The sequence below is a fragment of the Paraburkholderia ultramafica genome (assembly GCF_902859915.1).
Lineage (GTDB): Bacteria > Pseudomonadota > Gammaproteobacteria > Burkholderiales > Burkholderiaceae > Paraburkholderia > Paraburkholderia ultramafica.
In genome coordinates, this window is record NZ_CADIKK010000004.1 from 115,344 (window position 1) to 172,397 (window position 57,054).

At 62.7% G+C, this 57,054-nt stretch carries 52 protein-coding genes, 1 tRNA gene, 1 pseudogene and 1 riboswitch (1 of these 55 cut by a window edge); of the genes and pseudogenes, 28 read left to right on the plus strand and 26 right to left on the minus strand.

Annotation, left to right across the window (positions count from 1 at the left end; translation table 11 throughout):
* Nucleotides 1–376 precede the first annotated feature (376 nt).
* Nucleotides 377–1,588, plus strand: a complete 1,212-nt coding sequence (locus tag HV744_RS05800) for an MFS transporter (protein WP_175148582.1) — start codon at nt 377–379, stop codon at nt 1,586–1,588.
* A 63-nt stretch (nt 1,589–1,651) separates the two neighbouring features.
* Here HV744_RS05800 and HV744_RS05805 read toward each other — a convergent pair whose 3' ends face one another.
* The 6 genes from HV744_RS05805 to HV744_RS05830 form a co-directional block, all read right to left on the minus strand.
* Entirely contained in the window at nt 1,652–2,938 is a 1,287-nt protein-coding gene (locus tag HV744_RS05805; protein ID WP_175148583.1) for an oligosaccharide flippase family protein, read from the minus strand.
* An 80-nt stretch (nt 2,939–3,018) separates the two neighbouring features.
* A complete protein-coding gene (locus HV744_RS05810) occupies nt 3,019–4,845 on the minus strand; it encodes a right-handed parallel beta-helix repeat-containing protein (RefSeq protein ID WP_175148584.1) in 1,827 nt (608 codons plus the stop codon).
* A 52-nt stretch (nt 4,846–4,897) separates the two neighbouring features.
* Nucleotides 4,898–5,758, minus strand: a complete 861-nt coding sequence (locus HV744_RS05815; protein WP_246278966.1) for a glycosyltransferase family 2 protein — start codon at nt 5,756–5,758, stop codon at nt 4,898–4,900.
* A gap of 159 nt (nt 5,759–5,917) precedes the next feature.
* Nucleotides 5,918–7,117 (minus strand): hypothetical protein, encoded by a 1,200-nt coding sequence (locus HV744_RS05820; RefSeq protein ID WP_175148585.1) that lies wholly within the window; start codon nt 7,115–7,117, stop codon nt 5,918–5,920.
* A gap of 4 nt (nt 7,118–7,121) precedes the next feature.
* Nucleotides 7,122–8,222, minus strand: coding sequence for a glycosyltransferase (locus HV744_RS05825; protein WP_175148586.1), 1,101 nt, complete (start codon nt 8,220–8,222; stop codon nt 7,122–7,124).
* Between the two features lie 137 nt (nt 8,223–8,359).
* The gene (locus HV744_RS05830) at nt 8,360–10,576 is read right to left on the minus strand and encodes a GNVR domain-containing protein (RefSeq protein ID WP_175148587.1); all 2,217 of its coding nucleotides are present in this window, start codon (nt 10,574–10,576) and stop codon (nt 8,360–8,362) included.
* Nucleotides 10,577–10,756: 180 nt separating this feature from the next.
* On the opposite strand from HV744_RS05830, the gene HV744_RS05835 reads away from it, so the two are divergent.
* Nucleotides 10,757–11,146, plus strand: coding sequence for a hypothetical protein (locus HV744_RS05835; protein WP_175148588.1), 390 nt, complete (start codon nt 10,757–10,759; stop codon nt 11,144–11,146).
* Nucleotides 11,147–11,589: 443 nt separating this feature from the next.
* On the opposite strand, the gene HV744_RS05840 is transcribed toward HV744_RS05835, so the two are convergent.
* The 6 genes and pseudogenes from HV744_RS05840 to HV744_RS05865 form a co-directional block, all read right to left on the minus strand.
* The gene (locus tag HV744_RS05840; protein ID WP_175148589.1) at nt 11,590–12,831 is read right to left on the minus strand and encodes a glycosyltransferase; all 1,242 of its coding nucleotides are present in this window, start codon (nt 12,829–12,831) and stop codon (nt 11,590–11,592) included.
* Nucleotides 12,832–12,981: 150 nt separating this feature from the next.
* Nucleotides 12,982–13,866, minus strand: a complete 885-nt coding sequence (locus HV744_RS05845) for a polysaccharide deacetylase family protein (RefSeq protein WP_175148590.1) — start codon at nt 13,864–13,866, stop codon at nt 12,982–12,984.
* Nucleotides 13,867–13,976: 110 nt separating this feature from the next.
* Nucleotides 13,977–15,230 carry an FAD-dependent oxidoreductase gene (locus HV744_RS05850; RefSeq protein ID WP_175148591.1) on the minus strand — a complete coding sequence of 418 codons (1,254 nt, stop codon included), beginning with the start codon at nt 15,228–15,230 and terminating at the stop codon, nt 13,977–13,979.
* A gap of 98 nt (nt 15,231–15,328) precedes the next feature.
* The gene (locus HV744_RS05855) at nt 15,329–16,519 is read right to left on the minus strand and encodes a carboxylate--amine ligase (protein ID WP_246278956.1); all 1,191 of its coding nucleotides are present in this window, start codon (nt 16,517–16,519) and stop codon (nt 15,329–15,331) included.
* Nucleotides 16,520–16,904: 385 nt separating this feature from the next.
* Nucleotides 16,905–18,128 (minus strand): pyridoxal-phosphate-dependent aminotransferase family protein, encoded by a 1,224-nt coding sequence (locus tag HV744_RS05860; RefSeq protein ID WP_175148592.1) that lies wholly within the window; start codon nt 18,126–18,128, stop codon nt 16,905–16,907.
* Between the two features lie 76 nt (nt 18,129–18,204).
* Nucleotides 18,205–18,651 (minus strand): annotated as a pseudogene (locus tag HV744_RS05865) (bifunctional aspartate transaminase/aspartate 4-decarboxylase); the annotation flags it as partial.
* A gap of 446 nt (nt 18,652–19,097) precedes the next feature.
* Here HV744_RS05865 and HV744_RS05870 point away from each other — a divergent pair.
* On the plus strand, nt 19,098–20,096 hold the full coding sequence (locus HV744_RS05870) for a 2-hydroxyacid dehydrogenase (RefSeq protein WP_175148593.1): 999 nt from the start codon (nt 19,098–19,100) through the stop codon (nt 20,094–20,096).
* 39 nt (nt 20,097–20,135) lie between these two features.
* On the opposite strand, the gene HV744_RS05875 is transcribed toward HV744_RS05870, so the two are convergent.
* A complete protein-coding gene (locus tag HV744_RS05875) occupies nt 20,136–20,753 on the minus strand; it encodes a plasmid fertility inhibition factor family protein (protein ID WP_175148594.1) in 618 nt (205 codons plus the stop codon).
* 89 nt (nt 20,754–20,842) lie between these two features.
* Between HV744_RS05875 and HV744_RS05880 the strand changes: the two genes are divergently transcribed.
* From HV744_RS05880 to HV744_RS05895, 4 genes are all read left to right on the plus strand, one after another.
* Nucleotides 20,843–21,646: a crotonase/enoyl-CoA hydratase family protein gene (locus HV744_RS05880; RefSeq protein ID WP_175148595.1), complete on the plus strand. Its 804-nt coding sequence runs from the start codon at nt 20,843–20,845 to the stop codon at nt 21,644–21,646.
* 246 nt (nt 21,647–21,892) lie between these two features.
* Nucleotides 21,893–23,059 carry an MFS transporter gene (locus tag HV744_RS05885; protein WP_175148596.1) on the plus strand — a complete coding sequence of 389 codons (1,167 nt, stop codon included), beginning with the start codon at nt 21,893–21,895 and terminating at the stop codon, nt 23,057–23,059.
* Between the two features lie 206 nt (nt 23,060–23,265).
* Nucleotides 23,266–24,426, plus strand: coding sequence for an MFS transporter (locus HV744_RS05890; RefSeq protein ID WP_175148597.1), 1,161 nt, complete (start codon nt 23,266–23,268; stop codon nt 24,424–24,426).
* A 126-nt stretch (nt 24,427–24,552) separates the two neighbouring features.
* Nucleotides 24,553–26,280, plus strand: a complete 1,728-nt coding sequence (locus tag HV744_RS05895; protein ID WP_175148598.1) for a PQQ-binding-like beta-propeller repeat protein — start codon at nt 24,553–24,555, stop codon at nt 26,278–26,280.
* Nucleotides 26,281–26,295: 15 nt separating this feature from the next.
* On the opposite strand, the gene fahA is transcribed toward HV744_RS05895, so the two are convergent.
* Together fahA and hmgA are read right to left on the minus strand one after the other, a co-directional pair.
* Nucleotides 26,296–27,597, minus strand: coding sequence for a fumarylacetoacetase (gene fahA, locus HV744_RS05900; RefSeq protein ID WP_175148599.1), 1,302 nt, complete (start codon nt 27,595–27,597; stop codon nt 26,296–26,298).
* Complete coding sequence (gene hmgA, locus HV744_RS05905; protein ID WP_175148600.1) at nt 27,594–28,940, minus strand: homogentisate 1,2-dioxygenase; 1,347 nt, start codon at nt 28,938–28,940, stop codon at nt 27,594–27,596. Before hmgA ends, fahA begins: the two co-directional genes overlap by 4 nt.
* 295 nt (nt 28,941–29,235) lie before the next feature.
* Between hmgA and HV744_RS05910 the strand changes: the two genes are divergently transcribed.
* Nucleotides 29,236–30,069 (plus strand): EAL domain-containing protein, encoded by an 834-nt coding sequence (locus HV744_RS05910; RefSeq protein ID WP_175148601.1) that lies wholly within the window; start codon nt 29,236–29,238, stop codon nt 30,067–30,069.
* Nucleotides 30,070–30,110: 41 nt separating this feature from the next.
* On the opposite strand, the gene HV744_RS05915 is transcribed toward HV744_RS05910, so the two are convergent.
* The gene (locus HV744_RS05915; protein WP_175148602.1) at nt 30,111–30,896 is read right to left on the minus strand and encodes an IclR family transcriptional regulator; all 786 of its coding nucleotides are present in this window, start codon (nt 30,894–30,896) and stop codon (nt 30,111–30,113) included.
* A 94-nt stretch (nt 30,897–30,990) separates the two neighbouring features.
* Between HV744_RS05915 and HV744_RS05920 the strand changes: the two genes are divergently transcribed.
* Nucleotides 30,991–32,181, plus strand: a complete 1,191-nt coding sequence (locus tag HV744_RS05920) for an acyl-CoA dehydrogenase (protein ID WP_175148603.1) — start codon at nt 30,991–30,993, stop codon at nt 32,179–32,181.
* Nucleotides 32,182–32,344: 163 nt separating this feature from the next.
* Here the strand turns inward: HV744_RS05920 and HV744_RS05925 are convergent, their stop codons facing one another.
* A complete protein-coding gene (locus HV744_RS05925; RefSeq protein ID WP_175148604.1) occupies nt 32,345–32,983 on the minus strand; it encodes a peroxiredoxin in 639 nt (212 codons plus the stop codon).
* Nucleotides 32,984–33,322: 339 nt separating this feature from the next.
* Here HV744_RS05925 and HV744_RS05930 point away from each other — a divergent pair, with 339 nt between their 5' ends.
* From HV744_RS05930 to HV744_RS05940, 3 genes are all read left to right on the plus strand, one after another.
* Nucleotides 33,323–33,625, plus strand: a complete 303-nt coding sequence (locus HV744_RS05930; RefSeq protein WP_028198798.1) for an ElaB/YgaM/YqjD family protein — start codon at nt 33,323–33,325, stop codon at nt 33,623–33,625.
* Between the two features lie 129 nt (nt 33,626–33,754).
* Nucleotides 33,755–34,141: a phage holin family protein gene (locus tag HV744_RS05935; protein ID WP_175148605.1), complete on the plus strand. Its 387-nt coding sequence runs from the start codon at nt 33,755–33,757 to the stop codon at nt 34,139–34,141.
* Nucleotides 34,142–34,257: 116 nt separating this feature from the next.
* Nucleotides 34,258–34,737 carry a DUF3318 domain-containing protein gene (locus HV744_RS05940; RefSeq protein ID WP_175148606.1) on the plus strand — a complete coding sequence of 160 codons (480 nt, stop codon included), beginning with the start codon at nt 34,258–34,260 and terminating at the stop codon, nt 34,735–34,737.
* Between the two features lie 28 nt (nt 34,738–34,765).
* On the opposite strand, the gene HV744_RS05945 is transcribed toward HV744_RS05940, so the two are convergent.
* From HV744_RS05945 to glyA, 7 genes are all read right to left on the minus strand, one after another.
* On the minus strand, nt 34,766–35,197 hold the full coding sequence (locus tag HV744_RS05945) for a type IV pilin protein (RefSeq protein ID WP_175148607.1): 432 nt from the start codon (nt 35,195–35,197) through the stop codon (nt 34,766–34,768).
* 10 nt (nt 35,198–35,207) lie between these two features.
* Nucleotides 35,208–35,651, minus strand: coding sequence for a pilus assembly PilX family protein (locus HV744_RS38220; RefSeq protein WP_175148608.1), 444 nt, complete (start codon nt 35,649–35,651; stop codon nt 35,208–35,210).
* Nucleotides 35,652–35,806: 155 nt separating this feature from the next.
* Nucleotides 35,807–36,616, minus strand: coding sequence for a PilW family protein (locus HV744_RS05955; RefSeq protein WP_175148609.1), 810 nt, complete (start codon nt 36,614–36,616; stop codon nt 35,807–35,809).
* Nucleotides 36,613–37,059, minus strand: a complete 447-nt coding sequence (locus tag HV744_RS05960) for a type IV pilus modification PilV family protein (RefSeq protein WP_175148610.1) — start codon at nt 37,057–37,059, stop codon at nt 36,613–36,615. The genes HV744_RS05955 and HV744_RS05960 overlap by 4 nt, the downstream gene beginning before the upstream one ends.
* On the minus strand, nt 37,056–37,622 hold the full coding sequence (locus HV744_RS05965; RefSeq protein WP_425497677.1) for a GspH/FimT family pseudopilin: 567 nt from the start codon (nt 37,620–37,622) through the stop codon (nt 37,056–37,058). The genes HV744_RS05960 and HV744_RS05965 overlap by 4 nt, the downstream gene beginning before the upstream one ends.
* 197 nt (nt 37,623–37,819) lie before the next feature.
* Complete coding sequence (gene nrdR, locus HV744_RS05970; protein ID WP_175148611.1) at nt 37,820–38,302, minus strand: transcriptional regulator NrdR; 483 nt, start codon at nt 38,300–38,302, stop codon at nt 37,820–37,822.
* 6 nt (nt 38,303–38,308) lie between these two features.
* A complete protein-coding gene (gene glyA, locus HV744_RS05975; protein WP_175148612.1) occupies nt 38,309–39,556 on the minus strand; it encodes a serine hydroxymethyltransferase in 1,248 nt (415 codons plus the stop codon).
* Between the two features lie 166 nt (nt 39,557–39,722).
* Nucleotides 39,723–39,831: riboswitch (ZMP/ZTP riboswitch) on the minus strand.
* Between the two features lie 238 nt (nt 39,832–40,069).
* Between glyA and ydfG the strand changes: the two genes are divergently transcribed.
* The 13 genes from ydfG (at nt 40,070) to HV744_RS06040 (ending at nt 50,766) form a co-directional block, all read left to right on the plus strand.
* Nucleotides 40,070–40,816 carry a bifunctional NADP-dependent 3-hydroxy acid dehydrogenase/3-hydroxypropionate dehydrogenase YdfG gene (gene ydfG, locus HV744_RS05980; RefSeq protein WP_175148613.1) on the plus strand — a complete coding sequence of 249 codons (747 nt, stop codon included), beginning with the start codon at nt 40,070–40,072 and terminating at the stop codon, nt 40,814–40,816.
* A 58-nt stretch (nt 40,817–40,874) separates the two neighbouring features.
* On the plus strand, nt 40,875–41,354 hold the full coding sequence (gene ybgC, locus HV744_RS05985) for a tol-pal system-associated acyl-CoA thioesterase (protein ID WP_175148732.1): 480 nt from the start codon (nt 40,875–40,877) through the stop codon (nt 41,352–41,354).
* A 156-nt stretch (nt 41,355–41,510) separates the two neighbouring features.
* Nucleotides 41,511–42,188: a protein TolQ gene (gene tolQ / locus HV744_RS05990; RefSeq protein ID WP_175148614.1), complete on the plus strand. Its 678-nt coding sequence runs from the start codon at nt 41,511–41,513 to the stop codon at nt 42,186–42,188.
* A 10-nt stretch (nt 42,189–42,198) separates the two neighbouring features.
* Nucleotides 42,199–42,645, plus strand: a complete 447-nt coding sequence (gene tolR, locus HV744_RS05995) for a protein TolR (protein ID WP_175148615.1) — start codon at nt 42,199–42,201, stop codon at nt 42,643–42,645.
* Nucleotides 42,642–43,655 carry a cell envelope integrity protein TolA gene (gene tolA, locus HV744_RS06000; RefSeq protein WP_175148616.1) on the plus strand — a complete coding sequence of 338 codons (1,014 nt, stop codon included), beginning with the start codon at nt 42,642–42,644 and terminating at the stop codon, nt 43,653–43,655. The genes tolR and tolA overlap by 4 nt, the downstream gene beginning before the upstream one ends.
* 137 nt (nt 43,656–43,792) lie before the next feature.
* Entirely contained in the window at nt 43,793–45,085 is a 1,293-nt protein-coding gene (tolB, locus tag HV744_RS06005) for a Tol-Pal system beta propeller repeat protein TolB (protein ID WP_175148617.1), read from the plus strand.
* A gap of 32 nt (nt 45,086–45,117) precedes the next feature.
* Nucleotides 45,118–45,624 carry a peptidoglycan-associated lipoprotein Pal gene (gene pal, locus HV744_RS06010; protein WP_175148618.1) on the plus strand — a complete coding sequence of 169 codons (507 nt, stop codon included), beginning with the start codon at nt 45,118–45,120 and terminating at the stop codon, nt 45,622–45,624.
* A gap of 20 nt (nt 45,625–45,644) precedes the next feature.
* On the plus strand, nt 45,645–46,394 hold the full coding sequence (ybgF, locus tag HV744_RS06015) for a tol-pal system protein YbgF (RefSeq protein WP_175148619.1): 750 nt from the start codon (nt 45,645–45,647) through the stop codon (nt 46,392–46,394).
* A gap of 182 nt (nt 46,395–46,576) precedes the next feature.
* Nucleotides 46,577–46,652 (plus strand) — tRNA-Lys (locus tag HV744_RS06020).
* Nucleotides 46,653–46,897: 245 nt separating this feature from the next.
* A complete protein-coding gene (locus HV744_RS06025; RefSeq protein WP_175148620.1) occupies nt 46,898–48,013 on the plus strand; it encodes a methyltransferase domain-containing protein in 1,116 nt (371 codons plus the stop codon).
* Nucleotides 48,014–48,767: 754 nt separating this feature from the next.
* Complete coding sequence (locus HV744_RS06030; RefSeq protein WP_175148621.1) at nt 48,768–48,914, plus strand: hypothetical protein; 147 nt, start codon at nt 48,768–48,770, stop codon at nt 48,912–48,914.
* A 334-nt stretch (nt 48,915–49,248) separates the two neighbouring features.
* Nucleotides 49,249–49,623, plus strand: a complete 375-nt coding sequence (locus HV744_RS06035) for a hypothetical protein (RefSeq protein ID WP_175148622.1) — start codon at nt 49,249–49,251, stop codon at nt 49,621–49,623.
* Between the two features lie 330 nt (nt 49,624–49,953).
* Nucleotides 49,954–50,766 (plus strand): mechanosensitive ion channel family protein, encoded by an 813-nt coding sequence (locus HV744_RS06040; protein WP_175148623.1) that lies wholly within the window; start codon nt 49,954–49,956, stop codon nt 50,764–50,766.
* A 144-nt stretch (nt 50,767–50,910) separates the two neighbouring features.
* Here the strand turns inward: HV744_RS06040 and HV744_RS06045 are convergent, their stop codons facing one another.
* Nucleotides 50,911–51,582 (minus strand): VTT domain-containing protein, encoded by a 672-nt coding sequence (locus HV744_RS06045; protein WP_175148624.1) that lies wholly within the window; start codon nt 51,580–51,582, stop codon nt 50,911–50,913.
* Nucleotides 51,583–51,787: 205 nt separating this feature from the next.
* Between HV744_RS06045 and mutL the strand changes: the two genes are divergently transcribed.
* Together mutL and miaA are read left to right on the plus strand one after the other, a co-directional pair.
* Entirely contained in the window at nt 51,788–53,863 is a 2,076-nt protein-coding gene (gene mutL / locus HV744_RS06050; protein WP_175148625.1) for a DNA mismatch repair endonuclease MutL, read from the plus strand.
* A gap of 43 nt (nt 53,864–53,906) precedes the next feature.
* Entirely contained in the window at nt 53,907–54,857 is a 951-nt protein-coding gene (gene miaA / locus HV744_RS06055) for a tRNA (adenosine(37)-N6)-dimethylallyltransferase MiaA (protein ID WP_175148626.1), read from the plus strand.
* A gap of 93 nt (nt 54,858–54,950) precedes the next feature.
* Here miaA and purM read toward each other — a convergent pair whose 3' ends face one another.
* Nucleotides 54,951–56,006 carry a phosphoribosylformylglycinamidine cyclo-ligase gene (gene purM / locus HV744_RS06060; protein WP_175148627.1) on the minus strand — a complete coding sequence of 352 codons (1,056 nt, stop codon included), beginning with the start codon at nt 56,004–56,006 and terminating at the stop codon, nt 54,951–54,953.
* Nucleotides 56,007–56,105: 99 nt separating this feature from the next.
* Here purM and HV744_RS06065 point away from each other — a divergent pair, with 99 nt between their 5' ends.
* Nucleotides 56,106–57,054 carry the 5' portion of an AI-2E family transporter gene (locus tag HV744_RS06065; protein ID WP_175148628.1) on the plus strand. 128 nt of this gene lie beyond the right edge of the window, so only the first 949 of its 1,077 coding nucleotides appear in the window; it begins with the start codon at nt 56,106–56,108; the stop codon falls past the right edge of the window.

The window sequence follows — 57,054 nt, forward strand, 5'->3', positions numbered from 1 at the left end:
GAATGTTCTGTGTCCGTGGGGACGTGCTGCAGCGATGGTTTGAAAACTATCACCGTCAATAAATACAACCCATAGCGCGGATCGCATGCGGGACATATCCGCGAAGCGATATAGAGATGAGTTTGGGAGCGGGTCCGCTTATGTCGAGATGGGATTTTTGCCGTGTATTTACGTTTTTTGCAGAATTATGGTCATCCGAAATCATGGCATGCCGCGACGCCCGGCCAAAAATACCGCCGCTAACGACGCGAAGCCGGACCACTATTTGGGCCCGCCACCGCCATTTGGTCGGATGAATAATTAAGCAAGTCCTGCAAGGGAATCGGTTCCATGGGAAAATCACGCCTTTCCGCCGTTTTCAAGTCTCGTTTTCCCCATGTCCACTGACTCCGCACCACCTCGCAGCGAATTTGCGACGACCATGCAGATCATTCCGGTCGTCTTTTTCACGTTTCTTTGCTACCTGACGATCGGCATTCCGCTGGCGGTGCTGCCCGGCTACGTCCACGGCGACCTCGGTTACAGCGCGGTGCTGGCGGGCGCGGCGATCAGCGTGCAATACCTGGCGACGCTGGCCTCGCGGCCGCTCGCCGGCCGTTCCGCGGACACGCTGGGGCCGAAGCGCACGGTGTCGATCGGCCTGCTGGGCTGCGGCGCGAGCGGGCTTCTGCTGCTGGTGGCGGTGTTGTGCGGACGCTGGCCGGTGCTGAGCCTCGCGCTGCTGGTGTGCAGCCGTCTGGTGCTGGGCTTCGGCGAAAGTCTGTGCGGCACCGGCGCGATTCTGTGGGGCATCGGCCGGGTGGGCACGAGCAACAATGCGCGGGTGATTTCGTGGAACGGCATCGCGACATATGGCGCGCTGGCGATCGGCGCGCCGCTCGGCGTTGCGATTGTGCACACGCTCGGCTTTGCCGCACTGGGGATTCTGGTGACGCTGCTGGCGGCGCTCGGCCTCTATCTGGCGCGCCTGATCGCGCCGGTGCCGCTCGTCCATGGCGAGCGGATGTCGTACCGCAGCGTGTTCACGCGGGTGCTGCCGCATGGCATCGGCCTCGCGCTCGGCTCCGCCGGGTTCGGCTCGATCGCCACCTTCATCACGCTGTTCTATGCCGCGAAGAACTGGCCGAATGCGGCGTTGTCGCTGACGGTGTTCGGCACGCTGTTCATCGGCGCGCGCCTGTTGTTCGCCAATACGATCAAGACCTACGGCGGGTTCCGCGTCGCGATCGCTTCGTTCTCGTTCGAGTGCGCCGGCTTGTTGATGCTGTGGCTCGCGCCTGAACCGCATCTCGCGCTGGCCGGCGCGGCGTTGACCGGCTTCGGCTTTGCGCTGGTGTTCCCGGCGCTCGGCGTGGAGGCGGTCGGGCTCGTGCCGCCCGCGAGCCGTGGCGCGGCATTGTCGGCTTATTCGGTGTTCCTCGATCTCTCGCTGGGCATTACCGGGCCGTTGGCCGGGTATATCGCCGGGGAGTTCGGCTATGGGTCGGTGTTCCTGTTCGCCGCGATTGCCGCAGCCGCGGCGGTGGCGCTGTCCACCGTGCTCCATCTGCGTAACGCCAAGGTGACCAATCTGCCCGCGGCGTTGTGAACCGCGTGGCGCTGCCCGCGCGGCGCCGGTTCGTCCGCGCGGGCAGCGTGGGTCTGGCGATCGTCAATCCTGTTCGGCAGCCATTTCCTGTTTGATGGTCTGCGAGCGCACCGCGATTTGCCCCTGGTTGATTCGGGCCGATACGCAGTACACGCCGATCAGCATGAACAGCTCCGTCGCGGCAACGGAGCACGCGGTCCCGACGCCGCCCCACAGATAGATGGCCACCGGCGCTTGCACCAGATGGAACAGCGCGCCGTAGACATAGATTCTCTTCAGCAAAGACTGATTGCCTGACGCAATGATGGTGAGCATCACCTGGGTCGTCGTCATGCCGACGATCGCCGGCACGAACACGAGGATCCGCAGAATCCGGAACGTCTCACCGAAAGCTTCGCCGAGAAACCGCCCGACGAACCACTCGCCGAGCACGGAAAACCCGACGAGGATCAGGACCGCCGACGCGGCGAAGGCGACCATGAACCCGCGGTTGACCTTGTGCACGTAGTCGCGATCACCACGCTCGTAGGCGACGCAGATCTTGGGAAAGAACGCCTGAATCGCGGGAGCGGTACACGCCCGCAGCGCATTGGTCAGCCGCTCCGCCGCCACGTAATAGCCGACGGCGCCCGGACCGCTGATCATCCGCAACAGGATCACGTTCGCGTACATGTACACCGACGTGAGCGCCGAGCCGAGGAAGATGTGATAAGCGTCTTTTGCCTCCGCCAGCACATCGGCAAAACCGATCTTGACGTTCAGCAGAATCTCGCGCTTCCAGATCAGCGTGACTGTGAGGATCGAGCCGCACACGAACGTCGGCGCATACTGCAACGCGGCCGCCAGCATCACGTCGTCGTGGCTCTTCACGAGCAGAAACAGCGGGATCAGCAGACCGATTCTCGACACCAGCAACGTACCCGCCAGCACCGGCAGCCGCTGCGATCCCTCATAGAAGCACCCGGGCGTGATGACGCCGCCCCAGATCATCAGCGAGCCCAGCAGCGTGGCGCCCCGCTCGGCAGGCGACATATGGCCCGCAAACGCCCATGCGACCAGCACCAGCGAACACAGCACGGCGAGTATCGCCTTGCCGATCGTCGTCGACCAGTAGATGCGGTTCACGACTTCCGGCTGATCGAGATGAACGGCCACCTTGCGCGCGCTGTTCAGTCCGAAACCGAAGTCGACCACGACCAGCAGAATCTGCGCAATAGACTGCGCGTAGCCGATGACGCCCAACCCTGCTGGCCCGAGTACGTGTGACAGGTACGGCAACGTGACCAACGGCAGCACATAATTGAGCGCGTAAACCGAATACAGAGCAATGATTACGTTTCTCGTCGACACAATTCGTCCCGTTTCCAGTTCCCGGCCACGCCAACCCGTTCGAATAGCTGCATATCAATCGGCGCTCAATGTGTCGCCTCTCAGGTTGAAAAAACAGAATACGACACGAAACAAGGTTCGCTCAGGACAATGTCGATTCTGTTGTGGCGATCGTCCGCGGAATTTGCGCCGAGCACAGCGCTCTTGACCGCATTGCCGATCAGGTTGTTGACGACCGTCTTGTAGCCGGCGTCCGACGCATCGGTGGCGAAAAGTATTTCGGCCAGTTGCGCGTGTGCTTCGGTGGCGGCTCGCACGACCACGCGGCCGGATGATCCGCGCAGCACGTTGACCGCGATCCGGGCCGTTTTCGGCGAAGTCACCTGGTCGCCGCAATGCAGCGCCGAGGCCACGCCGCCGCGCTCGAACCCGACGCCCAGATTGAGGCTGCGCACCAGATTTACATCTTTACCGCCGGCAAACGAACCGCCGCCGGGATACGCCTTGTTGAACCCGACGATCGAATCGCCGGCCCGGTCGCCAAAATTTCCGTGGATCGCAATGCCATCGAGCGGCGTACTGCCGGACGCGGTCGAACTGCCATAGACGAACTGCGGGCCGTCGCAACCGTCGTCTTCGTCGTCCCGGCCGGGCCGGAACCGGTTGCCGACGATCGTCGCGCCTTGCTGATAATCGATCTGGATGTGACAACTTTGCCCGGCCGGGACTTCCAGATACGAAGGGTGAGACGGCTTCGAGAACTTCCAGCGGCCCAGCGAGCCATTTCCCGCGCAGCCGTTTCTCGAGAAGTAATTGCCGCTCACCACTTTCCCCCAATTGCCGCTTTTCATATGAACGCCGGCGAAGCCGTTGCGGTCGAACACCGCGCCGGCGATCAGCGACTCCGCGCCGAGAATGATCCCGTGACGCGCGTTCCACTCCCATCTGCCGCCGATCACCTGCCAGAAGTTGTCGACCAGATCGGCGCCGGCCGTGTGGCAGAACATACCGATGCAGTTGATCAGCGAGCCGTCGGTCTTGCCGTGCGTATAGAAACCGCGGTCGCACATATACGCATAGCAGCGCTCCAGTGTCGACGTCGTGTTCAGCAAGAAGCCGGCGTGCGGAAACCCGATGGCCGTGCAATGACGGGCGCCGCCCGATTTCTCGAAACGTATGCCGACGGGCGTGTTCTCCGCATTCGCCGGATAGTTGGCCAGGTAGTAAATCACCCGCTCGTAATGCTTCGGCCGAACCTGCAAATGCTCCACATTCGCCGACACCCCGAGCGAAAGCACCGCCGGCGGCGCAGACGACGACGACGGCGACCACGGACGTCCCACATCCTGCCTTTCCAATACCGTCGCGGCCGATGAGGCTTCGCTGATCACCCTATATTCTCCGCCGCCGTCGCCGCGCAAATTCGAGCCGGTCGGCGTCGTCAGGTCGCCGGTGAATCGCCATATCCCGCGCGGCAGATAGAAGCCGCGTGCGCCACTCGCGAAGGCCGCGGCCAGATCGCGGCCGCAATCGTAGGTGGACGTGCCCTGCTGGATCGCGGCGAACTGGCGGGGGTCGACGAAGCGGGCAAGACTCACTTCCTCGCCCGCCAGAATGTCGCTGAGCGTCTTCAGATAGCGGGGCCCAACCGGGTCAGGAAACGGCTGCTCCTGCACATAGGCGGCGACCTGCCTGACCTTCACGTCGCGCGCCGCACCGTTGCGGGCAAGCCTCAACGTGTCGCTGTCCAGCAGGCCGCCGGCCTTACCGGTCGATGCGGATGCGCTTGCGCCCGCGAGTGCGTCCCGCCCGCCCGGCGCGTCGGTCGATGCGCGCACGCGGCGAATGTCGGCTGTCGTTGCGCTGGCCCCGGCCAGGCCGCCGAGCAGGAACGTCTTGATTGCCTGCCGCCGGGTCTTCCCCACCATAAAGTTAGCTCTCCTGTTCGCACGACACGTGTCTTTACACCGCGCTGTGCGGCTACTCCGATGCCGTGCGCGTGTCGATCCGGATCGGCCGCGGCTTGGGCCCGCGCATCAAGCCGTTGACACCGGGTGGCGTGAACAGCGGCAAGCGGTACTTGCGGCTGAATCGCCAAAGGCTGTTCATGTGCCGTCGGCCGGCCTTGCTCAGAAAGCCCGCGGCCGACGCCCGCTGATGTTCATGGGTGAGCTTCGCGCCCGGCACACAGAGCACCCGGTAGCCCGCTTGCCATATCCTTGCGCAGAAATCGACGTCTTCCATGTAGAGGAAGAAATGCTCGTCCATGCCGCCCAGCTCGCCGAACAGCGAGCGGCGCACGATAAAGCCCGTGCCCACCACCCATTCGGCCTCGAACGGTGTGCCCGCCCGCCAGGCATCGCGCATCAGATGGGCGTCGATGCGGCGCTTGAACGCATCCAGCCGGCCAAGGGGCGAACGCCTGCTCAGAATGTCGAGCAACGAATAGAAGCGCCGCGCCGAGAACTGCCGCTCGCCGTCCGGATAGATCAGATCGAGACCGACGAGCCCTACATCGACCTCGTTTTTCATTAACGTGACCACGTTTTCCAGCGACGCATCGACAAAGTACGTGTCGGGGTTCAGCACGAGGACCAGTTCCCTCGCGCATCCAACCACGCCGAAATTGACGCCGGCCGCAAATCCGCGATTAATCGAAGTCCTCACCAGCCGAACTCCCGCCGGTAACGTCTCTTTCAAATAAGAGAATGAATTATCCGTCGAGGCGTTATCCACCACGACAATATCCTCGTGACCGGCAATCGACGAATCGAGCACCGATTGCACACAGTTTTTTACCAGCTTCGGCGTGTTGTAATTGACGATGACCACGCTAAGCATCCCAATCAAGTTCATCCCCACCTCCTGCAAGGAATCAGGCGTTAGTGGGATTACCCCCGCAGCCAGATTGATTTATTCTTTTTCCATGCAATGCGCCGCGCGACGCGCGCGGTAACACAGCCAGCCTGTTCGAACCCAAAGAACCGATACGCGCAACCGCTACGTTCGACGCGGTTCTTCGACCGCATCGAACACGGGCAACGTCATCAACAGGAATACAAACGGAATCACTTCTATCGACTGATAAAAAAACGATTGAATTAGCGCAGCCCAAATGCAAAGTGTTATCTTGCTGCCGCGGCTCATCAGCCTCGTAATGGATATGAGCAAGCCGTAGTAAAAGAGGGTCCCCAACACGCCGACATTCAAAACCTGCTGAAGCAGGCTCGATTCGACAATGCCAAACTGGTTTTTCACGGCATCCGGTGCGGAGTTCGTGACGAGCCCGAAGTACGATCCCGCAATCACGTTGACTGGCAGAGCCAGCGCGGCGGCCTTATCCCAGGCTTCGGTACGGCCGTCGTTACCGTCCGACTGCAGGTTGGTCGCGCCCAGCATTCTTTGCGCACCGACGCTCACGATGCTGTCGCCGCTATCGCCGCGCGCTCCACCCAGCACCATGATCGCCATGCAGGCCAGCACGCCGGCGATGATCAATTTCGCATTTTTGGTGAGGAACCGGATCGGTTCCTTGAGGAACGCGAGACCAAACGTGCCCAGGATGATCAGCATTCCGCTTCGGGACAGCGACGCAAAGATGCAGGCCGTCAGCACCGCACAAGCGAGCCCGGACAGCACTTTCTTGTGCATCAGGTAATCGACCCCGCACAATGACGCGACGATCGCGACGAACAGCGGGTAATGCAGATAGCTGCCCGTCAAAGACGGCGCGCGCAGATTGTCGAACCCGTATGTGGTACCCGGCAAGTCGATCGGGAAGCTGCCTTGCTGCTGGGCCACGGCAATGCCGGCCTCGACGAGTGCGATCACCACCAGACCCGCATAGGCGAAGCGCGGCCGGATGAAGCGCTTGCGATAATTCGATATCGAATAGAAATAGATGAAAATCGTGAAGATGAACACGAACAGATAGGAGAATTCGATCTGTCCTGTTTCAGCAAGCGTGACCACGATCGATACGACGACGGTGAAGACCACGCCCGCGGTGAGCCCGAGCGACCATCGTCCCTCGCGCCGGAAATAGGAGGCCAACGCCGAGGGCGAGATGTACCACATGAGCAGTGCGACGATGCCGCCGGCCTGCACCAGGTACGCCGCGCTTTTTCCTATCTCGAACTCCAGCACTCCGCGAGTGGAGCAGAGCACGACAGCGAGCAAGTAAGCGATCGTCGCGATCATTTCTTTACGCCTGATATGACTCGGAGGCTTCGACATCCTGAATGCCCCCCAGGTAGATTCGCTCGATCACACTCGGGAACTCGTCAATCTCACAGACATTGAGTAGAGTCCCGTCGTGCTCCACGCCTTCAGCACCCAACGGCGTCGACACAACCGGAATCCTGGCCGCCAGCATTTCCAGCGTCTTCAGCTTGACGCCCGCGCCCGACAGCAAGGGCACTACGCCGACATGGGCAGCTTCGAAATATCTCCTCGGATCGTCGACGAATCCGGTCACGCAAATATCGTCGCTGTTCAGGCGCTTGACGCGCTCGCCCGGATCCGAGCCCACCACGAACAATTTGAGCGGAAGACCGCGCTGGCGCAGCGGCAAGAACGTCGAGTCGACGAAGTTGAGCAGCGCCTCTTCGTTTTCCCTGCGCTGCATCGCACCCCAGAACAGGATGTTGCCTTTATCCACGGTGTCCTTCGTGCGCCGGACTTCCTTCACGAAAGCCGGCAGCGAGATCGGAACAACCTGCAGCGAGCCAACGCCCGGATAAAGCGCCCGCACCAGTTGCGCATCCTTGTTCGACAGCACCCGGACGTTGTCCGCAAGCTTCATCAAGCGCTGTTCGAACTCGAATGTCTGCTTGGCGAACAACCGCCCCTCGATGCTCCTGATCCGGAGCACCACCTGAATCTGCACATCGTGCATACCCAGCACGAGCGTGATGTCGTTACCGAATCGGCGCTTCAGATCGACCGCGTACGAAAAGCACTGGGAGAACTCCAGCCGCACCGTGCCATAGCCGTTCTTCTCGATGAGCCCGCACAGGAAACTGCTAATCGACTTCGTATATCTCGTGAAGAAGCGCGGTGCGAAATGCAGTGGGTCCGCGAGGAACGAGGGGATCAGGTCCAACGTGCTCACATACTTGACATGGACGTTGCCCACGTACGCACGGAACTCGATATCTTTTTCCTCGATGGGTAGACGCGAAATGATCACCACGTCGACATCGGCTTGCGCCGCGAGTTTGGTCAGATAGTCGAACGCCAGGCGATGACCCGCTTGCGGCGCGTTTTTCTGGGGCAGAAAAGACGTGACAAATAGATGTTTCATCCGATTACCCCCTTCCCTCTCTGGCGAACAGTCAGCGATCGACACCGAAAGATCCTCTCGCGTGTTTATGTCCGAAGCAGACGAGTCGCCCGCTTCGCTATCTCGTGCCGATCGCAGAACGAGTGGTGCGTCCCGTTTCATCTTTCGTACGGCTTGTAGATGTAGCTCGCATACCGGTAGCGCCCGTAGCCGTAGCTATAGCGTCCTGGCCTCAGGCGCAGCGCGTTGACGATCACGCCGCGCACCGGCAGTCCGATCTTCTCCAGTTGCCGGGCGGACTCGCGCAGTTCGCCAATTCCGGTGACGCCTTGGCGCGCGACGAGAAACGTCGTGCCTGCCACACACGCGAGACGCATTGCATCCGCGGTCGACAGCATCGGCGGACCGTCGAGCAGCACGACGTCATACCCCGTGGCGAGCTGGCTCATCAGCACTTCCAGTTTTGCATTCGACAGCGCGTCGCCCGAACTCGTGACCTGCGGGCCGCACGCAATGAAGTCGACGCCCGGGAAGCGGGTCGTGCGGATCACTTCGTCGGCGCGCAGCGTTCCCTGCATCAGGTCGGACAAGCCAGGACCGCGGTCGCCGCCGAGATGGCGATGCAGGAAGCCGCGGCGCAGATCCGAATCGACCAGCAGCACGCGCTTGCCCGACGCACCCACGACCGCGGCGAGATTCAGCGCGACAAACGACTTGCCGATACCGGGCGTCGGGCCGGTGACCAGTACGATGCGATTGCGCGCCGCGAGCATCGTGAACTCGAGAGCCGTGTGGAAACCGCGCAGGCTTTCGATTGCCGGATCGATCGTCGATTCGCTTGCCAATACGAGGCTCTGTGATTGCGGGCGGCGGCGGTCATGCTCGAGCTTTTCCTCCTGCCTGCTGTACGGAACGCTCGCGTAGACCGGCAGATCCGTACGCAGCTCGATCTCGTATGGGTCGTCGATCGCGTCGAACAGACGCTGGCGCGCCAATGCGGCGACCACACCTGCGAACAATCCCAGCATCAGCGAGGCGAGAATGATCAGCGCGCGTTTGGGGCGGACCGGCGTGTCGGGCGGCTCGGCCGCATCGAGCACTCTGACGTTGCCGACCTTCCCGGCCTTGATGAGCTTTAGCTGTTCGAGCGTGTTGCGCAACATCGTGTCCAGCTCGGAGCCCACTTGCACGTCACGCTGCAGACGCAATACTTTTTGCTCGAGCGGAGGCAACAATTCCGTGCGGCTTGCGATCTGCCTGGTCTCCTGCTGCGACGCAGCCAACTGCGCGTCGATCGATTGCACCGCCGGATGCTGTTCGGTGAAGCGCGAGAGCAATTCCTTGCGCTTCTGCTCGAGTTCGGCGCGCCGCGTCTGAGCCGCGACCGAGAGTTGCAGCAGGCTGGATGCTTCTTCGCCGAGGTCAATCGTGCCGTGCTTCGCACGGAAGTCGTTGAAGCGGGTTTCCGAATCGGACAGCTGTTGCCTCATCTCCGGCAACTGCAATTCGAGGAACCGGATCGAGCGTTCCGCCTCTTCCGATTTGCGCTTCACATTCTGGTTCACGTACTCGCCGGCAATGGCGCCCAGAATCGCGCTGACCTTTTTCGGATCGCTACCTTCGAGCGACACGCCAATGACATCGGACTCCTTGCCTTTCTCAGCAATCGAGAGTTCGCTGCGCAGCTTCTCCGTCGTCGCCAGCGGTGAGAAGCGGCGCAGCTCGAACGTGGCGCCCGGCTTGGCGTCGATCTTGTCGACCCGCAGCGCGAGCGGGCCGTAGGGCGTCGTCGCGTTCAGCACTTCGCCGACCGTGCCTTGCAGCTTGAGCTTGCCATACCGGATCTGGTAGTCCTGCCCGTCGCCCTTCGTCAAGATGAACGGGCGATCGTAGAACTCGTGGGGCACGTCGAATTTCGACACATCGATATGCTCGTTGCCCCAGACATAGCCGCGCGGGCCGGGCGTCGACCACTCTTCGGCATACCGGCCGACTACCTGTCCGAGAATCGGGAAATAGCGCGGCGTCGCCTGGATGTAGAGGTTCAGCTTGTCCACCGCGGGGCTCACCACCATCCGCGAGCCGAGCACCTGGGCTTCGCCGGACGCCGCCGTCTTCACGTCGAACATCGCCGACACGTTGCCCAATACATTCCTGGTCGTCGTATTCGTGGTCTCCTCGACCTGCACGAGAACATCCGCGCGGTAGACGGGCTGGGAAAAGAACGCGTAGCCGACGCCGAGCGCCAACGCCACTGCCGTCGTAATGGCAATCAGCTTGCGGCTGTCATAAAGCGCGTCGAGATAATTGGCGAACCGTGCCGGCGGATATTCGTCAACATCTCTGTTATCTAGCGGTGCACTGCTTCGGTTCATTGCGCGTTCTCCAATAGTTCGCGAAGCGACTCTCCCGTGCCCATCTCAATCAAGCTGCCCGACTTGATCAGATCGAGATAGACTAGTTGCGCTACTTCACGTGCTTTGTGTAACAACATCTATTCTTATTCGCTTCGATTTCCTAACATCGCATCACACGCTTTTGTCATGGGGACCAAAATGAAAATACGCTTCGCATCTGTTCTGTTGTTGTCGCTGGCGGCTCACGGCGCGTCCGCTCAAACCATCCCGTCCGCTACCGCGCCCCGCTACGTCTCGCCTTATGTCGACAAGCATTCGCAGCTCGACGCGATGAGCCCGAGTGCCGCGAGTGCCACGACCGTCTATGGCGCCGATTCGGCTCTGACGCCGCAAGCAGCGGGTCGCTATCTGCCGTCCCCGATCCACACCGGCTCGCCAACCAATCGCGGAAAAGGTGCGCATCGGCGCCTCACGCAGCCGGCCCGCTCTGCCTCGGCAGCAACGGCGGATCCCTACAGCAACGATCTATGGAATGCAGGGCAGACCTACGCGTCTCCGGAGACGTCCGATCCATACAGCGCGCGTTAGCAATAGCAGAAGCGCGAAGCGGTCGGATTCAGCCCTTTTCATTGAAAGGTGGCCGCTTTCGTGGCCACGCCGATTGCCGGGTATTCCGGCACGGCGGCAATGCTTCCCCGGTCAGCCGCGTCTTGTCTGCTTCTCTTTCTCGCAAACGCTCACGACCTATGCACACCACAGTTCTTATATATATATTCGCCAGCGCACAGTTGATTATTTTGTCATCCTAAATCTGGCTGTCTTCAGCTTCGCTTTCCAACGCCCAACTGCGCGCCATTTCCTTTGACACATAGTATTCAGAGTGAGCGCTATTGGAACGTTCGGCAACCCACACAAAAGCCGATTGGAAAATTCAAATTTCAGCGGACGATTCTGGCTTCCAGCCAATACCTATTCGGATACCATAATTATGCCGCTTCCAGATTCTGTTTCTCGCGATCAGCGCTTTCGTTTCATCGGGCGTGACGCGGATTATCTGCAAATGGTGCGGCCAGTCCAGGACGTGTGGCAGGCGCCAGGCTTGCGCGGATATGCATGATTTCAGCGAGGCGCCTCGCGTAATGCTCGGGCAAATATTCGTCGACGTCGTAGCGTCTCTCGGCGTTCGAGAGATGGATAGCCAGTTCGCCAAGCGCCCGCCTCAGGCTGGTCGGGTCGGCGTGGAATTTGATCTTGTTGCCGACGGAGTCCGCTGTCGTCGCCATGCTGCCGCCATTGTGAACGAGTGCGGGCATGCCGAGCATGGCCGCCTCGATGATGACGAGCGGCGCGTTTTCCGCGGCGACCGACGGCACGACGACCGCATCGGCGAAGCGCCGCATTGCCGGGAACAGTTGCGCTTGCGGCAGGCTGCCGAAAAAGACCAGCTTGCGGCTCGCGACGAGCGGCGCGTAGCGTTGCTCGATAGCCGTGCGATCCGGACCTTCGCCATAGACACCAATGGATTCGATCCGCTCGAAGCCCGTCGCGTGCGCGAGCTCGACGAACTGCGCGAGGCCCTTCTCCGGCGAAATCCGCCCCACGAACGCGAGGTTGAAGCGTTCTTTGCCGCGCACGCTGACCAGAGGCTGCGCAGTCGGCACGGCGGACGGATTGTGCAAGATCACCGTATTGTCGATGCCAGCCCGGCGCAGCGCTTCCTGCATGAAGTCACTGGGGCAGAGTATCCGGTCGAACACGCGCGCCGGTTGATACGCCATACGTATCGCATGCCAGTACGTCTTCGTCATCAGGTCGTGCACGATGCCTTTCGGCGTCGGCCGAAGCTTGAACACCGCGGCAGTGCGCAACGCGTCGAGCGGCAGAATCAGCGGCCGGCCGTGGTCGAAGTACTGCAGCGACGGGTTGTAATAGACGAGATGGTAGTCGTGGCAAGTGTGGTACGCGCGGTAGCCGAAATCGCGCTGATGACGCACGATGACGCTCAGTATCGAAGGCGACAGAAGGTTATGGTAGTTGTGCACCATCAACCGATGCGGCCGGAACCTGAGTATGGTTTTCTCGAGCTCGCGAGCCGCGACCACATTCCACGACCTGGATAACATGGTGGAACGTGCGGAGAACTTACTATCGTCGAAGCGTTCGACGTCGACACCGGATAACGTGCCCAACAGGTCCGCGGATTGTTGATAGACAATCTCCGCACCGCCCTTTTGCGCAAAATCGTTAATCACCAATACCCTGCAGCGCCGCATGTTGCTCCCCTTTTGAATGCACGAACGCAACCACGCAAAAATACATGGGCCGGTATCGGCTTTTTATTTCTTCCTCGGAAAATACTAACGATTTACTTTCAGTGACTCTGTCTGTCAGCACACGTAGCCCGATATCGCGCCAGTGCACGGTCAAAACTGCGGAAACTTGCCGCTCCAGCTACCGCCGTCTTTCAGGTAACGCAAGAAGAGCGGGACGCCGGATAATTGCGCGGCAAACCGGGTGGTCGACGCGGTATCGTCGACAATGATCGTGCGCAGCCGGAACGGGTCGCTGCGCTGATCGTTCCAACCGATATCGCAGGTGCGGGCGCTCTTGAATCCCGCCGCCCTGACGAGACTGACTTCGCGTTCACCATAATTGCCGTTCGGGTAGGCGAAGTGCTCGCAGGGATGACTCAGCAGCGCTTCGATCTCGTGCTTACTGTCGCCGATCTCGGTCGCGCATTCGGTATCGCTGCAACGGGTCAGCACGGGATGGAATCGCGTGTGCGCCTGAAAGTCCACGTGCTCGCGCATCGCTTCCATTTGCTCGACGCTCAGACCGGTGGGCCGGTCGTCGGCGTCCTGGTAGTAGCCATTCGCGGCGAGTTCGGCGAGGCGCTCCGCGTTCGTCATCCGCTTCAGGCGTTCGTGGCCTGCCCGCAGCGAACCGGGATGCAGCCACCAATGGCTACGCGCGCGGCCGACGATCCGGCTGCAAAGGAAGATCGTCGGCCGCACGTTGTGCTTGATGAAGATCGGCAGCAACGCCGCGTTGCCCGCATGGCCGTCGTCGAGCGTAATGGCCGCGCGCGGACGTCCGTTGGCGGGTGCATAGACATCGGTCAGCGGCACCAGCTCGCATATTTTCCGCAGATACGACAGATGCCTGTCGAGCGTCTGCGGGTCCGGGTCGTGATAGAGCAGCACCGCGACCCGGTCGCGCCATAGCCATGCGCGCGTCGCCCGGGCAATCCCCGTCAGGACGACGAGCGCCGCGAGGAACTCTTTGATGAATGCCTTACCCCGTTTCATGGCGCCCTCCTCAGTGCGCTTTGGCGGACCTGCTGCCGCCATGATTGCGCCTGATGCTTAGTTGAACTGATACGTCAAAAGCTCGCCGGATCGCCTGAAAAAGCGCGGCGCTATTCACCCGTTCGCTCGGGCATCGGCGCTTCGCCAGCGGACCACACGCGTTGTGTCGCGCCCACTTTCAACGAACCGGCGATATGCCGCGCCACGCAGGGCGACGCGTGCCTGGTGCCGTAGACAAAACGCATGACGGGCCCAAAACTATGAGCGGACGCCGGCCCGATCACATACAAGCCTGGAATCTGGGTTTCGTAGTTGGACGTGAGTTCGGGCAACCCGCCGTTGACCGAAATCTCATCCGCGATGTCCTTCGAAAGAAAGGCGTGCTGTCTCATGTCGGTCTTGAAGCCCGTCGCCGCGATCACATGGTCGGCGCTAACCGACACTTCCTGGTTGCCGGTCAACACGCGCAGCACGACCCGGTCGTTGTCGATCGAGGCGGAGCGAACCTCGCTGCGAAACGAGATCTTCACCTTGTCGACGACGCGATCGTGCAACCACCACGCGCCGGACGCGCCATACGACTTCTCCATGATCCGCTCGCGCCACGCGTTATCGAGCAGGTGGAACAGGCCCGGACATTCGGACAGCAAGAGCGACCGCCAGCCTCGCCCGAGGCCCGCGTCGGGACCCTTCAGCTTCGACAGGATGCTGCGCGCCGCTTGCGGCCTTTGATACCAGACCACGTCCGCTTCGCGCATGAGTATGTGAGGCCGCGCGCCCAGTTCGTGCAGCAGCGCCGAGAGCCCCAGCGCCGACTGTCCGCCGCCGACAATCGCGACGTCCTTGTCACGCGCCCAGCCGAGGTTCCCGTATCGCTCCGAATGAGACACAAAGCGTTCGGGCAGCCCCTGTAGCGCCGGCGGTGTTTGCGCAAAGCCCTTGAGGCCCAAAGCGATCACCACCTTGCGCGCGATCAGCGAGCGGCCGTCGCTCAGCGCCAATTGAAAGTGCCCGTCTACGCGCCGCAGATTGACGACGTCGACCGGCTGGATCTCGCCGACGAGATTCGCCTGGAACCACAGCGCGTAGTCCACGAACATTTCCAGCGGCAGCGCCATGCCCATCGGCTCATAAGGAATGCCCTTCTGGCGGCAATAATCTTCCACCGTGAATCCGCTGCGCGGCGCATGGAGATTCGAAGCGAACGCCTCGGAACGCAGCAGCATGCCGGGCGGCATGTAGTTTCTCCAGGCGAGCATCGGGCGGCCGAGAATCTGGTGGTCCACACCCCTGGCTCTCAGATGCGCGGCCAGAGAGGACCCATAGGGCCCTGCGCCAATGATTACGGTGTCGGTCAAGGACATTGATGATCTCCTCCAGGGGGAAGGCATGCACGGCTGCGAAGCGCCCATTGCCAAAGCCAGGGCTGCCACGCGCAACACGTGGCCCATGCCGGTCCACGTTAAGCTTTGGCTTGCAGCGATTCGGGCAGCCTGATCGCTTTCCACCGGCGCTTGATCCGCTGCAGCGGACTGAGCAGACAATAGAATTGCAGTGCCGGGAAAGGATCGCTCCAGCGAAAATAGCCGTCGACGATCCTCGTGTGCTCGCGCAGCAGCTCGGGCGGCAGCCGGTCGGTGAACGTGGCGCGCCACGCGACCGGCACCCGGCACAGGCGCTCGGGTATCGGCGGCAAGCCGAGTTCATGCCGGTAAGCGGCCAGTGGAATGTTGACCCCGCACAGCGTGGCGATCTCTTCCTGCCAGTCCGTGCGGCCGACCGTCGGCTCAACCATCGCGAACTCCTTGTAGTTGTCGTCCCACTTGTATTCGATGCTGCCCATCCCGTCGAAGCCGGCCTGCTCGACGAACGCCAGGGTCAATGGCTCGAGCACTTCGCGAGCTTCCGGCGCGGCCATGCAGATCGCGGTATTGCCGACACCGGGCGGCGAACTGAGCACCTTGCGCCCGGTGAAGATGCTGATCACGTTGCCGTCGTTGCCACGATAGAACAGCGTGAAATGGATGTTGCTGTCAGGCCCTTCGATCCATTCCTGCGCGACGATGCCGCCTGGCGAGTCCAGCATCGCGATCGCGCGTTCACGCGCTTCGGCCAGCGTGTCGACGCGCACCGCACGTTCCTTCTCGCCCCGCAATACATTGCGTTTGTCGTCCGGCTTCAGCACGCACGGATAGCGCAATTCCGACAGAGACTGAATATCGGAGAGCTTCTCGAGCACCACGGAGCGCGGCACCGGAAAGTGATGCTTCTGAGCAAACTCGTGGAATCTCGCCTTGCTGGACAGCATCTTGACGGTGTCGTCCTCCGGCATGCGGAAACGAAACCAGTTTGACAGCGCTTCACGATTTTCCGACACCGAATGCACCGCGTCCTCGTCGGTCAGAATTAGAACCGGCGGCTGACTGAACCTCTTGCCGAGTTCGATCATGTCGTCGGCAAAGGCTTTGCCGATAAAGCTTTTGACCAGGTGCCCGCGCACATGGCGGCACCACATTCCCGCTCGAATCGTTTTCGTGTCGACCGCAACGACCGGAATACGCGCGCAGGCGAGCGATCTCGCCACGCCAAGTCCGTTGAGCTCCGCACCGATAACCACCCCTACCGTTTTATTAGAATCGTATGCACTGGTCATAGTAGTGATTCCCTCAGTCTTCGTACGTGCGCGAGCCTTCGAGACCATCGCCGGACATCGCGCGATCGACAATCGAATCAGATGGGAAATCGATTTTTCGCCTAGCCAGGGGCGCGTTGGCATTCAAGCTTTGACGTGGGACGGAATTCCTGCACGCGTGCGCAGGCCGGCACGTCATGACGCGCGCCTTGTTTCGAACGATGATTATTTCCCCGTAGTGTGTCGCGAGTCTTGCGTGGCTCGCGTCGTGCCCCACTCTAAGGGTCGGCGGGATTGGAATACGTTCGGCGGCGCACAATGGCCGATAAAAACGGAAAGACTCGCGGCGGGGTGCGCAAAAGTGCGCCGTGAACCACACCTCACGCCCCGCCGGGCTCCGAACCCCTTACTTCCCTTCCGACAAACCGCGTTCCAGCGCCGCCACCCCCGCCGGCAAATCGACCTTCACGCCGAGATCCACCATCGTCCTGCCCAGCGCATGCAGCGTGCGGAAAAGATTGTGTTCGCGGCACTGCTCGCCCATCTGTCCGATCCGGACAATCGGCAAACCAAACGAGCCCGAGATTTCCACCTGATGTTGCCGCGAAATATGCGAGCAGACATCGGCGGGAGTCAAACCCTCGGGGACCTCGATGCCGACCACCGAATTCAACCGGCAAGCCTCGGGCGCATACAACTGCAAGCCCAACGCGGTGACACCTTGCTGCAAAGCCAGAGAACATTTCAGATGCCGCGCGAAGCGCTTTTCCAGCGTCTCGGCGCACACCAGCCGCAACGCCTCGTGCAATGCGAGCACGCCCGACACCGGTGCCGTGTAGTGATAGCCGCCGTTATGCCAGAAGTTCTCGGCCAGCGACGCATCCAGACACCAATGCGCATTCGGCGCCGTGCGCCCTTTGACGCGCGCCCAGGCCGCGTCGGAAAACGCAATCAACGACACGCCGGGAATCGACGACAAACCCTTCTGCCCGCCGGTAATCACCGCGTCGATGCCCCACGCGTCCATCTCCAGCGGCATCGTGCTCAACGTGCACACCGCGTCGACGATCACCAGCGAGCCCGCCGCTTTCGCCAGCGCGGCGATGTCCTTCAGGTGGTGGTTCCACACCGTATTCGACGTTTCGCCCTGCACCACCGTCACGATCTCGGGACGCTCGCGGCGGATCGCCTCGGCGATCTGCTCGAGACTCGCCACCGAGCGGTCGGCGACTTCGAGCGTGCTCACTCGCGCGCCAACGCGCCGGCCCATCTCGCCCATCCGGTCGCTGAAAAAGCCGTTCTTGATGCAAAGCACCCGCGTGCCTTCCCACGCGAGGTTGGAAATCGCCATCTCCATTGCGCCCGATCCCGGTCCCGCCACGCCCAGCACCCACTTCGATTGCGTCTGGAACACGTAGCGCGCCATCGTCTTCACCTGGCTGATCACCTTCACCATCGCGCCGCCCAGGTGATTGATCACGATCGTGTTGGCCTTGGCCACGGCGGCCGGAATCGGCACGGGGCCGGCGCCCATCATCAGAAGCGGCTCTTCGGGAAGGATGGCGTCGAGCGATTCGACAACCGGACAGGGCACTGCGGATGCAACGGTAGAGATTGATGAAGTCGGCATGATCGGTACGTGAATGTCAGAACGCGAAGGGACGAGTGGCCTCACCAGCCATGACGCTGGAGAGGCCACTCGTCCGATCATTCACCGTTCCGCGCGATTGCGCAAGTTTTTTGACTATGCTCGAACGTCCCTGGATGACGTCGGCGATGATTGCAGGCTCACGTCGTCGATCTTCACCGACGGCGGATTACCCGGATTGATGAGGAACAACGCCTTCACTTTCGGATCGCGCAACTTGTCGGGTTCCTTCTTCGAATACTGCCAGCCGTTGGCGACATCGACTTCGAGATTCACCACGTTCAGTTGATAGTCGTTCAAGCGTGTCACCGGGCTTGATCAGGTGATTCTCGCGCATCGTGATGAGGATCTACGTCATCGCCGCCGTGCCGCCTTCCACCGCGAACACGTCGAACTCGCCGACGAACGGATGATGGCCGATCATCACGCGGCGCAGGTACTGCCCGACGATCAGTTCGGACCGCCTGAGCGTGCGGTCCGGCACCGGATGGCTGCAACACCAGATCGGGCGTCGGGTCGATTTTCTGGCCGCCGCGCCTGACTCGCTCGATCGTCAGAAAATCCTCGTGCTGCGTCTCGACATGCTGCACGGTTTTGCCGGCGCTGAAATCGATCTTGTACGAACGCCCCACCCGCTCGGGCAACGCGCTCAACTGCCCCGGCGCGTGATCGCGTCACCCGCCGTGCCGATAATTGCCGGTCCCTCGCGAAGTTGCCTAACGCTGCGAAAAAGACATAATCTGTAGTGGCTAATTTCACGGGCAGCTGTCAATAGGGTTTTCATTACTGCCATTCCACTTGGCGAAACATGCTCCGCGGTTAAAGCCGCTGTTTTGGCGCCGCACTGTGTCAATCAGTAACTGTCTGAACGAATAATTTATGCTGAACCGGCCGCTTGCCGCACCGTGACTGCGCTGGCTGGCGACGGGTTCATCTTCTTTGGAGCCCGACATGCGCATGATCCTGTTCAGCAGCCGCCAGTACGACAGCGACACGTTCACCGAAGCCAATGCCGCCCACAGCTATGAACTGCATTTCCAGGAATCGCACCTCGATAGCGAGACCGCCGTCCTCGCGCAGGGCTACGAAGTGGTGTGCCCGTTCGTCAACGACAACGTCGACGCCGCGGTGCTGGAGCAGCTTCATGCAGGCGGCACGCGGATGATCGCGTTGCGCTCGGCGGGCTTCAATCACGTCGACCTCGCGGCGGCCGAACGTCTCGGCATGATGGTCGCGCGGGTGCCCGCCTACTCGCCGCACGCGGTCGCCGAACACGCGGTCGGTCTGATTCTGGCGCTGAACCGGCGTCTGCCGCGCGCGGTCGCGCGCACCCGCGAAGGCGACTTCTCGCTGCATGGGCTGCTCGGCTTCGATCTGCACGGCAAGACCGTGGGCGTGATCGGCACCGGCATGATCGGCCGCGTGTTCGCGCGCATCATGGCGGGCTTCGGCATGCAGGTGCTCGCGCACGATCCCGGCACGCCCGCCGCCGACCTGCTCGCGCTCGGCGCACGCTACGTGCCGCTCGACACGCTGCTCGCCGAATCCGACGTGGTCAGTCTGCACTGTCCGCTGTTGCCGGCCACCTACCATCTGATCAACGGCCCCGCGCTCGCGAAGATGAAACGCGGCGCGATGCTGGTCAACACCGGCCGCGGCGGACTGGTCGAAGCCAATGCGCTGATCGGCGCGTTGAAGGACGGCCAGCTCGGCCATCTCGGGCTCGACGTGTACGAAGAGGAAGGCGGCATCTTCTTCGAAGATCACTCGAATCTGCCGTTGCAGGACGACGTGCTCGCGCGTCTGTTGATGTTCCCGAATGTGATCGTCACCGCGCACCAGGCGTTCTTCACGCGCGAGGCCATGAACGAGATCGCGCAGACCACGCTCGAGAACGTCGCGGCATGGCAGGCCGGCACGCCACGCAACGCGGTGCGCGCGGCGGGCTAGGCGGACCAGGCGTTAAGCCCCCGTGTCAGGCACGCAGCGCTACGCGCCGTCTTCGCTACCCAGCGAGGTGGCGCGGATCGCGGTGCGCGCGTCGTCCGCCGCGCCGCAGACTTCGCGCAGCAATGCCGCCTCGCGCTCGTGCACTTCCACCGGACACCAGCGCGCGCCCGCGTCGGCCAGATAGCGCGCGCGATGCTGGCCGTTGCGAAACGCCACCACGCCTTCGCGCTCCAGACCCAGCCAGCCCAGCAAACCCGGCGCGCGACGCGTCGAGAAGGTCACGTACGGCATCTGCGGAATGCGCGGGCTCTCGGGGTCGAGAAACTCGCGAATGCCGCGCACCTTGCCCGAATGCCACTCGGCGACCGGCTTCAATACGTAGTCCGTGTTGTCGCGATCCGCGCAGATGAGCAGCTTGCGCATGTCGACCAGTACGACCTGATGCCGTGTGCCGTCGGTGACGAAGACGCGTTTCAGACGCACATGGTCGTACCATGGATGGTCCTGCAGAGGCACGTTCCAGACCGTTTCGGGCCAGGACGGCGCGGCGGCTGACGATGAATTGGACAAGGGCAAAGGCAGGCTCGATAAGCTGACGAAAAAACGCCAGCGCGTGAATAGAGCGCTCACGCTACGAGCCGATTGTGAAAGAAGCATGACAGGCCCCGGGATTAATTATTCTGCATTGCACGCTGCATGAGCGCCCGCCATGAATGGACGGCCGCTGACCTTCAGGAATACGGACGATGATAACCACCCAAAATTTCAATGAATACGTGCGCATCGAAGCCAACGACGACACCGGCGTCGCCACCATCGTGCTGGAGCGGCCGGCGCGGCGCAATGCCGTCGACCGGCCGGTCGCCGATGCGCTGAGCGCCGCGTTCAAGCGCTTCGAAGCGGAGCCGGCATGGCGCGCAGCGGTGCTGTTCGGCGCGGGCGGCACGTTTTGCGCCGGCGCGGACCTGAGCGCGCTCGCCGACGACACACGCCGCAACGAACTGCACGCCGACGGCAGCGGCCCCGGCCCGATGGGCCCGACGCGCATGAGCTTCAGCAAGCCGGTGATCGCGGCGATTGCCGGCTACGCGGTGGCGGGCGGCCTGGAACTGGCCGCGCTGTGCGATCTGCGGGTCATCGAGGACGATGCGGTGCTCGGCGTGTTCTGCCGGCGCGTCGGCATTCCGTTGATCGACGGCGGCACGATCCGTTTGCCGCGTCTGATCGGCCTGTCGCGCGCGCTGGACCTGATCCTGACCGGCCGCGCGGTGAAGGCGCAGGAAGCGCTCGCGCTGGGTCTCGCCAACCGCGTCGTACCGACTGGCACCGCACGCGCGGCGGCCGAACAGCTGGCCGCCGAACTTGCCGCCTTTCCGCAAGCGGCGCTGCTGGCCGACCGCCGCTCCGCGCTGGAAAACAGCCCGCTCGACGATCTCGCCGAAGCGTTGCGGCGCGAAGGCGCCGGCGGCTATCAGGCGGTCTTTGATGAAGGCGTCGCCGGCGCGGCCCGTTTTGCCGGGGGCGCCGGACGTCACGGCGATACGCTTTGATCCGTCCGATCCGTTCCTCATCGGCTCGCGCATCCGCTAACCCGCGCGCCTCGTTACGCGGCCCGGCACCGCCGTGTGCCGCCGCTTTCAGCAAAAAACAACAGCGACTTTGACGATCAGCAAGCTGGTTTTGACTTAGGTAGAATCCCCTACTGTTTTCCCCTCGCATGGCGCCGGCGTTCTCGTCCCGAAAACGCGCGCCTGCCGCGCGACGCTTCCCGTCGTGCCGATTCACACTCCGTCACCATGCCTTTGCCCCTGCTTGCCCTTGCCGTTGCCGCGTTTGGAATCGGTACCACCGAGTTCGTGATCATGGGGCTGCTGCCCGATGTTGCGCGCGATCTGTCCGTTTCGATTCCGGCTGCCGGCATGCTGGTGTCGGCTTATGCGCTCGGCGTCACGATCGGCGCGCCGATCGTCGCGATCGCGGTCGCCAACATGCCGCGCAAGAAGGCGCTGATGAGCCTGATCGGCGTGTTCATCGTCGGCAACCTGCTGTGCGCGGTCGCGCCGGGTTACGCGGTGCTGATGGCCGCGCGCATCGTCACGGCGTTCTGCCACGGCGCGTTCTTCGGCATCGGCTCGGTGGTGGCGGCGGGACTCGTCGCGCCGAACCGCCGCGCGCAAGCGATCGCGCTGATGTTCACCGGCCTGACGCTCGCCAACGTGCTGGGTGTGCCGCTCGGCACGGCGCTCGGCCAGGCGGTGGGCTGGCGCGCGACCTTCTGGGCGGTGACGGGCATCGGCATCGCCGCGGCGGCCGCGCTCGCCGTGTGCCTGCCGGCGAAGATCGAGATGCAGAAGGCGAGCCTCGTCCACGAATTCAGCGTGCTGAAAAACCCGCAAGTGCTGATGGTGCTCGGCATCAGCGTGCTCGCGTCGGCCAGCCTGTTTTCCACCTTCACGTACATCACGCCGATTCTCGAGGAGGTGGCCGGCTTTACGCCGCACGCGGTCACGCTCGTGCTGCTGCTGTTCGGCCTCGGTTTGACGGTCGGCAGCACGCTCGGCGGCAAGCTCGCCGACTGGCGGCTGATGCCGTCGCTGGTCGCGTTCCTGCTGGCGATCGTCGTGATCCTGACCGTCTTCGCCGGCACGATGCACGCGCAGATTCCGGCGATGATCACAATTTTCGTGTGGGGCATCCTGGCCTTCGCGATCGTGCCGCCGCTGCAAATGCTGATCGTCGACCGCGCGAGCCACGCGCCGAATCTGGCCTCGACCTTGAACCAGGGCGCATTCAACCTCGGCAATGCGACGGGCGCATGGCTGGGCGGTATGGCGATCGGCGCGGGCGCGCCGCTCACGACGCTGCCGTGGGTCGGCGTGGCGACGTCGATCGGCGCGCTGATGCTGACGCTGTGGTCGGTGTCGATCGACCGGCGGGCGCAGAGGATGGCAGTGGCGGGTTAGAGTCAAGCGTGACGGCGGCTGGCTGAACGGGCGGCCGCTCTCCGCTCGTCGCGTATCGCTCGCGGCGGCTCGCACATGGCAACGCGCGGCCCATCGCGGACTCGCCTCGCCTTCACAGCAAACCGCGCGCCGCAGACCGCAAGCTCGCGCCCTCATCAAAACCGCAAGAGTGCCAACACCCCGCGGCCGTAGTAGCATCTCGGCCGATGAAAGTCATCTTCACCCGCGATTTCCTCGCCCTGATCCTCAGCGTCGCCGTCGTCGGACTCGGCAGCGGCGCCACGCTGCCTCTCACCGCGCTCGCGCTGGCGCAAGCCGGCTACGGCACCGACGTGGTCGGCCTGCTGACCGCGGCGCAAGCGGGCGGCGGGCTCGTCGTCGTGCCGTTGGCCGGCTGGATCGCGGCGCGCTTCGGCGGCCGCCAGGTGATCGTCGGCGGGGTGCTGGTGGTCGCGTTCGCCACCGCGCTGATGCAGCTCACGTCGAACCTGTGGCTGTGGGCACTGTTGCGCGTGCTGTGCGGCGCGGCGTTGATGCTGCTGTTCACGATCGGCGAAGCCTGGGTCAACCAATTGGCCGACGACGCATCGCGTGGCCGCGTGATCGCGATCTACGCGACCAACTTCACGCTGTTCCAGATGTCGGGTCCGGTGCTGGTGAGCCAGATCGCCGGCTTCACGCATTGGCGCTTCCTTATCTGCGGCGCGATTTTCCTGCTGGCGTTGCCGATGCTCGCCACCATCCGCACGACACCGCATGTCTGCGGCGAAGAGCACGCCGCGCACGGCAGCTGGCGTCACGTGTTGCCGCAGATGCCCGCGCTCGTGGTCGGCACGGGCTTCTTCGCGCTATTCGACACGATCGCGCTGTCGCTGCTGCCGCTTTTCGCGATGTCGCATGGCATCACCAGCGAGGTGGCCGTGCTGTTCGCGTCGGCGTTGCTGCTCGGCGATACGACGATGCAGTTTCCGTTCGGCTGGCTCGCCGACCGGCTCGGCCGTGAGCACGTGCATATCGGCTGCGGGGTGATCGTCGTGGCGCTGCTGCCGTTCCTGCCCTGGGCGATGACGTCGCCGTGGCTATGCTGGCCGCTGCTGTATGTGCTCGGCGCGGCCGCGGGCGCGATCTACACGTTGTCGCTGGTCGCGTGCGGCGAGCGCTTTCGCGGCGCCGCGCTGGTGTCGGCAAGTTCGCTGGTGGGCGCGTCGTGGAGCGTGGCCAGTTTCGGCGGCCCGCTGGTGGCCGGTGCGCTGATGAAGAGCGTCGGCAACGACGCAATGGTCGGCGTGCTGCTCTGCGCGGCACTCGTGTTTCTCGCCGCCGTCTGGTGGGAAAAGCGGCGTGCGCCCCTGCGCACCAGCGGCTGACGGCTGAGCGCTCAAAGCTGGCGCCGCGCACAATACGCGTGGTGCTAATCTTGATGCCACATTGCACGGCACTTCGCTGAACGGCCCATGCTTGATGGCGCCGCCGTACGCAATGGGGAGTCCGCCATGGAAACTCGACCTGCCCCGCGCCGTTTTTACCTCCTTTGCGCATTGCTCCTGCTGGCCGCGATGCTGTTCGCAGATTGTGGCGGCGGAGGGGGCGGCGGTGGCGGAAACGGAGGAACGAGCGGCGCGGCCGGCGGCACCGGCAGTACCGGCGGCACCGGTGGCACGAGCCCTGGCGCTGGCGGCATGGGCACGTCGCCGGGCGGCACGGCCATGCTTGCCACGCACGACGTCGTCACCTACCACAACGACATCGCCCGTACCGGCCAGAATCTCAACGAAGCCATCCTGACGCCCGCCAACGTCAACGCGACGACGTTCGGCAAGATCGGCTTTTTCGCCGTCGACGGCAAGGTCGACGCACAACCGCTCTTTGTCGGCTCGCTGACGATTGCTGGGGGCACGCATAACGTGCTGTACGTCGTGACCGAGCACGACAGCGTGTTCGCCCTCGACGCCGACAGCGGCGCGCAACTATGGCAGGCCCGCACGCTCAACACCGGCGAAACGCCGAGCGACGATCTCGGTTGCGCTCAGATCACACGGGAGATCGGCATCACGTCGACGCCAGTCATCGACCGCGCGCGCGGCGCGCACGGCACGATCTACGTTGTCGCGATGTCGAAAGACGCGAGCGGCGCCTACCATCAGCGCGTGCACGCGCTCGACCTCGCGAGCGGCGCGGAGCTGCTGAACGGGCCAGCGGAAGTGGCCGCCACCTATCCCGGCAACGGCGCGAACAGCGCGAACGGCCACGTCGTGTTTGCGCCGTCGTCGTATGCGGAACGCGCGGGCTTGCTGCTGCTCGGCGGCGTGATCTACACGACGTGGACGTCGCATTGCGACGCCGGCGCTTACACAGGCTGGGTGATGGGCTATAGCGCAGACACCTTGCAGCAGACCAGCGTGCTCAACGTCACGCCGAACGGTTCGGGCGGCGCAATCTGGATGAGCGGAGCCGGGCCTGCGTCGGATGGCTCGTCGATCTATCTGCTCGGCGGCAACGGCACGTTCGACACCACGTTGAACTCCGGTGGCTTTCCCACCCAGGGCAACTTCGGCAATGCGTTTCTGAAACTGGGCACGGCAGGCGGTCTTGCGGTCGCGGATTACTTCACGATGTCGAACACCGTTCAGGAGTCCAATACCGACGAAGACCTCGGCTCCGGCGGCGCAATCGTACTGCCCGATCTCACCGATGCAGGCGGCGTCGTCCAGCACCTCACGCTCGGCACGGGCAAGGACGACATCATCTATGTGCTGAACCGCGATTCGATGGGCAAATTCAATGCCGCGGGCGACAACATCTATCAGGAAATCGCGGGGCAGTTGAGCGGCGGGGAGTTCGGCATGGCCGCCTACTTCAACGGCCGGATCTATTTCGGCTCGGTCGGCGATCATCTCAAGGCGTTCACGCTGACCAATGCGAAGCTGTCGGCGACGCCGTCCGCGCAGACCGCGATGACGTTCGCCTATCCCGGGACGACACCCAGCATCTCCGCCAACGGCTCGGCGAACGGCATTGTGTGGGCGGCGGAGAATGGCGACATGGCGGCGCTGCATGCCTTCGATCCGGCCAGTCTCGCCGAGCTGTACAACAGCAACCAGATGGGCACCCGCGACCAGTTCGGCGCGGGCAACAAGTTCATCACGCCGATGATTGTCAACGGCAAAGTGTATGTCGGGACGACGAACGGAGTTGCGGTGTTCGGCTTGCTGAAGGGGTGAACGGCCACTTGTCGCCTAGCGCCGCGCCGGCAAAATCTCACCGGCGCACGTGCCAAAGCCCACGCGATACCCGTCACCCTGACACCAGCCGGCAAGCGTCAGCTCATCACCGTCTTCGAGAAAAGTGCGCGTGCCGCCTTCGCGCAACTCCAGCGGCTTTTTGCCGTTCCATGTCAGTTCGAGCAGGCTGCCGTACGAGTCCCCGGTCGGGCCGCTGATCGTGCCCGAACCCATCAGGTCGCCCACTCGCGTATTGCAGCCCGATACCGTGTGATGCGCGAGTTGCTGCGCCATCGTCCAGTACATGTGCCTGAAGTTGGTCCGCGCAATCGTGCTCGCCTGCTTCGCCTCGCGCGGGCGCAGCGTCACTTCGAGGTGGATATCGAACGCATGCTCGCCATCGTGATGCAAATACGCGAGCGGCTGCGGTTCCTGCACCGGCTGCGCGACGCGGAACGGTTCAAGCGCATCGAGCGTCACGATCCACGGCGAGATCGTGGTCGCAAAGGTCTTCGCGTTGAACGGGCCGAGCGGCACGTATTCCCATTGCTGGATATCGCGCGCGCTCCAGTCGTTCAGCAGCACCATGCCGAAGATATGCGCTTCGGCCTCGGCACACGCGATCGGCTCGCCCAACCCATTGCCTCCGCCGATCACGAAGCCCGTTTCCAGTTCGATATCCAGCTTGCGGCATGCGCCGAACACCGGACGCTCCTGATCCGGCAGCTTCAACTGACCATTGGGACGACGCACCGGCGTGCCGCTCACCACCACCGACGATGCGCGTCCGTTGTACCCGATCGGCATCTCCGACCAGTTCGGCAGCAACGCATTCTTCGGATCGCGAAACATCGAGCCGACATTCGTCGCGTGCTCCTTCGACGAATAGAAATCGGTGTAGCCGGGAATCTGCACCGGCAGATGCAGTTGCGCGTCGGCCTGGTGCACCAGCGATTTCGCGCGCAAGTCAGCGTCATCGCGCAACGTCGCGGTATCGCTCGAGAGAAGCTTGCTCAACTGGATGCGCACGCTGCGCCACGCGTCGCGGCCGAGCGCGATGAAATCATTGAGCGTGTCGCGCGCAAAGACGTCAGCCTTCGAGGACAGGTTCAACAGACCCGCCGCCTGCAACGCGGCCAGGTCGACGATCTCGTCGCCGATCGCGACGCCCACGCGGCGCGCGTCGTTGTGCCGGTCGCTGAAGATGCCGAACGGCAGATTCTGAACCGGAAAATTGTTAGCCGAATCGTTGGCCGACTCGACCCAGCTCTTGCGCGACGGCTCGAGCGTCGCCTGAAGATCGCTCAATGCGTTCATCGTTGCTCCGGGTTGAAGTGTTTCTTGAGACCTTGCCAGCACTCGTAGTAATGCACCTGCAATTGCGCGGTTTCGAGTGCGAAACGGGTGGGCTTGATCAGCGTGCGCGTCTCGAACATGAAGGCCATCGTGTCGCCGACCTTGTTCGGCGTCGACGTATCGATCCGCGATGCTTTTTCGAACGTGTCGGCATCCGGGCCATGACCCGTCATGCAGTTGTGCAGACTTGCGCCGCCCGGCACGAAGCCCTCGGCCTTCGCGTCGTACACGCCGTGCACGAGGCCCATGAACTCGCTCGCGACGTTGCGATGGAACCAGGGCGGACGGAACGTATCTTCGGCGGCGAGCCAGCGCGGCGGGAAGATCACGAAGTCGATCGTATCGACGCCCGGCGTGTCGCTTTGCGATTGCAGCACCAGGAAAATCGACGGGTCCGGATGGTCGAAACTGATCGAGCCGATCGTGTTGAAGCGCCGCAAGTCGTACTTGTACGGCGCGTAGTTGCCGTGCCACGCGACCACATCAAGCGGCGAATGGGCGATGGCTGCGCGCCACAGATTGCCGTTCATCTTCGCGACGAGTTCGAAGTCGCCTTCGCGGTCTTCATAGGCGGCATGCGGCGTGAGGAAGTCGCGCGGATTGGCGAGGCCGTTCGAGCCGATCGGGCCGAGATCCGGCAGGCGCAGCAACGCGCCGAAGTTCTCGCAGATGTAGCCGCGCGCCGCACCGTCCGGCAGGCTCACCGCGAAGCGCACGCCGCGCGGGATCACCGCGATCTCGAACGGCGCGAGTTCGAGGCGGCCCATTTCGGTCGCGATAGCGAGGCGCCCTTCCTGCGGCACGATCAGCAATTCGCCGTCGGCGTTGTGGAAGAAGCGGTCTTTCATCGAACGGTTCGCCGCGTACAGGTGAATCGCGCAGCCGTTCATCGCTTCGGCCGCGCCGTTGCCCGCCATCGTCACCCAGCCGTCGATGAAATCGGTCGGCTCGGCCGGCATCGGCAACGCGTCCCAGCGCAACTGGTTCGGCGGCGTCGGCGGCACCTCGGCGAAATTGCCGACGAGCCGCTCCGATGGCAGCGGCGTGAACGGCTTATGCACGGCCGCCGGACGGATCCGGTACAGCCACGAACGGCGGTTATGGCCGCGCGGCGCGGTGAACGCAGTGCCCGACAATTGTTCGGCGTACAGACCATAGGCCGCGCGTTGCGGCGAATTGCGGCCTTCCGGCAAGGCGCCGGGCAATGCCTCCGTCGCGAATTCGTTCGCGAAGCCCGATTGATAGCCTGGCTCGATTTCGAGCCGCGAGCTGGCGGTCGTCGGCGTACGGGTTGGGGTATCCATGCAAGGTTCTCCGTGGGTACTCGATCTTTTCATTTCGCGCGGGCGGCGGCCAGGATCGCGGCCGCGCTGTAATTTACGTACTGTAAAACGAATTACGCATAGTGAAATTAACGTATACCCTGAAATTCGCCCGGGCCACCGCCCGCAGCCCGGACACACCGGCGTTCGGCCAATAACGTTATGAGCATTTTGTTCATGTGAGCGTATTGCGGACTGCTACCATCAATAGATGCGGCAATTGAGTCGCGTTGCCGAGCGCCGCGTGCGCATCCCTTGTCGCCATCCACTCGCCTCCATGATTCCGCCGACCATCCCCAATCTCATTGCCCGCGCCGCTGCTCACCCGTTTCTCGGCGAACATCTGGTGATGGGGCAAGGCGTGCATAGCGATATCGCGCTGGCGCAATTCGACGGCATCGAACTCGCCAGCGCCTACGAGCCGATCTTCGATATCAGCGTGCATGCGCTTGCGCAGTCGCTGTCGTCGGGGGCTGAGGGGGTCGACCGTTTCGGCGATGAGCTCGGGTTTCAGGCCGTCACCTATCAACTCGGCGCGGCGCCGTTCGAAGTGTTCGATCCGTTCAACCGCATCGGCGACGATCAGGAACTGGTCGCGCTCGACCGCATGTCACGCGCGCTGCACGCGATCAATTTCTTCGGCGCGCAGCGGCACGGACTGCTCTTTCTGCGCGTGCACGAGCGTCTGCTCAAGAGCGTGAAGTACGACCATGGACGGCATTTTTCCACCGTGCTGATGTCGTTCGGATTGAACCCGTCGCGGGTGGTGATCGAGTTGCCGGCTGCGGCGGTCGCGCACAAGACCTTTCTCGCCTATCTGACCAGGAGCTATCAGCACTATGGGTTCAAGGTGGCAGGCAATCTGTCCAACGCGGGGCAGATTCTGTCGGTGTCGGAAGCGGCGCGGCTCGACTTCATCAAGATGGATGCCGCCGTCGCGTTGCGCGATGCGACGGTCAAGCCGCTAGTCGGCTATGCGGGCCGGCTGCGGATTCCGCTGATTTTCAATCGCGTGATGGATGAAGCGCAGTTCCTCGCCTTGCAGCAGTACGACGTGCGCTTCGTGCAAGGGCCGTTGTTCACCGCGCATTATCATGACCGGGCGGCCTGAACCCGCACGCGCGATACCTGCGCCCCCGCGTATGCGCCGATTCAACCCGTATCGCCCAGACGCCGCGCGAGCGCTTTCAGCCGCGGCGCGACCTTCTCGCGAAACACCTCTTCTCCCATCGACGACGCCGGCCCGCTGCAACTGAGCACCAGCCAGCGCCCTTCGCGCGGCTCGCGAAACGGCACCGCGACCGCGTTCACATCGTCGTGCCACGCACGAAACGAATAGCAGCAGCGCTCTTTCGCAAACGCTTCGATTTCCGCCTCGGCATCGGCAACCAGCGCTGCGCCCATTTTCCCCGCCGCCTTCCTGAGTTCGACCAGCAATGCGGCACGCGCATCGGCCGGCTGCACGGCCAGATACGCGCGCCCCATCGAACTCGTCAGCATCGACAGTTTCGAACCGGATGCCAGCCCGAGCGTCAGCGCGGTTTCGCTACGAATCGTTTCGAGATAAATCATGTCGAGCCCGTCGCGGCAACCGAGCGAAACCGCCGCGCCCACTTCGCGCGCGAACGTGCGCATGTGCGGGCGCGCGAGTTCGAGCGTGTCGGTGCCTGACAGCAGCGCGAAACCGAGCGACAGCACGCCGGCGTCGAGCGCATATTTGCCGAGGGTTTCATCGAGCCGCAGATAGCCGAGCACTGTCAGCGTGTACGCGAGACGGTTGACGGTCGCCTTCGGCAAACCCGTGCGTTCGACGAAATCCCGGTTGCCGAGCATCGTTTCGCCCGGCTTGAACGCGCGCAGCATATCCAGCCCGCGCGCAAGGGCGACGACGAATTTGCGCTCGTCGAGCGGTTCAGAGAGAGTGGATGCAGTCGTCATAGGGTGGTACACTCGGGCGTGGTTTGCAAAACATTGTTTCGCATAGCGGAACTTAAGTCAAGCTTGGATCGAGCTGGAAATCAGGAGATACGTCATGGCCGAAGCCGCGCAGTTTCACTGGGAAGACCCTTTGCTGCTGGATCAGCAGCTCACCGAAGACGAACGCATGGTGCGCGACGCCGCTGCGGCTTATGCGCAGGACAAGCTGCAGCCGCGCGTGCTCGAGGCGTTCCGCCACGAGAAAACCGACATCGAGATCTTTCGCGAGATGGGCGAACTCGGCCTGCTCGGCCCGACGATTCCCGAGCAATATGGCGGTCCCGGTCTGAACTATGTCGCGTACGGTCTGATCGCGCGTGAAGTGGAGCGCGTCGATTCCGGCTACCGGTCGATGATGTCGGTGCAGTCGTCGCTGGTGATGGTGCCGATTTATGAATTCGGCTCGCAAGCGCAAAAGGAGAAGTACCTGCCGAAGCTCGTCACCGGCGAATGGATCGGCTGCTTCGGCCTGACCGAACCGAACCACGGCTCCGATCCGGGCAGCATGGTCACGCGGGCGAAGAAAGTCGACGGCGGCTATTCGCTATCGGGCTCGAAGATGTGGATCACCAATTCGCCAATCGCCGACGTGTTCGTCGTGTGGGCGAAGCTCGAAGAAGACGGCAAGGACTCGATCCGCGGCTTCATTCTGGAGAAGGGCTGGAAAGGACTGTCTGCGCCGACCATCCATAGCAAGGTGGGCCTGCGCGCTTCGATCACCGGCGAGATCGTGCTCGACGAAGTGTTCGTGCCGGAAGAGAACCGCTTCCCGGAAGTCAGCGGCTTGCGCGGCCCGTTCACGTGCCTGAACTCGGCACGCTACGGCATCGCGTGGGGCGCGCTCGGCGCCGCCGAAGCATGCTGGCACACCGCGCGTCAATATGTGCTGGATCGCAAGCAGTTCGGCCGGCCGCTCGCCGCGAACCAGTTGATCCAGAAGAAGCTCGCCGACATGCAGACCGAGATCACGCTCGGCCTGCAAGGCGTGTTGCGCCTGGGCCGTATGAAGGACGAAGGCACCGCGGCCGTCGAAATCACGTCGATCATGAAGCGCAATTCATGTGGCAAGGCGCTGGACATTGCACGGCTCGCGCGCGACATGCTCGGCGGCAATGGCATCTCGGACGAGTTCGGCATCGCCCGGCATCTGGTGAACCTCGAAGTGGTGAACACGTACGAAGGCACACACGACATTCACGCGCTGATTCTTGGGCGCGCGCAAACGGGCATTCAGGCGTTTTTCTGATAGTTTGCTGATGCGCTGATGGTGCGGATCGTGGTGGTGTTTCGCCGCCCGATCAAGAAAGGCCGGTTCATCCTGAACCGGCCTTTTGCATTGCAGCGCCGGGTTACGGCCAACTGCGAGCCAACTACGAGCCAAACGGCGCGCTTCGCGGCCCATCAACCGCTTACTTGTTCGGCTGCGGCGTCATGCGCAGGTACGGACGCAGCGCCTTGTAGCCCTTCGGGAATTTCTGTTTGATGATTTCCGGGTCCTGCAGCGACGGGACGATCACCACGTCATCGCCCTGCTTCCAGTTGCCCGGCGTCGCGACCGAGTGGTTGTCGGTCAGTTGCAGCGAGTCGATCACGCGCAGCACTTCGTCGAAGTTGCGGCCGGTGCTGGCCGGGTACGTAATCATGAGACGGACCTTCTTCTTCGGATCGATCACGAACAGCGAACGGACCGTGAGCGTTTCACTCGCGTTCGGGTGGATCATGTCGTACAGCTCGGAAACCTTGCGGTCGCGGTCAGCGAGAATCGGGAAGCCGACATTGGCGGCTTGAGTCTCGTTAATGTCTTTAATCCACTCCTTGTGCGACTCGTTGCTGTCGACCGACAACGCAATCGTCTTCACCCCGCGTTTTTCGAACTCGTCGGCGAGCTTGGCGGTCAAGCCGAGTTCGGTCGTGCAGACCGGCGTGAAGTCGGCCGGGTGCGAAAACAGCACACCCCAGCTATCGCCCAGCCATTCATGAAACTTGATGCGGCCAACACTCGACTCCTGCTCGAAGTCCGGCGCAATATCGCCGAGACGTAGACTCATGTGTATCTCCTTCAGGTGGTTGGGATATATCGCGCGAGCGTTTGCCCGCGGCGCCCCGCAAAGATAAAGCATATGGCAACGACGGAACACGACGAACGAATATTGCGCCACTACTTTATGCGCTTTTGTAATTTTCGTCGATTTGATGGAAACTTTGCGGGACAGATCAACTCCATCATAGGCAAACTTTGGCTGCATTACCCTCCAAAGGGTGTTTTCATGCTTTGCTTAATCAGGAACGGTTCGTGCGCTGTTTGGAATCAACCGGGCACTGCGCTCGCCAGCGGCCGTTTCTTTGGTTACGATTCACGCGTGGCGTGAGACGAAGGGGAGTTGTCAATGTCGGAAGTCAACAAGGAGAGATTGATGTCGGATATCAAAACCGTCCTCGCGGATGCTGAGGATCTGCTGAAGCAGGCCGCGAGCGCCACCGGCGAGCGCGCTTCGGAATTGCGTGAAACGGCGCTTACGCGTTTGAAGCAGGCTAAGGAAAAGGCGGCTGACGTACAGGTCGTGGTGGTCGAGAAAGGCAAGAAGGCTGCCCGCGCCACCGACGACTACGTGCATGAGCATCCGTGGGCGTCCATCGGCATTGCCGCGGGCGCCGGCGTGCTGCTGGGGCTGCTGATCAACCGCAAGTAACACTGGTGAGGCCGTCGGACGATTCATGTCCGGCGCATCGGTGAATCGAGTTGACCGGCGCATGCCTGGCCGGTCCGCTTCTCTTGGCGCGCACGTTTGCGCGCGCCTTCACGCGCAACGCCCACAGCCATGACGATCGAATCACAATCGCAGCGCGGAGAACAGAGTCCGTTGCGCCGCATCATCGGGTCCGTGTTTGCCATTCTGCAGACGCGGCTCGAACTGGTCGGCATCGAAATCACCGAAGAGAAAGACCGTCTGCTCGGCGTGCTGTTCCTTGGCCTTGCCGCGATGATGCTTGCCTCGATGGCGCTGATCGCCTTGACTGCACTGATTGCCATTGCGTTCTGGGATACCTACCGATGGCAGTCGCTCGCCGGCATCACCGCGGTCTATGCGATTGCGGGCCTCGCCTGTGCGCTGAAAGCGCGCAGCAGTTTGCGCAATGCGCCGCTGGTGTTCGAAGCGACCATCGCCGAGTTTGAAAAAGACCGCGAGGTGTTCCGCAAGCCGTGACCCAGAAGGCGTAGCGGGCGCGGCTTCAGCGCCCGGCTTCGTTGAGATTTCAAGCGATTTGCAGCGCCGTTTTGCAGCGTCGTTGACCGTCCCACTTCCACTGCCGCCGACACACCATGAGCCAGAGCCGTTCCGATACCGCATTCCGTAACAGGCGCCCGCATGCCAAAGAGCTGAGCGCGCCGCACTTGCGAGCGCTACGCAAGGAATTGCTGCTGGTGCGTGCGGACGTCCAGCGCATCGAGCTCGCCCAGGCGACCATTGAATTGCGCCAGGCGGTCACGCACTTCAGCTGGCTGAAATTCATCGTGCCGGGCTTTGGCGGCATGCGGACTCGCCGCGGGTCGAAGGCCAGCTTTATCAATGCGGGGACCATCGGCGCGCTGCTCAAACAGTATCCGTTCATCAGCTCGATCATCTCGATGTTGCTCGCCAAGCCGCTGCGCGCGACTGTCGTAGCCGGTGCAAAGCCCGCCCTCAAGTGGGGGAGCCTTGGGCTTGCGGCCTGGGAAGCGTATCGGATCTGGCAGCAGATGAAACACGATTCCGCTGGGGCTTCTCGGGACAAGGCTGATTCGGTGGATAGCGGGTATTGAGGTATTGGTGGCGGAGTGTTGTTGGTCGTTAGGTCGTATTCCAGCATTCACTAGTTGCCGGCGTCGAACCGTTTGCACCATTTCTATTGCCTCGCTGCCCTGTCGCGTCAAGCGTAAAAGTGCCGCAAGGATCATCGCTCATTGGGCCAGACTCGCCCGGCGCAGCCTCTATCGAATAGCCGCCATTTGCGTCGTCCGCCGGCAGCACACGCAGGCGATAGATCGGCGTGCCGAATTGTGGCGCCTGGTCCAAACCCGGAGGCAACCTCGACACACCGTCGCTTGCCGCTCCCTCGACGAATTGCGCTGCCCGATACAGCGCGGACGCCGCGTCGATACGATGTGTTCGCGCGACGTGACTGCGATACGAAGGCACTGCAAATGCGGCCAGCGTAGCGGCTATCGCCAACGCGATCATCAGTTCAAGCAGCGTGAATGCGGATGTGTACGGCCTGGTCATGAGCCTCCCATCAAAATGGACTTGCGGCGACGCGTCGCCAATGACGTTCAATCGCGTCGCCGTCGATCACCAATTCCATCTGCAGCCACACTTGCGACTCGTTGGTCCGGCCAAAGCCGCGCGAGGTCAGTAAATAGGCTCGGGCGTCAGCGCGAGTCGCAAGACGCCAGGCCTCGATCAGACATTGCGGCGCGCGCAGCGATCCGGGCCATTGCGCGAAGGGCGTGATGGCGCCGGCTTCAAATGCGCTTTCGGTTTTCCATTGAGTCGGCTCGCCGGACGCGACCTGCGGCGCCGCCGCTGCCTCAGAGCCTGCGGCGATGACACTGCGGGAGCACAAATTCAGCGCCGAATCCGCGGCATGGAAAGCCTGCAGATAGTCGCGCACGTTGGTAGCCGCGCGAGCCGCAGCGAGCGAGGTTTCGAACCAGACCGCCGAAGTCGCCAACATCATGGCTGAAATGAGCAGCACGATCGGCAATACGACGCCGCTGTGCCGAACACGTGAAGCATGATCACTGCGACTGCGGTCGAGTAAGTGTTGCGGCTCATAGTGACGCCGACGGCGCGTCTCATGCGCGTGGCGCTCCGCTGTTTCCGGTCGCTTCGTCACAGAGAAACCTCCGCATGATTGCGCAACGCCACACGCCGCGAGAACGCCTGCCGCGGCCGCAAGTCGGCACCGAGCGCGCTCACGCCGTCGCAATCGACATAGCGCGAACGCTGCGCCTGTGGCGCACCGCGTACGAGCACACAGAGATCGACGGCCACGATCTCCGTCCATTGATCGGCCAGCACCGCCGACGCGTCTATCGCGACAAGAGCGCCGGCCAGCCAGTATTTGATCCGCACGCGCTCGACACCTTCGACCAGCGGCTGCGCGGACCCCGCGTTGCCGTTGCCTTCGCAGTAGAGCTCCGGCTCGCCGGTCGACCCGCTGACGCTGGCAAAGTACCGGTTGACGACCAGCACGCCCTGGTCAGCGAGCGCCGCGGTGTTGCCTGTCACGGCTTGTCCCAGGCAGTCGGTGGCCTGTCTGGTTGCAGATGGCCACGTGGACACGCTGTCTCCCACGTAACGGACTGCGACACCATCGGAGCCACTGGATAATTTCGTGCAGGCAAGGCTGGCGTCAGCGCCCGTCGGCCGGCCGGCCGAACATCCGAATAGCAAGGGAGGACCGTCGTAACGCACGACGTCGGCGGGTACGAAGCCGGCCATTTGCAGTTGCTGGCCAATCAGCGTCAACGCGGTCAAACCGGCTTCGCGGATTCGCATCGCGTTGCTCGCGTACTCGAACGCGCTTCGCTGCGTTGTGTAGAGCGACACGGCCCCCGCCGTCACCACGAGTCCCAGCGCCATTGCGATCACCAACTCGAGCAGCGTATGACCGCGAGCAGGATGCCAACGCAGCGTCATTTCGCGAACGCCAACGCGACACACGAGGAGCCCGCGGGAACATCCGCTCCGCCACAAGACTCGGGTTTGTCTATCACATCATCGGCACGCGGCAGGTCGGGCACGGAAGCCCATGTCACAAGCGCCGCCGCCACTCCCGCACTCTCTCCTATCGACGCTTCGCCATGCGGCAAGAGAACGCTTGCACGCGCGCTCCATTGCCTGGTTGCAACATCGAGCGTCGAAGGTGCGTACATCGCTTCGGCGACGGAATCGGCGATCCACGCCGCGTGTTCGCGCATCGCCATCGCACGGCCTTCGCGCGCGCTCCACAGTTGACCTGCGATCAGACCGAGCGCTGTTACCGCCATCAGTGCGACCGCCAGCATGACTTCGATCAGCGAGCTGCCGCGACACTTCGGCGCGCAGCGGCGCAAGCGCGTCTTTGGGGAAGATCGCATCATGACGCCGCTCCACACGCGCCCTCGGCAATCCGCGCGCGGCCGCCCGCCGCGATACGGATGCAGCGTCGCCACTTGTCCCCTTGCGTCGCCTTGGTCGGTGCTCGCGGCGCGATTTCAAAACTGCGAAAAGTCCCGATCAATTGCCCCGCTGGGGGCGTAAACGTGAGATTCGTCTGCACGCCGGTGATGCTCACCGCCGCAAGCAGTGGCTGCGCGCGAAGCAGGGAGAGCGTGCCGCCGCGATCCGCCAGTACGGCCCAGCCGCAGGACCAGTCGGTGATCCCGTCGCCACAAGGCTGGCCCGCAGCAAGGCAAGCTCGCGCCGCGTCGATCCGGCACACGGTGACGCGTGCGCCGCGGCGCAACGCCTCGCTGCGCGCATAAGCGAGCGTCGACGCAAGCGCCTTCGCACGTGCATCGACCTGATCGCGCACGTGCCACGCGACGAACGACGGCGTCGCCATCACCGCGACGACCGCCAGCAGCGCGATCACGGCCAACGTTTCGACAAGTGTGAAGCCGCCGCGCGAAGGGCGGCAAAACGCATCGTATTTCATCTGCATCCCTGATCATTTCGAAGAATGCAGCCAATCTAGCGGTTTGCAAACGGCTCAACAATCGGCCGGATGGCCAGGTGGCACTCGGACGCTATCCCGCGCAACAATGCACGCGACGAACCATCACGGAGCGGGAGATACTGATGCGTGAATTAACGCGTGAGACAACGGCGACACAAAAGCAATGCGCAGTCCGATTGCGATCAGCGCTTGCGGCCAGGCTTGGGCGGGGAAGAGGCGCGGCGGAATTCTTCGATCACGTCTTCGAATTCGGAGACGTCTTCGAAGCGCCGGTAAACGGAGGCGAAACGAACGTAGGCAATGGTGTCGAGCGCACGCAACTCGTTCATGACGAGTTCGCCGAGGCGCTCGCTGCGCACCTCGCGCTCACCGCTGCCGAGCAACTGATACTCGATGCGGGCGACCGCCGCGTCGATCGCGTCTGCTGCCACTGGGCGCTTGCGCAGCGCCAGCTGCATGCTCGCGACGATCTTGCGGCGATCGAACTCCGTGCGGCTGCCATCCTTCTTGACGACCGACGGCAACGCCAGCTCGACCCGCTCATACGTCGTAAAACGTTTGTCGCAGGCCGGGCAGCGGCGGCGCCGGCGAATCGTCGCGCCGTCTTCGGATACGCGCGAGTCGACGACCTGCGTATCGGCGTGGCGGCAGAAGGGACAATGCATGACGGCTTAGCGGTAAACCGGGAAGCGTTGCGTCAGCTCGGCGACTTGCCCGCGCACACGTTCGATCGTGGCGGTGTCTTCCGGGTTGTCGAGCACGTCGGCAATCAGGTTAGCCACCTGCTCGGCTTCCTTGACGCCGAAGCCGCGCGTGGTCATGGCCGGCGAGCCGAGACGCACGCCGCTCGTCACGAACGGCTTTTCCGGATCGTTCGGAATCGCGTTCTTGTTGACGGTGATGTGCGCCGCGCCGAGGGCCGCTTCCGCTGCCTTGCCGGTGATCTTCTTTGCGCGCAGGTCGACCAGCATTACGTGGCTTTCGGTACGGCCCGACACGATGCGCAGACCGCGCTTGACCAGCGTTTCAGCCAGCACGCGCGCGTTTTCGACGACTTGCTGCTGATACGCCTTGAATTCCGGCGACAGCGCTTCCTTGAACGCGACGGCCTTGCCGGCGATCACGTGCATCAGCGGACCACCCTGGATGCCCGGGAAGATGGCCGAGTTGATCTGCTTTTCGAACTCGGCCTTCATCAGGATCACGCCGCCGCGCGGGCCGCGCAGGCTCTTGTGCGTGGTGGTGGTGACGAAGTCGGCGTGCGGCACCGGGTTCGGGTAGACGCCCGCGGCGATCAGACCGGCATAGTGCGCCATGTCGACCATGAAGTAAGCGCCGACCAACTTGGCGATCTTCGACATGCGTTCGAAATCGATACGCAGCGCGAATGCGGACGCACCCGCCACGATCAGTTTCGGCTTGTGTTCCTGAGCGAGCTTCTCAGCGGCATCGTAGTCGATGTCTTCCGCTTCGTTCAGGCCGTAGCTCACCACGTTGAACCACTTGCCGGACATGTTGACCGGCGAACCGTGGGTCAGGTGGCCGCCGTGCGCGAGGCTCATGCCCATGATCGTGTCGCCCGGCTTGAGCATCGCGAAGAACACGCCCTGGTTCGCCTGCGAGCCGGAGTTCGGCTGCACGTTGGCGGCTTCGGCGCCGAACAGTTGCTTCACACGGTCGATCGCCAGCTGCTCGGCCACGTCGACGTATTCGCAGCCGCCGTAGTAGCGCTTGCCCGGGTACCCTTCGGCGTACTTGTTGGTGAGTTGCGAGCCTTGCGCAGCCATCACAGCCGGGCTCGTGTAGTTTTCCGACGCGATCAGTTCGATGTGCTCTTCCTGACGGCGGTTTTCCTGCTCGATGACCTTCCAGAGTTCAGGATCGACGTTCGCGATGGTGCTTTGGGCTCTGTCAAACATACGGATTCCGTTGAGTGGGTTCAGGTTGACCGGATCATGCGCCGAATCTTGCGTAGAGGGTACGCAGCGCTGCTGGCGGTTGGGCCAGCCCTGACGTGGCGAACGGAGAATCGCCGCACACGCGAAGCAGGACAGCCACCGTCAGCGCAGACAAATGCGCGCGGATCACGGCTGCCCAGGCGAACGGCAAAACGGCACCCTGCGCTTCACGGTGGGTTGTTCCACCTTGAACCCGATTGGTTGAATCGGTTCTATCGCCAGTCACGCAGGGTCGAGCGCGTTAGTTTATTGGAAGAGGATCGAATAGGCAACCGGCTTCCAGATGCGGCGGCGCAGGCCGGCGGGACAGGCCGCTGCGCCGCGCCACACGGCGCGCAAGCGGGTCGCGCAAACGCGCCGGGAATCCGCTGCGCGCGCCTGCCACAGCCACTTATCCGGCTGGTTCATCCTTGCCGCAGCGCCGCATTGGAAGTAGGCTTGGGGCCTTTCTCGCTTACCGACCAGGGAACTGCAATGATCGTGTTTGTCACCGGAGCGTCCGCGGGATTCGGCGCCGCCATCGCTCGCGCCTTTGTCAAGGGCGGCCATCGCGTCGTCGCTACCGCGCGCCGCAAAGACCGCCTGCAGGCACTCGCCGACGAACTCGGCGACGCGCTGCTGCCATATGAACTCGACGTGCGCGACCGCGCCGCCGTCGAAGCGGCGCCGGCCGCGCTGCCGGCCGACTTCGCCGCAATCGACGTGCTGATCAACAACGCCGGCCTCGCGCTCGGCGTCGAGCCGGCGCAAAAGGCCAGCCTCGACGAATGGAACACGATGATCGAGACCAACTGCACGGGCCTCGTGCAGGTCACGCATGCGCTGCTGCCCGGCATGATCGAACGCAATCGCGGGCACATCTTCAATCTGGGCTCGGTGGCGGGCCGCTGGCCTTACGCGGGCGGCAACGTTTACGGCGCCACCAAGGCGTTCGTGCGCCAGTTCGGCCTGAACCTGCGCGCCGATCTGGCCGGCACCGCGCTGCGCGTCACCGACATCGAACCGGGTCTGTGCGGCGGCACCGAATTCTCGAACGTGCGTTTTCGCGGCGACGATGAAAAAGCCGGCAAAGTCTACGAAAACGTCCAGCCGCTGACGGCCGAAGATATCGCGGATTCAATCTACTGGATCGCCACCCGCCCGGCTCACGTCAACATCAACACGATCGAACTGATGCCGGTGGCCCAATCGTTCGCCGGGTTGACGATTCATCGCGGCTAACGCCCGTCAGACGGGGCGCACACTTTGAAACAGACCCCGGGGTGTGCGTTCCGGTAAAATGCGCGGCATGAATATGTCGACCAGCCAGCCTGGCACGGAAATCGGCTGCACGTGGCCAATCCGCGTGTATTACGAAGACACCGACGCCGGCGGCATCGTGTTTTACGCCAACTACCTGAAATTTTTTGAACGGGCGCGCACCGAATGGCTGCGCGCGTGCGGCGTCGACCAGAACCGGCTCGCGGACGAAACCGGCGCAATGTTTATCGTGCGCAGCACCGCGGTCGACTACCGGGCACCGGCCCGGCTTGACGACGTCGTCAAAATCGTCAGCCGGATCGAACGTCTGGGCCGGGCTTCGGTAGACTTCGCGCAGGAAGCGTGGCGTGAAGGAACGCTGCTGGCCACCAGTTCGATCCGGGTCGGCTGCGTCGACCGCGTTGCGCTGCGGCCGGCCGCGATTCCTCCCCCGGTTCTCGCCGCCTTGCGGCGCGGGCCGGGCGTGAGCAACGGCGGCATGTCAACGAACAATGTCTGACCGCCGTTGTTACGGGGCCAGTGAACCCATACCGATCAAGCAACACAAAGCATGGTTCGGCTTGCAATATCGCCGAAGCTTCCGTTTTGCTCACGGCAAGCTTCGAGCGGCCTTGCAGCCGGACGCCCCCTTCCCGGGACGTTAAAACGAACCTTTATGAACACTACACAAGATCTGTCGATCGTTTCACTAATACTCAACGCGAGCCTGCTGGCGCAGGCCGTCATGGCCCTGCTGCTGTTGCTGTCGCTGCTGTCGTGGACTTTTATCTTCCGCAAGTGGTTTGCGATCCGCCGTGCGCGCGCGCAAACTGAACGTTTCGAACGCGATTTCTGGTCGGGCGGCGACCTGCAGGCGCTCTACCAGAGCGCCGCGAACAACCGCCATACGATCGGCGCGCTCGAACGGATTTTCGAGTCCGGCATGCGCGAATTCCTGAAGGGCAAGGAAAAGCGCCTGAACGATTCGGGCGCGATTCTCGACGGTGCACGGCGCGCGATGCGGGCCGCGTTCCAGCGCGAAATGGACGTGCTCGAAGCCAACCTCGCGTTTCTCGCGTCGGTCGGCTCGGTCAGCCCGTATATCGGCCTGTTCGGCACGGTGTGGGGGATCATGAATGCGTTCCGCGGCCTCGCCAACGTCCAGCAGGCTACGCTCGCGAACGTCGCGCCGGGCATCGCCGAAGCGCTGACGGCTACCGCGATCGGCCTGTTTGCCGCGATTCCGGCCGTGGTTGCCTACAACCGCTACGCGCACGACATCGACCGTCTGGCGATCCGCTTCGAGACCTTCATCGAAGAGTTCTCGAACATCCTGCAGCGCCAGGCACAGTAAGGAGTCCACGATGGCAGGCTCTCGCTCCTCCAGCATGCGCGGCTCCCGGTCGCGCCGCGCGATGGCCGACATCAACGTCGTTCCGTACATCGACGTGATGCTCGTGCTGCTCGTGATCTTCATGGTGACCGCGCCGCTCGTCGCGCCGTCGATCGTCAATCTGCCGACCGTCGGTGGCGCCGCGCCGCAGCAGCAAACCCCGCCCGTGATCGTGAACATTCGCGCGGACGGCAACATGAGCGTCAAATACAAGGACGATTCCGGCGCGCAGCAGCAGGAAAACATGACGAAAGCCGACCTGCATGGTTTCATCGCCGACCGGGCACAATCGCATCCTGATCAGCCGGTCGTGATCGCCGCCGACAAAACCGTGAAGTACGAAATCGTGATGAACGTGATGTCCGAGCTGAAAGCCCTGGGCGTCAAGCGCGTTGGATTGCTCGTCAAATCGCAATGATCCGCAAGAATTCCGAATACCCGCTCCAGCCACCGCGTGAACGCGGCACCGGGCGAGCCTTTGTGTTCGCGCTGGTGATGCACGTGCTGCTCGGGTTCTTCCTGTATCACGGCATTCAGTGGCAAAACAGCACCCCCGAAGGCGAGGAAGCGGAGCTGTGGACCGAAGTGCCGGACACGGCGACTCCGCGCCCCGTTCCACCGCCGCCCGTGCCGACCGCCCCGCCTGCCCCGCCGTTGCGTGACGAGCAGGCCGACATTGCGTTGCAGGAAAAGAAGCGCCAGCAACAGGAAGCCGCTCGCGAGGCGCAGCTGGCTGAACAGCAACGTCAGCAGAAGCTGCAGGCGCAGCAGGAAGCCGAGGCGAAGCGTCAGCAGCAACTGGCCGCCGATCAGGCTGCGCAGAAAACCGCGGCGGCCAAGCAAAAACAACTGCAGCAACAACAACAGCAGCAGGCCGACAAGCTGAAGCAGCAGCAATTGGCCGAACAGCAAAAGCAGCAGCAGCTGAAAGAACAGCAGCAGGAACAGCAGAAGCAAGCCGAGGCTGAAGCGCAGAAGAAGGCCGATGCGCAGAAAGCAGCGAAGGCCAAGGCCCAGGCAGAGGCCGCGGCGCAAACGAAGAAGCTGGACACGGAACGTCGTGAGCGTCTCGCGCAGATGCAGGGCGCGGTCGGCGGCACCAGTTCGTCCAGCAACGGGCTGGGCAAGAGTGGCACGGGCAGCGGCTCGGGCGGCACGGCGGCCTCGCCGGGTTACGCGGACAAGGTGCGTCGAGCGGTGCTCCCGAACGTCTCGTGGGGTGGCGAAAAGGAAGGTCTGGAAACCGTGGTCTCGGTGCGTTGTTCGCCGACCGGCACCTTGCTGAACGCGACAGTCTCCCGCAGCAGCGGCAATGCCGCGTGGGACGCCGCCGCATTGCGGGCGGTCCGTCGCACCGATCCGATGCCGCTGGACACCAATGGCAAGACGCCGGACAACTTCCTGATTACGCTGCGTCCGGCAAGTTGAGCAGCACCTTGAGAGTCCGTTGACAGCGGACGCGGCGTCCCGCCCGGCGGGGCGCGCCCGGGAACGAATTAATCGTTTCCCGGTCTGTCTGCTGTCGTGAAGTGTTAGTAAAACCGTTTTTGGGGAATCCATACAGCATGAGTTTGATGACCAAGCTAGGCCTGCGGACACTCGTAGCATCGTGCCTGATCGCCGTTGGCGGCACCGCCAACGCACAACTGAACGTCCTCGTGACGGGCGTCGGGTCCACCCAGTTTCCTATCGCCACGGCGAATTTCGCCAATGAGGCAAACTCGCCGCAGCAGGTCAGCACGATCGTGCGTCAGGATCTGCAACGCAGCGGCAAATTCACGAACATTGACGCGGGCTCCACGCCGGTGTCGGAGTCGGATTCCGTCGATCTCGGCGCCTGGAAGGCCAAGGGCGCCAATGCGTTCGTGTCGGGCAGCGTCAACCGCCTGCCGAACGGCCAGTACGAAGTGCGCTTCAAGCTGTACGACACCGTCAAGGGCGAAAGCCTCGGCGGCCTCGTGCTGGTAAGCCCGGAAAGCGGCTTGCGCATGAGCGCGCACAAGGTCGCGGACTACATCTACGCGAAGCTGATGGGCGGCCGCGGCGTGTTCGCCACCCGGCTGTCGTACGTCATCAAGACCGGTGGCCGTTACCAGTTGCAGGTCTCCGATTCGGACGGCCAGGACGCGCACATCGCGCTGTCGAGCCCCGAGCCGATCATCTCGCCGGCGTGGTCGCCTGACGGCACCAAGGTCGCCTACGTTTCGTTCGAAAAGAAGAAGCCGATCGTCTACATCCACGACCTGCCCACGGGCCGTCGCGTGGTCGTGTCGGATCAGAAGGGCAATAACAGTGCGCCGGCGTGGTCGCCGGATGGGCGCACGCTCGCCGTCGCGCTGTCGCGCACCGGCAACACGCAGATTTTCGCCGTCAACGCGGACGGCAGCGGCCTGCGGCGTCTCACGCAAGGCAGCTCGATCGACACCGAGCCGGCCTTCTCCCCTGACGGCCAGTCGATCTATTTCACCAGCGACCGGGGCGGCGCACCGCAAATCTATAAAATGCCGGCCCAGGGCGAAAGCTCAGGCGCCGCGCAACGCGTCACGTTCACGGGCAGCTACAACACCAGCCCGCGCGTGAGCCCGGACGGCAAGCAGCTCGCTTATATCTCGCGCGTCGGCGGCGGGTTCAAGCTGTATATCCAGGACCTGCAAGGCGGAACAGCCACGGGCCTGACGGACACGACACATGACGAATCGCCGAGCTTCGCGGCGAATGGTCAGTACATTCTTTACGCCACACAGGTGAACGGCCGTGGCGTGTTGGCCGCAGTATCGACCGACGGTCGCACTCGGCAGGTCCTGTCCGTTCAGGGTGGCAGCGTACGCGAGCCGTCCTGGGGCCCGTTTATGCAATAACGTTGATGCAATAACACAAGGAGAGTAACCAAATGATGTCCAAACTTCGTTTCGCATTTGCTGTACTGATGGTCGGCGCGCTGGCCGCATGTCACTCGGGCGTCAAGCTCGACGAAAACGCCAACAAGGGTGCAGTTTCGACGCAGCCGAACCCGAACGAGGTCGCCCAGGTCAACGTCGACGAACTGAACAATCCGAACAGCCCGCTCGCCAAGCGCAGCATCTACTTCGACTTCGACAGCTATTCGGTCAAGGACGACTACCAGTCGCTGCTGCAACAACACGCGCAATATCTGAAGAGCCATCCGCAACGTCACGTCCTGATCCAGGGCAACACCGACGAGCGCGGCACCAGCGAGTACAACCTGGCACTCGGCCAGAAGCGTGCTGAAGCTGTGCGCCGTTCGCTGTCGCTGATGGGCGTGACGGACTCGCAAATGGAAGCCGTGAGCCTCGGCAAGGAAAAGCCGCAAGCTACCGGTCATGACGAAGCGTCGTGGGCACAAAACCGCCGCGCCGACCTCGTGTATCAACAGTAAGTCAACGGGTTATGAGCCGAATGACGCATCGTTTCTCCTGGCTGCGGTTTGCCGCAGCGGCCTGCGTCGCAGGCACGGTCTTCGCGGCTGTGCCCGCGCATGCGGGCATCTTCGACGACGATCAGGCCCGCCAGGCCATTCTCGATCTGCGCTCGAAGACCGATAGTTTGTCGAGCCAGCTGTCGGCCGCACAGCGCACTATCCTCGATCAGTCCAACCGTCTCGACCAGTTGAACCAGCAGGTCGCGACGCTGCGTGGGCAGAACGAGGACATGGCGAATCAGCTCTCCACGCTGCAAAAGCAGCAGAAGGACTACTACACCGATCTGGACACGCGCCTGAAGAAATTCGAGCCACAGCAACAGACGGTGGACGGCGTCCAGGGCGAGGTGCAGCCGGGCGAAACCGATTCGTTCAATGCGGCTTCGCAGCAGTTCCGCAGCGGCGACTTCAAGAATGCGGCGGCGTCGTTCCGCAGCTTTATCTCCAAGTATCCGAACAGTCCTTATCAGCCGACCGCGCAGTACTGGCTCGGCAACGCGCTGTATGCGCTGCGCGATTACAAGGGCTCGACGGCGACCTGGCAAGGTGTAGTGAAGAACTACCCGCAGCATCCGCGCGCGCCTGAAGCGCTGCTGGCGATTGCGAACAATCAGATCGAGCAGGGTCAGAAGGCTGCGGCCAAAAAGACGCTTGAGCAGATCGTTTCGCAATACGCCGGGTCGGATGTCGCGCAGTCGGCTCAAAGCAAGCTGTCGCAAATCAAGTAGTCGGATCTGTTTGAGTCGTTGGCAGTAACGCGCAGTGTCCGAGGTCATAGCCACGCGCGCCTCTCGCTGAAAAGCCCGGGTAGTGATGCCCGGGCTTTTCATTATCTGAAGTGTCGATGGCTTGAATGGCCACAATGGGTTGACAGTCTCCTGGGCCATCGATATAATCTCGCTTCTCTTTTGGGTCGTTAGCTCAGCTGGTAGAGCAGCGGACTTTTAATCCGTTGGTCACAGGTTCGAATCCCGTACGGCCTACCAAAAGATTCAAGGGCTTGCACGCGTCAGCGTCGCAAGCCCTTTTTCTTTTTGCCGCGCACGGCGGAGCGGAGCCGCTGCAGCGACGCGCGCGATTTGACATCGTTTTGCACACCTTTGACACCCCGCCCGTTTCGGTTTTCGCACCTTTATTGTCAGCCGGTATCTAGCAGCGTTGCGCGATGAGTTACATTACTCGACTCCGAAGTCTCTGCGCATATATCTGGATCCATTATCAGGGGACATGAATGAGCGAATACTATGACGACCCGGCTGCTAAGTCCACACAGCAGCAGCGACGTGAAAAACTACTGGCAGGTGCAAATCTCAAGAATTTGGTCGGTGTCGAGATTGGCGCATTGTGTCGCCCAATCGTTCGGCGGGAAGACGGAGAGGTCATCTACGTTGACCACGCCGACACTCAATCCCTGAAACAGAAGTACGAGGGCGACCCACATGTCGACGTGGGGAAGATCGTTCGAGTCGATGCTGTTTGGGGGCAAAACACGCTCCAAGATGCAGTCCGGGGGCGCTACGTGGATTACGTTGTCGCATCGCACGTGATCGAACATGTACCCGATCTCATTACGTGGCTAAACGAGATCGCGTCGATTCTAAAGCCAACGGGGGAGGTCAGGCTGATCGTTCCTGACAAGCGATTCCTGTTCGACTGCCTGCGGCGCGAATCGAGCCTTGCGGATATTCTGCTGAGCTACGTCAACAAAGCTCGAGTGCCACAACCCCATTCGATGCTGGATTTTGCGTTGGGCGCTGTCAAGGCCGAACGGATGCAAATATGGCGCGATACCGTACCTGCCATCCCCGAGCGCCATTACACCGTCGAGGGGGCGATCAGTCTGGCTCGCGACATACTTGCAAACGGCAATTACCACGACATCCATTGCTGGGTTTTCACCCCACGCTCTTTCGCAAACCTGTTTGCCGAAATGGCGCGAGCCGGCCTTGTCGACTTCGCGTGCGAGCGCTTCGAAGACACCGAAGAAGAAGACTTTGAGTTCTACGTTACGCTCCGCCGCTCAAGGGACCGAGATTATATAGTGCAGAGTTGGGAGCGAATGGCCGACGCCGCTGTCACGATCGCGCCCGGAGAGCCATCGTGGCAGGCAAGGCGTCAAGCTGAACTCGACATAAAAAAAGAGAAGCGCGGCCATCTGTCACAGCGCCAGCCGGGTGAAAAGAGCACCCTTGATCCACTGGTTGCGATCGGACTTCCGTACGGATTCGACTCCGAAGAATACCTTCGCGCCAATGCGGACGTCGCGGCTGCCGGCGTGAATGCAGCGGATCACTATCTGCTGTTTGGATGGCACGAAGGAAGACCGATCCGGCCGAATCAGTCGTAGCAGATCAACATGGGATATCGGACCGCGCGCGCTTGCTCAGTTCAGGCGCCCGCCGTCCATAGGTAACAAGTCTGTTTCATAAGGGAAAAGCTGTGTCGCAAGTTAGGAAGCCGACATGCCAGCAAGCGCTGCCGCCCGCCTTGCCTCGTTGACTAGAAAGGCAAGTTCTGCCGAGAACACGTGGGCACTCCGATTCTCTGTTTTGCCCTCTGCCCGCATGCCTGCCATTGCGCATTGCAACGTATTGGTTAGCAAAAAAAATTTCTGATCATACGGTCATGAACCGCCTGATTGCTTCCGGACTGAGTTGCAAAGTGCAAGAGGTCGCACATCCACGTAGGTCTCCATAGTTATTTGATGTCGACCAGCGTGCGAAACCGCACACATGGACCGCGAGCCACCATGATTGCCAGGAACCCTGCTTGCCGCGCCGTTATCGACCAAACCCGTCATCTGCCAAACGCCCGTTTGCAAGCCACTCGGCCGTCTCTCCTCACATCACAACGTCAAATCCCACCCGGCCGCGCAAAAGAGTCTACGGCTTGCACGCGTCAACCTCGCACGCCTTTTTCCGTTTGCTTCACGCTTCGGCGCCCCCTTCGTTCATTCCCCAAAACAGTTCGACACCCCACAGACCACCCGCGCGTCGCCCAGGCATGATCTTTTCACAGCGCCAATAGAGCGCTCCAGACAAGACCACGAGACAGGGCGGCCAGGAACTACGATCACGCTGCCCATCCGCCTAGGGGGGCCCATGAAAACGACGACAAAAGTCATCTGGGTAGTGGGTATCGCAATCTCGACCGAGACGTTGCACGCTCAGGAAATATTCGTGCAGGGCGGCACACCTGGAATCGGCGTCGGCGCGGCAATGAACTTCAATTCAAGGGAGCCGTGCTGACCTCATCGACGCAACTGCGTCGAGCCGAAGCTTCACCCCGGTTCCTGTCGAACGATCGATTGAAACTCGCCCCAATCAACTGCGTTCTACTGCATTCCTCACAATCCAATCGACACATTCCCACAACACCAACCACCGCAACGCACAGAACAATCAAGCTCTTCTGACACCTGCTCCGCCCACACTGACGACACTCTACCGACTCCAAACCCGGTCATTTATCGAGATACAAAGTTATGCAATGATCGCCGCCGATCCAGCACAACACGCTGGAGCCTCGCGTCAACAGACGCGTTGGCAACATCGCGGCGCCCTGCGCATTCATTGGATCGATATGGCCAATTTTCTGTTCGATCTCGTCTCGAACTTTGCTTTACTCGCGATCGTGTTGATCGCGTGTGGTCTGTACAACCGGTTCACGCCCGGCCCGGCAATCAATGGCGTGCATGTATTCGCCGCGCTGGCCCTGGCCGCGTTTGTGTTCGATGCGGCGCTGACTTTCCTCGTGTTCGCCGATGCGCAGAACCGCTACGGCAAGTTCAGCACACCGGCAGCATTTTTCTCACGCGCCACCGCATATATGCTCGCCATCGTTGCCGCTTTCGCGTGGCATCACGTAGCACGCCGCAAGCGCTCCGCGAAGATCCGCGCTGACGAGGCGCTCGTCATCCGCACCTCGCCCTATTCGGAATCGCATCTGCGCATGTAACCCAACGCGCATCAGCACGACTCGTGACCGGCCACCAGGCCGCGACACGAACTTGCGTCAGCGGCGTCGCCGAACAGGCCACCGCACCTCCGGCGCAGCAAGCTGCCATCTCTTTAAAAGCGGCCGCCAAACCGCCCGCTCTTTCCCGCCAGGCTTCCCGTCCAGGCAGCGGGAACGGTCCTTGCACATGCGCGCGACGTCACCTATAACTCCCGAAGACCGAGTGTGGCCCCGAGTGTTACCGTTTGCGCCTGTCGCCGGGCATTTTGCCACTGTATTGCACCACCATCGTTCAATCAGTCGAAGGCAACTTATCCAACGAGGAACATCTTGGATCTCGATACCGTACACACGTTCATCATGACCCGAGGCATCGACCTCGGCACCAAGGTCCTCGGAGCGATCGTCTTATGGATCGTCGGCCGCTGGATCATCGGCCTGATCACCGGCTTGCTGCGCAAGTTGCTCGCGCGCAATGGCCGGGTCGATCCCACACTGGCTCATTATCTCGGCTCGATTCTCGGCGCCTTGCTGAATCTGCTGCTGATCCTCGCGATCCTGCAGGTGTTCGGTGTCCAGACGACTTCGTTCGCCGCGCTGCTCGCCGGTCTCGGCCTCGCGATCGGCACGGCTTGGGGCGGTCTGCTCGCCCACTTCGCGGCCGGCGTCTTCATGCAGGTGCTGCGGCCGTTCAAGGTCGGCGACTTTGTCACCGCGGGGGGCGTCACCGGCACGGTCTCGGAGCTGGGCCTGTTCGGCACCACCATCGTCACGCCGGACAATGTGACAACCATCATCGGCAACAACAAGATCTTCTCCGACACGATCTCGAACTTCAGCGTGTTGCCGGTGCGGCGCGTCGAGCTGACCGCGAAGATCGCCAACGGCGTCGATCCGACGGATGCGATGAACCGGTTGAGGGCGGCCATCGTGCAGATTCCGAATGTGGCCGGGAGCCCCGCGCCCGACATCGAAGTGTTGAGCTTCACGCCGGAGGGACCATTGCTATGCGTGCGGCCCTACACGCCCAATGACCATTATTGGCAGGTCTATTTCGACACAAATCGCGCGATCGTGCAGACGTTCAAGGATGCGGGCTATCCGACGCCGGAAACACCGCTTGCGCCACGCGTAATCAACTGAACTGAGCGCAACTGGCGTCACGCTTAGCTGAAGGGAAGTTTGCGCTGCGTCGTCAGCGATCCAGCACCGCAAAACGAAAAAGGCGTCGCGAGATTCGCGACGCCTTTTGTTCGTATGCCTGCACGTACCCCTGCAATGGATGTGTCAGTGGTGGCCGGCCTTGGCCCCATCCTTGCGTAACATCTTCCACAGCGCGCCGAGCAGAACCGGCACCACGGCCGCGCCGATACCCACCAGCACGATCACATTCAGATACTGACGGATGAACGGAATGTTGCCGAAGAAGTAACCGAGCAGCACGAGCAGCAACACCCACAACAGCGCGCCAACGACGTTGAAAAATTGAAACCGGCTCACCGTCATCGACGAAGCACCCGCCACGAACGGCGCGAAGGTCCGCACTACCGGAATGAAACGCGCGAGCACGATGGTCTTGCCGCCGTGCTTTTCATAGAAATTGTGGGTCTTCTGCAGCGCGCTGCGGTCGAGGAAGCGCTCGAGGAAAGGGATGTGCGAATTGAACACCCGCGGCCCAATGGCCCGACCGATCAGGTAGTTGACCGTGTTGCCGGTGATCGCCGCAACCACCAGCAGGACGATCAGCAGACCCAGGTGCAGCTGACCCGTCGCACAGAAAGCGCCACCGATGAACAACAGCGAATCGCCCGGCAAAAACGGCAAAACGACCAGCCCGGTTTCGCTGAACACGATCAGGAACAGCACCGCGTAGACCCAGGCGCCGTACACATGAATGAAGTCTCCGAGGAACTTGTCGATATGCAAGACAAGGTTGACGAAATGTAGCAGCGTGTCCAAGGAGCGTCCTCTGTTAAGCGAATGTGAGCGTGGCGCAAACCGCGTTGCCGGCCTTGCCGGCAGGCCTGCGAACGATGGCGGCAAGCGCACGCTCGCCGCCGGAAATTGACCGCGTCATGATACAGAAAGTGCCCGGCTGCGATTAAATATCTGCCGACCTTCGCCGTGGCTGCGGGCCCGCGTGCCGAATCGCTATAATTTCGCCATGTCCGAATTCTCCGAAACGCCTGCCGGCTCCGCCGCGCCCGCAGTGTCCGCCGCCGCGCCCGCCCCGCGCCCGTTGCGCGCGATCCTGCCTCTTCCCGATCAGCTGATCAGCCAGATCGCCGCTGGCGAAGTGGTCGAGCGGCCGGCCTCGGTGGTCAAGGAGTTGCTGGAAAATGCGCTCGACGCGGGCGCGCAGACGCTGCGCATCCTGCTCGACGAAGGCGGCGTCAAACGCATCTCGATCACCGACGACGGCTGCGGCATCCCCGAAAACGAACTGGCGCTCGCGCTGATGCGCCATGCGACCAGCAAGATCCGCTCGCTCGCCGAACTGGAGGCGGTCGCGACGCTCGGGTTCCGCGGCGAGGCGCTGGCCTCGATCGCGTCGGTCGCGCAAATGACCATCACGAGCCGCACCGCCGATGCACCGCATGCCGTGCGCGTCGACGCGCAAACCGGCGTGCTGAGCCCAGCGGCCGGCACCCAGGGCACGACGATCGAAGTGCGCGAGCTGTACTTCAACACGCCCGCGCGCCGCAAATTCCTGAAAAGCGAACAGACCGAACTTGGCCATTGCCTCGAACAGATTCGTCGCGCGGCGCTGGCGCGGCCGGACGTCGCGATTTCGGTGCTGCATAACGGCAAGGCGGTCGAACACTGGAACGCGAGCGAACCGCCGGTGCGGGTCGCGAAGATTCTCGGCGAGACCTTCGCGACGGCCCATCTGCCGCTCGACGAATCCGCCGGACCGCTGGCCGTCTATGGTTGCGCCGGTCTGCCGACCGCGAGCCGCGGGCGCGCCGATCAGCAGTACTTCTTCGTCAATGGCCGCTTCGTGCGCGACAAGCTGCTCACGCACGCGGTGCGCGCCGCTTATGAAGACGTGCTGCACGGCGACCGCTATCCGTCCTACGTGCTGTTCCTCGATCTGCCGCCGGAAGGCGTCGATGTGAACGTGCATCCGTCGAAGATCGAAGTGCGGTTTCGCGACTCGCGCTCGATTCACCAGTTCGTGTTTCACGCGGTGCAGCGCGCGCTGGCGCGGCATGCGGGCGCGTCGCCGGAAACGACCGCGGGTGGGCATGCGGCGCATCTAGAACCATCGGCAGGCGGGCCGGCTTCGTTCGGCGCGACGCCGCTGGGTGGCGCGGGCGTTGGCGGCAGCAGCTTCGGCTCAGGCGCGAGCTCGGGCATGGGCGTGAGCGGCGGCAACTTCGGCGCAAGCGGCCTTGGCGGCGGGGCAGACGGCGGCTTCGGCTCGTCGTCGCAACCCGGCAACACCTGGATGCGCAAGGCGCGCATGACGCAAGGCACGCTGCCGGTTGCGCAACCGCTGGCGTTTTACGACGCGCTGTTCGGCCGCAAAGACACCAACACCGCCACTGCGGAAGGCGCCACGCTGTTCGAAGCGCGCGACCCCGCTGCGGAAACGGCGTCGCCATATAACGCGTCAGCGCCCTACGCATCTCCCGCGTTCAACGCCGCCGACGAACAACCGCTCGGCTTCGCGCTCGGCCAGATTCACGGCATCTACGTGCTCGCGCAGAATGCCCACGGGCTGGTGATCGTGGACATGCACGCCGCGCACGAACGCATTCTGTACGAGCAGTTCAAGAACGCGCTGGCCGATCGCACGATCGCCGTGCAGCCGCTGCTGATCCCGCAGACGATGCAGGCCGATCCGATCGAAATCGGCACAGTGGAAGAAGAACGCGACACGCTCGACGCGCTCGGCTTCGACCTCGCTGTGCTGTCGCCGACCACGCTGGCGATCCGCGCCGTGCCCGCGCTGCTGAAAGACGCCGATCTGCAGGCGCTGGCGCGCGCGGTCCTCTCCGACCTGCACGCGTTCGGCGGCTCGCGCGTGTTGACCGAGCGTCAGCACGAACTGCTCGGCACGCTCGCGTGCCATCACGCGGTGCGCGCGAACCGGCGTCTGACGCTCGATGAAATGAACGCGCTGCTGCGGCAGATGGAGGCGACCGAGCGCGCCGATCAGTGCAATCACGGGCGGCCGACGTGGTATCAACTGACGCTGTCCGATCTCGATCGGCTGTTCATGCGCGGACAGTGACGGTGCGCTCGATGAAATTGCTTCGACGCGTGCCGGCTTGCTCATGACGTCACGCCCTACCCCCACGCCGATCCCTTGCCTGCTCGGCCCGACCGCATCCGGCAAGACCGCTGCCGCGCTGGCGCTGGCCGCGCGGCGGCCGGTGGAAATCATCAGCGTCGACTCGGCGCTGGTCTATCGCGAGATGGATATCGGCACCGCGAAGCCGACTGCGGAAGAACGCGCGGTGGCGCCGCATCACCTGATCGATATCGTCGATCCGAACGATGCTTATTCGGCCGCGCAATTTCGCGCCGACGCGTTGCGGCTGGCCGGCGAAATTCACGCACGCGGGCGGCTGCCGTTGCTGGTCGGCGGGACCATGCTGTACTACAAGGCGCTCACGCAAGGGCTCAATGACCTACCCGCCGCCGACGCCGACGTACGTGCAACGCTCGATGCGGACGCCGCGCGCGAAGGCTGGCCGGCCCTGCACGCGCGGCTTGCCGCGCTCGATCCCGTGACGGCCGCGCGCCTCGCGCCGAACGATTCGCAGCGGATTCAGCGCGCGCTCGAAGTTTTCCTGCTGACCGGGCAGGCGATGTCGGCGCTGCTGGCCGCCCCCGCGCAAGTCGACGACGCCGCTGCAGCGTGGCGCTTCGTGCCGATCGCGCTGGAGCCGTCCGAGCGCAGCGTGCTGCACGCGCGCATCGAGAAGCGCTTCGATGCGATGCTGGCCGGCGGTTTCGTCGATGAAGTGGTGAAGCTGCGCGAACGCGGTGACTTACTGCCCGAGATGCCGTCGATGCGATGCGTCGGCTATCGGCAAGTCTGGGAATATCTGGACGGCGCGGTCGATTATTCGACGATGCGGGACAAGGGGATCTTTGCAACCCGGCAGTTGTGCAAGCGGCAGCTCACGTGGCTGCGCAGCATGACCGAGCGGGTGGTGGTGGACTGCTGCGATCCGCACGCTACCGCACGGGTGCTCGATCAGATCGAGGCGTTGATCTGAAGCGTTGGTGTGAAGCGTTGAGGTGATGTGAAGCTTTGAGGCATCGAGCCCGCGCGGCACCTGCAATCTGCACGCCGCACGGGCCACGCGCCCTTAAACCACGACCGTCTGAGCTTCGCCGGCCGCGCTCTCGCGAATCGCGCCGATCTTCCAGACCTGCTCGCCAGCGGCGGACAACATACCGATCGCCGCATCCGCGTCGGCTGCGGCAACCACCACCGCCATGCCGATCCCGCAGTTGAACACGCGATGCATTTCCGCATCCGCGACGCCGCCGTGCTTTTGCAGCCACGCGAACAGCGGCGGCAGCGGCCATGCGCGATGATCCAGCTCGGCCGTCAGCCCTTCACGCAACACGCGCGGAATATTTTCGACCAGCCCGCCGCCCGTGATGTGCGCCATGCCCTTGACCGTGATCTGCTGCATCAGGGCCAGCAACGGCTTCACGTAAATGTGCGTGGGCGCCATCAGCGCGTCGGCCAGCGTTCGGCCGTCGAAGTCCGCATTCAGATCGGGCTGCGCGCGCTCGATGATCTTGCGCACCAGCGAAAAGCCGTTCGAATGAATGCCGCTCGATGCCAGACCCAGCACCACGTCGCCCGGGGCGATCGTGCTGCCGTCGATGATCTTGCTCTTTTCCACCGCGCCGACCGCGAAACCGGCCAGGTCATACTCGCCGTCCGGATACATGCCCGGCATTTCCGCCGTTTCGCCACCGATCAGCGCGCAACCCGACAGTTCGCAACCATGCGCGATGCCCTTCACGACCGTGGCCGCCGTACCGACGTCCAGCTTGCCGCACGCGAAGTAGTCGAGGAAGAACAGCGGCTCGGCGCCCTGCACGAGAATGTCGTTCACGCTCATCGCCACCAGATCCTGGCCGACAGTGTCGTGCCTGTTCAGTTGAAACGCGAGACGCAGCTTGGTGCCGACGCCGTCGGTGCCGGACACGAGCACCGGCTCCTTGTACTTCTTCGGCACTTCGAACAGCGCGCCGAACCCGCCGATGCCACCCAGCACGCCGTCTCGCATCGTCTTTTTGGCAAAGGGCTTGATCGCGTCGACGAGGGCGTCGCCCGCGTCGATGTCCACGCCGGCGTCGCGATACGACAAACCTTGGGCGTCAGGGGCGGATTTGGGTTGATTCATGGGGAAGAGCGAGAAGGTCGGTAAAATGCGATTTTACCCGATGCCGGCCGACTGGCTGGAATTTGATCATCCGGTTCCGACGACACCTGGGAAACAACTTTGCAACAAAACTCCTCGAATCTGACGCCTGTTCAGCGCCGCGCCCTTATCTGGATCGTGATCGCGCTGGGCGTCGGCATCCTGCTCTGGTTACTCAGTCCGGTCCTCACGCCGTTTCTGCTCGGCGCGATTCTCGCGTACATTCTGCAACCGGGCGTCGCGTGGATGGTGCGCCGGCGCGTGCCGCGCGCGCTGGCCGCATTGCTGATGATGCTGTTCTTCACGCTGCTGATGACCTTGCTCGTGCTGCTGGTGCTCGCGGCGGTCCAGAAGGAAGGGCCGCAACTGCGGCAGCAGGTGCCGCAGATGTTCGCGCATGCGAGCGCGTGGCTGCAACCCAAGCTGGCTATGCTGGGCCTTGCTGACTCGCTCGACTTCGCCAGCATCCGCGACCTCGTGATGGGGCAGCTGGAAGGCAGCGCGCAAACCGTCGCGCGGTACGCATGGACCTCGATTCGCACCAGCGGCAACCTGATGATGACGGTGATCGGCAACCTCGTGCTGGTGCCGCTCGTGCTGTTCTATCTGCTGTTCGACTGGAACCGCATGCTGGCACGCCTGCAGATCGTGGTGCCGCGCCGCTGGCTCGACAAGACGTTGCAACTGGCGCGCGACATGGACAAGATGCTGTCGCAATACCTGCGTGGCCAGTTGCTGGTGATGGCGGTGCTGGCGGCGTACTACTCGATTGCGCTGAGCATCGCCGGCTTCGAGATTGCGTTGCCGGTCGGTATTTTTACGGGCATCGCGGTGTTCATCCCGTACATCGGCTTTGCAACCGGCCTGGTGCTCGCGCTGCTCGCGGCGCTGCTACAGTTCGGCAACTGGTACGGCTTCGGCGCGGTCGCGCTGATTTACGGCTTCGCGCAGATCGTCGAGAGCTTCTATCTGACGCCGCGCCTCGTCGGCGAACGCATCGGCCTGCACCCGCTCGCGGTAATCTTCGCCT

Excerpts from the sequence above, each read along its gene's own strand:
- fahA (WP_175148599.1), bottom strand. The coding sequence starts at position 27,597 with ATGAACGCATTGAGCGATCTTCAGGCGACGCTCGAGCCGTCGCGCAAG.
- pal (WP_175148618.1), top strand. The coding sequence starts at position 45,118 with ATGATGTCCAAACTTCGTTTCGCATTTGCTGTACTGATGGTCGGCGCG.
- HV744_RS05860 (WP_175148592.1), bottom strand. The coding sequence starts at position 18,128 with ATGCCGACTTCATCAATCTCTACCGTTGCATCCGCAGTGCCCTGTCCG.
- HV744_RS05895 (WP_175148598.1), top strand. The coding sequence starts at position 24,553 with ATGGAAACTCGACCTGCCCCGCGCCGTTTTTACCTCCTTTGCGCATTG.
- miaA (WP_175148626.1), top strand. The coding sequence starts at position 53,907 with ATGACGTCACGCCCTACCCCCACGCCGATCCCTTGCCTGCTCGGCCCG.
- HV744_RS05945 (WP_175148607.1), bottom strand. The coding sequence starts at position 35,197 with ATGACCAGGCCGTACACATCCGCATTCACGCTGCTTGAACTGATGATC.
- HV744_RS05855 (WP_246278956.1), bottom strand. The coding sequence starts at position 16,519 with ATGACCAGTGCATACGATTCTAATAAAACGGTAGGGGTGGTTATCGGT.
- HV744_RS06035 (WP_175148622.1), top strand. The coding sequence starts at position 49,249 with ATGGCCAATTTTCTGTTCGATCTCGTCTCGAACTTTGCTTTACTCGCG.
- tolB (WP_175148617.1), top strand. The coding sequence starts at position 43,793 with ATGAGTTTGATGACCAAGCTAGGCCTGCGGACACTCGTAGCATCGTGC.
- tolQ (WP_175148614.1), top strand. The coding sequence starts at position 41,511 with ATGAACACTACACAAGATCTGTCGATCGTTTCACTAATACTCAACGCG.
- HV744_RS05965 (WP_425497677.1), bottom strand. The coding sequence starts at position 37,622 with ATGCAGATGAAATACGATGCGTTTTGCCGCCCTTCGCGCGGCGGCTTC.
- HV744_RS05925 (WP_175148604.1), bottom strand. The coding sequence starts at position 32,983 with ATGAGTCTACGTCTCGGCGATATTGCGCCGGACTTCGAGCAGGAGTCG.
- HV744_RS05815 (WP_246278966.1), bottom strand. The coding sequence starts at position 5,758 with ATGCTTAGCGTGGTCATCGTCAATTACAACACGCCGAAGCTGGTAAAA.
- HV744_RS05930 (WP_028198798.1), top strand. The coding sequence starts at position 33,323 with ATGTCGGAAGTCAACAAGGAGAGATTGATGTCGGATATCAAAACCGTC.
- hmgA (WP_175148600.1), bottom strand. The coding sequence starts at position 28,940 with ATGGATACCCCAACCCGTACGCCGACGACCGCCAGCTCGCGGCTCGAA.
- ydfG (WP_175148613.1), top strand. The coding sequence starts at position 40,070 with ATGATCGTGTTTGTCACCGGAGCGTCCGCGGGATTCGGCGCCGCCATC.
- tolR (WP_175148615.1), top strand. The coding sequence starts at position 42,199 with ATGGCAGGCTCTCGCTCCTCCAGCATGCGCGGCTCCCGGTCGCGCCGC.
- HV744_RS05825 (WP_175148586.1), bottom strand. The coding sequence starts at position 8,222 with ATGAAACATCTATTTGTCACGTCTTTTCTGCCCCAGAAAAACGCGCCG.
- HV744_RS05835 (WP_175148588.1), top strand. The coding sequence starts at position 10,757 with ATGAAAATACGCTTCGCATCTGTTCTGTTGTTGTCGCTGGCGGCTCAC.
- HV744_RS05910 (WP_175148601.1), top strand. The coding sequence starts at position 29,236 with ATGATTCCGCCGACCATCCCCAATCTCATTGCCCGCGCCGCTGCTCAC.
- HV744_RS05915 (WP_175148602.1), bottom strand. The coding sequence starts at position 30,896 with ATGACGACTGCATCCACTCTCTCTGAACCGCTCGACGAGCGCAAATTC.
- HV744_RS06025 (WP_175148620.1), top strand. The coding sequence starts at position 46,898 with ATGAGCGAATACTATGACGACCCGGCTGCTAAGTCCACACAGCAGCAG.
- HV744_RS05845 (WP_175148590.1), bottom strand. The coding sequence starts at position 13,866 with ATGAAACGGGGTAAGGCATTCATCAAAGAGTTCCTCGCGGCGCTCGTC.
- HV744_RS05885 (WP_175148596.1), top strand. The coding sequence starts at position 21,893 with ATGCCTTTGCCCCTGCTTGCCCTTGCCGTTGCCGCGTTTGGAATCGGT.
- HV744_RS05935 (WP_175148605.1), top strand. The coding sequence starts at position 33,755 with ATGACGATCGAATCACAATCGCAGCGCGGAGAACAGAGTCCGTTGCGC.
- ybgC (WP_175148732.1), top strand. The coding sequence starts at position 40,875 with ATGCGCGGCATGAATATGTCGACCAGCCAGCCTGGCACGGAAATCGGC.
- HV744_RS05960 (WP_175148610.1), bottom strand. The coding sequence starts at position 37,059 with ATGATGCGATCTTCCCCAAAGACGCGCTTGCGCCGCTGCGCGCCGAAG.
- HV744_RS05850 (WP_175148591.1), bottom strand. The coding sequence starts at position 15,230 with ATGTCCTTGACCGACACCGTAATCATTGGCGCAGGGCCCTATGGGTCC.
- HV744_RS05880 (WP_175148595.1), top strand. The coding sequence starts at position 20,843 with ATGATAACCACCCAAAATTTCAATGAATACGTGCGCATCGAAGCCAAC.
- HV744_RS05810 (WP_175148584.1), bottom strand. The coding sequence starts at position 4,845 with ATGGTGGGGAAGACCCGGCGGCAGGCAATCAAGACGTTCCTGCTCGGC.
- HV744_RS05830 (WP_175148587.1), bottom strand. The coding sequence starts at position 10,576 with ATGAACCGAAGCAGTGCACCGCTAGATAACAGAGATGTTGACGAATAT.
- tolA (WP_175148616.1), top strand. The coding sequence starts at position 42,642 with ATGATCCGCAAGAATTCCGAATACCCGCTCCAGCCACCGCGTGAACGC.
- HV744_RS05840 (WP_175148589.1), bottom strand. The coding sequence starts at position 12,831 with ATGCGGCGCTGCAGGGTATTGGTGATTAACGATTTTGCGCAAAAGGGC.
- HV744_RS05870 (WP_175148593.1), top strand. The coding sequence starts at position 19,098 with ATGCGCATGATCCTGTTCAGCAGCCGCCAGTACGACAGCGACACGTTC.
- HV744_RS06030 (WP_175148621.1), top strand. The coding sequence starts at position 48,768 with ATGAAAACGACGACAAAAGTCATCTGGGTAGTGGGTATCGCAATCTCG.
- HV744_RS05875 (WP_175148594.1), bottom strand. The coding sequence starts at position 20,753 with ATGCTTCTTTCACAATCGGCTCGTAGCGTGAGCGCTCTATTCACGCGC.
- HV744_RS05955 (WP_175148609.1), bottom strand. The coding sequence starts at position 36,616 with ATGACGCTGCGTTGGCATCCTGCTCGCGGTCATACGCTGCTCGAGTTG.
- HV744_RS05940 (WP_175148606.1), top strand. The coding sequence starts at position 34,258 with ATGAGCCAGAGCCGTTCCGATACCGCATTCCGTAACAGGCGCCCGCAT.
- HV744_RS05920 (WP_175148603.1), top strand. The coding sequence starts at position 30,991 with ATGGCCGAAGCCGCGCAGTTTCACTGGGAAGACCCTTTGCTGCTGGAT.
- HV744_RS05800 (WP_175148582.1), top strand. The coding sequence starts at position 377 with ATGTCCACTGACTCCGCACCACCTCGCAGCGAATTTGCGACGACCATG.
- HV744_RS05890 (WP_175148597.1), top strand. The coding sequence starts at position 23,266 with ATGAAAGTCATCTTCACCCGCGATTTCCTCGCCCTGATCCTCAGCGTC.
- glyA (WP_175148612.1), bottom strand. The coding sequence starts at position 39,556 with ATGTTTGACAGAGCCCAAAGCACCATCGCGAACGTCGATCCTGAACTC.
- nrdR (WP_175148611.1), bottom strand. The coding sequence starts at position 38,302 with ATGCATTGTCCCTTCTGCCGCCACGCCGATACGCAGGTCGTCGACTCG.
- mutL (WP_175148625.1), top strand. The coding sequence starts at position 51,788 with ATGTCCGAATTCTCCGAAACGCCTGCCGGCTCCGCCGCGCCCGCAGTG.
- ybgF (WP_175148619.1), top strand. The coding sequence starts at position 45,645 with ATGACGCATCGTTTCTCCTGGCTGCGGTTTGCCGCAGCGGCCTGCGTC.
- purM (WP_175148627.1), bottom strand. The coding sequence starts at position 56,006 with ATGAATCAACCCAAATCCGCCCCTGACGCCCAAGGTTTGTCGTATCGC.
- HV744_RS38220 (WP_175148608.1), bottom strand. The coding sequence starts at position 35,651 with ATGATGTTGGCGACTTCGGCGGTCTGGTTCGAAACCTCGCTCGCTGCG.
- HV744_RS05820 (WP_175148585.1), bottom strand. The coding sequence starts at position 7,117 with ATGATCGCGACGATCGCTTACTTGCTCGCTGTCGTGCTCTGCTCCACT.